The following is a 55,223-nucleotide window of genomic DNA, read 5'->3' on the forward strand; positions in this document are numbered from 1 at the left end:
GCGATCTGCGCCGACGGCTCGTAGCGCAGCGTCTCCTCGATGGCGCCCTCCAGCAGCCCGGGATCGGCCCGCAGGGCCGCCAGTTGATCCGGGTGGCGCAGCAGCAGATGGACGGCGCTGGAGATGAGGTTGACGGTTGTCTCGTGCCCGGCGACGAGCAGCAGGAACGCCATGCCGAGGAGTTCGTCGGGCGCGAGACGGTCGCCACCGTCGCCGCCCTGGCCGTCCTCGCCGTCCTCGCCCTCGGAGTCGTGTGCACGAACGAGGGCGTGCAGGAGGTCGGCGTCCTCCCCGGGGGCGAGGTGGCGCCTGTCCTCGATGAGCCCGGTGAGGTATTCGGTCATCGCGGTCGCGCCGGCCACCGCGGCCTCGGCGTCGGTGATGGCGACGATCGCGCTCGACCAGCGGTGGAACGCGTCGCGGTCCGCGGCCGGGACGCCGAGGAGTTCGCAGATGACGGTGATCGGCAGCGGGAAGGCGTACGCGTCGACGAGATCGGCGCCGCCGGCCGGGGCCATGGCGTCGAGGAGTTCGGCGGAGATGCGCTGAACGCGCGGCCCCAGCCCGGCGATACGGCGAGCGGTGAACTGCCGCGAGACGAGCGCGCGCAGCCGGGTGTGATCGGGCGGATCGACCTGGAGCATGTTGCGGCCGATCGCGTAGCCACCGTCGCTGTCGAACTCCGAGGAATGCCGGATGTCGTTGCGCAGCCGCGTGTCGCCGAGCGCGGCGCGTACGGCGTCGTACCCGAGAACCAGCCAGACCGCCTCGCCACCGGGCATCCGTATGCGGCGGACGGGGCCTTCGGCGCGGAGCGCCTGATAGGCGGGGTACGGATCGGCGAAGAAGTCGGGGGCGGCGGAGGTGAGTTCGGTGAGGTGGTCTGCGCGCATGGTGACTCCCTGGGTAATCGGGGATATCTCCCCGTTTCCTCTCGAACCGAGCCTACCAAGAACCGGGGACAGCTCCACGCTTCGGCCCCGGATGGCCCCCGGGAGTCCCTAGCAAGCGCAGTGGGCGGCTCCGACCGGCGCCGTCAACGGGTCGGCCGCGCGCCGCACCACACCGTTCTCGCCCTCGACCGGGAACCCCTCACAGATCCAGTACTCGACCCCGCCGATCATTTCCTTGACGTGGTAGCCGAGTCGGGCGAGGGCGAGCGCCGCGCGGGTCGCACCGTCGCAGCCGGGCCCCCAGCAGTAGGCGATGACCGGAACCGCGGCGTCCAACAGGTCCTGGGCGCGGTCCCGAATCTCGGCGGTCGGCAGGTGCACCGCACCGGGCACATGCCCCTGCGCCCAGGCTTCGTCCCCGCGTGAGTCGACGAGCACGAAGCCCGGGTCGCCGGACTCCAGCGAGGCGTGGACATCGGACACGTCCGCCTGGAAGGCAAGACGTGCGGCGGAGAAGTCGGCCGCTTCGGCGGGTGCCGCCGGCGGCACCCGCAAGGCGGCGCTGATCTGGGTCTTGGTCATGTCCTGGACGCTACGCTCCGCGCCCCTTACCCAGAACCCGAGATCAATGGTCCTGCCTGCCCCTCGCCGTGGAACTCGTGGTATCAATCCGGCATGGCCGCTGATTCCCTTGACGCCACCGATATACGCATCGTGGAAGCCCTGCAACGCAACGGGCGCGCCAGCTACGCCGAGTTGGCCCGTAGCGTCGCCATGTCCCCGAGCGCCGTCACGGAACGAGTCCGACGGCTGGAGGAGAGCGGAGTCATCTCCGGCTACTCCGCCACCGTGAGCCCCGAGGCCCTGGGGCTCGACATCCTGGCTTTCGTCCGCCTCCGCTACCCCACCGGCAACTACAAGCCGTTCCACGACCTGCTCGACACCACACCTGAGATCGTGGAGGCCCACCATGTAACGGGCGACGACTGCTTCGTCCTCAAGATCGTCGCTCGCTCGATGCGCAACCTGGAACTCATCACGGGCCGCATCGCCGCCCTGGGCTCCGTCACCACGAACGTCGTCTACTCCAGCCCGCTTCCAAGCCGCTCGGTCACGGCGGTCGTGTCCCAGAGCCCACCCGTCGCGAATTGATGATCTAGGGCTCGGCCGGATCGTGGGTGATCAAGTCTCCCGGCTGACACCGGAGGACATCGCAGATCCTCGACAGGGTCGAGAAGCGGATGGCCTTGGCCCGCCCGTTCTTGAGCACGGACAGGTTGACGACGGTGATGCCCACCTGCGCGGACAGTTCGATGAGCGTCATGCCGCGCTCGGCGAGGAGCCGGTCGAGGTGGACCTGGATCGCGTGGAGTTCCTCTTCGGGCATCAGATGGTCCCTTCGAGGTCCTCTCGCATGCGCACGCCCTCGCGCATGATCTTCCCCATGATCACTGCGGCGAGGCCGGCGAGGACGAGCTCCAGCGGCCCGGAGATCGTCGGCCCGGAACCCACGATCGGCACGATGCTCCCGACGAGCCAGGACTGCGACCAGCCCACGACGAGGCCGGCCAGCGGCGTGCCCAAGGTGACGAACCAGCCGAGAGCAGAGAGCCGTTGCGACACCGCGTCGGTGAACGGCCCCTGCAGCAGGACGGCCTTCAGCAGCCGGGAGAAGAGCAGCAGCGCGAGGGAGCCGAAGAGCAGCCAGGGCAGCGCGCCCCCGAGCTCGGCGGCGCGCTGCCCCACGGAGGGACTGTCCTGGCAGAGGGTCGCGGCACTGCTGAACATCTCCACGCCCTTGCCGATCGGCAGGTCGTCCGCCAGTGAGGCATTGCGCCAGAAGTCCGTCTGCACGCAGACCGCCCCGTCGTCAGCCATGTGTATGAAGCCCTTGCCGAAGAAGGCAAGCCCACAGAGCACCGCCAGCGCAAAGGTCACCGAGGCCAGAGTCCTCGTGAGTCGCGTGTTCATCGCATCTCTCCCCATCGATTTTCGATATGCCGAAGACTTGAGGAGCATATCGTTATTCGATGGGTTCTTGGCAATCACAGCCGGCGGTCGGGACCCCGCGCCGCGACTGCGCCTCTCACCGCGTCGGCCGTCGGCCTGCCCCGGCGGCGCCACGTGGTGATCGGACGAGAGCCCTGCCCGATGTCCGAGCAGGGCCCTTCACACCGCGGCTACTCCCGTACTCCCGCCGCTCCCGCTCCCGCTGCTACTCCCACTCCACCGTGAGCGTCGCCCCCGCCCCCGACCTGAGGAAGACGTACGCCGTGGTGGCGGGCGCCGAGGCGAGGCGGAGGCGGGCCTGTGTGATGCCGGTCGGGTTGACCGTGGTGAAGGCGGTGGAGGTCTTCGTTCCCGAGGTGAAGGCGCCGATCTCCGCCGCCTCGGCGGTCGAGGCCGGGGCCGACCAGTCGTCGGCGGCCGTCGCGCAGGTCGCTCCGAAGCAGCCGGTTCTGATGTCGACGACCAGGCGGTTGCCCGCCGCCCAGGGGTCGCCGGCGCCGCTCGCGCGCGTCACCGTCACGAAGGCGCGCTTCACGCGCGCGCCGTCCGGGAGGGACGAGGTGTCGAACGAGAAAAGGGCCCGGTTGTGCAGTCCGTCCGTACCCCGGCCGACCGCGACCCCGAGGCTTCCTTCGAGCGTGCCGACGGACGCACCGGCTCCGGTCGCGGACGCCTTCACGTAGCCGTCGTCCGCGGCCAGGCTCGGCAGTACGGCGCTCCCCGGGCCGGGTTCGGGCCCCGGGCCGGGGGATCCGGCGCCGTCCAGGTGCCAGAACTGGCCGATCCGGTACGAGGCGCACAGCCCGACGTCGAGGATGTACGCGCCCGCTGTGCCGCACTGCTCCGGTCCGGTGCCCGGGTCGACCGGCTGGCCGTGTCCCATGCCGGTCAGTGAGTAGGTCTCCACCACATCCCGTCCGGCGCCGTCGCGGTACACAGCGTGTGGATAACCGGCCACGGTGCCGGTGGCGTCGGCCGTCGCGTCCGTACCGTGGACGGCGGTCCACTGCTCCACCGTCTCCGTCAGGTTGGCCGGCACGACCGTCGTGTCCGTCGTCCCCTGCCAGACGGAGACCGTGGGCCAGGGTCCGCCGTAACCGGGATACGCGGCACGCACCTTGTCGGCCCAGGCCGACGGCGACAGGTTCGTCCCCGGGTTCATGCAGGAGTACGCGGCGATCACGCTGGTCGCGCACGCGTACGGCAGCCCGGCCACCGGCGCTCCGGCGGCGAAGACGTCCGGGTAGGAGGCCAGCATGACGTTGGTCATCGCGGCCCCCGCGGACAGCCCCGTCGCATAGACCCGGGCGGGGTCGCTGCCCAGTTCGCTCTTCATCCGGTCGGTCATCTGCTTGACCGACAGCGCCTCGCCCGAGCCGCGCGCGATGTCACCGGACTGGAACCAGTTGAAGCAGGAGTTGAGGTTGTTGCCCGACTGCTGCTGGGGCAGCAGCAGCGCGAAGCCCCACTGGTCCGCCCACTTCGTCCAGCCGGTCTCGGTGTCGTACGCCGCGGCCGACTGCGTGCAGCCGTGCATCGCCACGACGAGGGGCCGTCCTGCGGGCAGGCCGTCCGGGACGTAGCGGAACATTCGCAGATTGCCGGGGTTCGTACCGAAGCCGGTCACTTCGGTGAGCGTCGCGGCCCGCGCCTCGGGGACGAACCCGGGGCCGCCCGCGCCGAGCAGGGCGACGAGCAGGGCGAGCAGCATCCCCGCCGTGGTCAGCCGTCGCGGCGCGGTCAGCCGTCGCGGCGTGCTCCTCGACGACGTGCTCTTCGACGACGTGCTCTTCGACGACGTGCTCTTCGATGACGTCCTTCGTTTCGCCTTACCTCGTAGGGCAGTTCGCTTCGTCCAGGTGCTCTCCCGCATGGCGGCTCCTTCGCGGCGGTCCCTCGTGCCCGTCTCCCTTGACGGGGTACGGACACTAGGGGCGCGCTCGGGCCGGGCAGCACGGCCCGGACCGCCATCAATCCCGCGGAGACGTGGGCTCCGGCCACATGGACAACACCTGAGCGGTACCGGCCGTACCGGCCCTACCCTTCGCCCGTCCCGCCCCCAGCTCCGGCCGCTCCCGGATCCCGAATTCGCGGCGCAGAGCCGAAAGAGCCGCGAGATAGCCGGACATGCCATGGACACTGGGCCCCGGCGGAGTCGACGCCGAGCAGAGATAGACCCCGGGCAGCGGAGTCCGGTAGGGGTCGAGCCGCGGGGTGGGGCGCAGCAGCGACTGCTTGAGGGTCATGGCCCCGCCGCCGATGTCCCCGCCCACGTAGTTCGGGTTGTACGCCTCGTACGAGGCGGCCGAGATCCCGCGCTGGGCGACGATGGTGTCGGTGAACCCCGGCGCGTAGTGCTCGATGCGCGCGCGCACCATCTCCAGCGGATCGGTGTCGTCGCCGTTCGGTACGTGCGCGTACGCCCATACCGGCCGCTTGCCGGGCCTGGCGCGTCCCGGGTCGGTGGCCGCCGGGTCGACCAGCAGGACGAAGGGTTCGGACGTGGCGATGCCCCTGGCCGTCAGGGTCTCCTGGCGGAACATCTCCGCCTGGGTGCCCGCGAGATGGACCGTACCGGCCTTGCCGACCTCCGGGTTGGCCCACGGGATCGGTTCCGACACCAGGAAGTCGGCCTTCGCCGCCCCCGGGCCGTAGCGGAACGCGTCGAGCCGGCGCCGGTAGCGCGCGGGCAGCCGGTCACCGGCGATCGCGGTGAAGCCCTTGGGGCCGGTGTCCAGGAACACCGCCTTCGCCTCGCCGAGTTCCCGCAGGTCTCCGATGGGGCGGCCGGTGTGGAACGTACCGCCGTGCGCGGTGATGTCGGCGGCCAGCGCCTCCGCGATACGGGCGCTCCCGCCGCGCGGCACCGGCCAGCCGGTGCCGTGTGCGAGATGGCCGAGCAGCAGGGCGACCCCGGCCGAGGCGAGGGTCGGCAGTCTGCCGATGGAGTGCGCGGCGACACCCGCGAGCAGGGACTTCGCCCGCTCGCCGGCGAACCGCCCGGCGGCGAGCGGAGTCCCGTGCGCCAGCGCCCTGGTGGGGAGGAGCAGCGGGGCCAGCACATCGCGCGGCAGCCCGCGCCCGCCGGAGAGGATCAGATCGACGATGCCCTCGCTGTGGTCGAGCAGGGGCGCCATGAGCCGGCGCCAGCGCCGTCCGTCCGGGCCGAGGTGCTCGCAGGTGGCGTCGAGGTCGCGGTAGGCGAGCCCGGCGTCACCGGCGTCGAGGGGGTGCGCGTAGCTGATCTCGGGGTGGAGCAGCTCGACCCCGCGCGCGCCGAGGTCGAACTCGCGGAAGAAACGCGAGGCCGCGGCCATCGGGTGCACGGCGGAGCAGATGTCGTGGACGACGTCGTCGTCGAAGAGGGGCTCGGTGCGCAGCCCTCCGCCGATGGTGTCCCTGGCCTCGTAGAGCTCGACGGCGAGGCCGGCCCTGGCGAGCGTGACGGCGGCGGCCAGACCGTTGGGCCCGGTCCCGACGACGACGGCGTCCGCGGTCATTCGGCGACCTCCGGGTCTCTTGTCACGGCGACCTCCGGGTCCCTTCGCACACGACCTCCGGGTCTCTTGTCACGCCGCGACCTCCTGGTGCCTGGAGAGCCGCTGGTACAGATCGTCCGTCGTGGTCAGTTCCGTATGGGTGCCGGTCGCCCGTACACCGCCCCGGTCGAGCACGATGATCTGGTCCGCCTGCGTGATCGTCGAGATCCGGTGGGCGATAGCGATCACCGCGCAGGTGCCGGAGATGGCGGTGATGGTGTCCCGCAGCGCGTCCTCCGCCTCGCTGTCCAGATTGGCGGTGGCCTCGTCGAGCAGCACGATCTCCGGCCGTTGCAGCAGCGTCCGCGCGATGGCCAGGCGCTGCTTCTGACCGCCGGACAGTCCGGCGCCGCGCTCGCCGAGTTCGGTCTCCAGGCCCTCGGGCAGGGCTCTGATCACCTCGCCCAGATGGGCCATGCGCAGCGCGTCCGCGATGTCCGTCTCGCTCGCGTCGGGCGTGGCGTAGGTGAGGTTCTCGCGGATGGTGCCGCGCATCAGGCTGTGGTCCTGCTCGACGTAGCCGATCTGGCCGCGTATCTGCTCCAGCGGCATGGTCGCCGTATCGGTCCCGCCCATCAGGACGGTGCCGGAGTCCGGCCCGTAGAAGCGTTCGATGAGCTGGAAGACGGTGGTCTTGCCCGCCCCCGAGGGGCCGACGATCGCGGTGAGGCCCTGGTCCGGGACGGTGAAGGACACCTTGTCGAGGACGGCCTCCTCGCTGCCGGGGTACGTGAACGAGACGCGGTCGAAGACGATCGCGTGACCCCGGGTGGCGACGGGAGCGGCGTCCGGGTCGAGTTCCTCCTGCTCGATGGCGGCCAGTTCACCGATCCGGTCCAGGGACGCGCGGCCCTGCTGGAACTGGGCGATCGACATGAACAGCATCACCAGCGGCGACACCAGATAGAAGAGATACATGATGAACGAGGTCAGGTCCGCGGGCGGCATCGCGCCGGTCGCCACCCGGGCCATCCCCCAGGCGATGACGACCGTCAGGGCGACCTGCGTACCGACGTTCATGGCGGGCGTGAGCATCGCGGACAGCGCCGAGACCCGGACCCCGGAGCGGCGCGCCTTCTGCGCGAAGCCGGTGATGCGCTCGGTCTCGCGGTCCTCGGCGCGCGACGCCTTGACGGTGCTCATCGCGCCGAGCACCCGCATCAGCGCGGAGCCGAAGTCGCTGGTGTCCTCGCGGTTGATGACCGCGACCTTCCGCACCCGGCGGGCCAGCAGCAGCGACACGACGCTGGCGAGCCCCAGGCACAGCAGGGCCGCGGCGAGGAGCAGCGGATCGATCCACACCATCAGCGCGATGCCGCCCAGCACCATGAATCCGCTGGTGACGATCTGCGCCAGCGCCTGCGCCATACAGATGCGCGCGAGCGAGGTGTCGGTGACCATACGGGTGAAGACGTCGCCCTGTTCCCAGCGCGCGAAGGCGGCGGTACGGGAGCGCAGCAGCCGCGCGGTCAGGACATGACGGATGTCGAAGACGATGTTCTCGCCGGCCCGGCCGATCGCGTAGGCGTGGGCGGCGGCGAGTGCCGCGTCCGTCACGAACAGCGCCGCCGCGAGCAGGATCGGTACGAGCAGTGAGCGGTCACCGGCGACAGCCTTGATCATCTCGCCGATGGCCAGCGGCTGCGCCAGTGTGGCCGCGGCTCCCAGGATCCCCAGGAGGGTGCCCGCCAGCAGGAGCACGCGGTGCCGGCGGGCTATCCCCCAGACGTTCACGCGTCGGCCTTGACGTAGACCGAGACGAACATCGGCACCTGCTCGCTGTAGGGCGCCTCGTCCCAGCTCGCGAAGCGCTGCTCGGGCTCCAGCCCGGCATCGCGCGCGTACGCGTCGACCTCGTCCGGGGTGGTGAGGCGGGACGCCTCGGAGCCGACGCGGGTGGTGCCGTCCGACTCGTACCAGATATGGGAGCAGAGCCAGATGGAGCCCTCGGGCAGCAGTGTGGAGTGGGTCTGGAGCCCGGTGCCCGGTTCGGGATATGGCGTGAAATAGGTGTCGCGGCTGCGCCCGTCGTGGAGCGCGAGGATGGCGGGCTTGTTGTGTGTCTCGATGACGAGCCGGCCGCCGGGCCGCAGCAGATCCGCCGCGCGCTGGACGGCCAGCCGCTGGTCCTCGGGGGTGAGCAGCATGGAGAGCGTTCCGCAGACGCAGTACACGAGGCCGTACCGCTCGTCGGAGGTGTATGTACGGATGTCTCCGTGGACCGGCTCGACCTCGGCGGCGTCGGGCTCGGCGCGCAGCGCCGCCAGCATCTCCTCGGAGGAGTCCACCCCGGTCACCCGTCCGACATGCCCCGACAGGGGTACGGCGATACGGCCGGTGCCGACGCCGAACTCCAGGGTGCCGGTGGAGTGATCGGGGTGGAGGTCGGCGATCTTCTTGGCGACCCCGGCCGCGGCGCCGTCCTTGGGGAACAGCCGGTCGTACCAGCCGTCGAACTGGCGGCCGTAACCTATGTCGGCTATCGCGTTCACTGATGACTCCTCTTCCTGTTCCTGTGCAGTTCCAGGCCGGCGGCGAGGACGAGAGCCGTGCCGATCCCGGCGGCGAACGGATAGTTGATGACGTCGCCGATCGCCAGGAACACCAGCACGGCGACGGCGGCGAGGGCGCAGAGAATGACCGGGGTCTTGTTCATCGGGGACTCCTCGGGTACTGCTGGTGCCGCCCCCCGTGGGGGGAGGGGCGGCAGTCGATGGCGGCCAGGGCCTCTCGGCCCTACCTCTTCAGGACGCCGATCGCGATGGCCGCGGCGATCGCGGCGCCGATCGCGAGGATGACGTACGCACCAACACTCATGCCTTGACCGCTTTCTTGATGTCTGATTTCACTGGCGTGTCCGTGTGGGGGTCCAACGGGGTGTACGGCGAGACGAACACGACCTCGGGGTCGTGACTCGCGTCGTACCCGGTGGCACGGGCCAGCGCGAACTGGAACCCCGTGATCCGCTGGACGTCCTCCTGCTCGTTGATCGTGGCCCGCAGATACTCGGTGAGCGTCCGGTAGGCGGAGGTCCGCACGATGACGGGGAACCCCTTGTCGATCACATGGAGGATCTCACTGCAGATGTCGAAGATCGCCTTTTCCGGCCGCCGCGTGGGGAACCAGACGATCTGGCGCATCTTGCGGCCGGCGATGACGTCGACGCCCTTCCAGGGGGAGGTCCCCCCGTCCGTGCCGCGGGTGCGGTAGAGGAAGTGGTAGTCGTGCATGGCCGGAGTCGGCGCGAAGAAACGCCAGTTGGGCAGCAGCGAGAAGGTGTCCTTCAGCTGGAGCCGGTTGAACAGCTGATTGGGGTGCTGGGTCGCGATCGTGCTGACCAGCATCACGGCCCCGGCGATGCGCCAGCCGGAGCCGGGCCCGGTGAACAGGTTCTTGCCGATCTCCCGCGGTGATGTGCTCACTTGGCCGCCCCCTCGTGCTCGTCCGTGGTCGCGTCGGTGCGCAGCCCGGCGTCGCAGAACGCGACGATGCGCTCCGTCACCTGGTGGGCGAAGCGGCTCTGCGTCAGCACCGTGTCGTGGTCGGCGCCCTCGATCACCACGACCTCCGTCCGCCGGCCCTCACCGCGGTGCGCCTCGGCCAGCTCGTTGTGCATCAGCAGCTGGTCGGGGTCCCGGTCGACGGTCTGCTGCGCGGAGACCACCAGCGCGTGGGTGTCCAGCGGCTCCAGCTCGCCCTCGAAGGCGCGGAAGTCCGCCTCCACCGCCGCCCATTCGCGGCGCCCGGCGTTCCACATCCGTACGTCCGTGTACTGCGCGAACGCCTTCTTGCGGTACGCCTCGGGCAGCGCGTCCACCCAGATGGGGCGGGACATCAGGATGCCGGTGCCGGCCCGCAGGAACCACACCATCTGGGTGAGGGACTCGCTCAGCCGCTTCGCGGTGTCGCTCTGCTGCTTGGAGCGGTTCAGTTCGTCGGGGTGGGAGGAGTCGAGATAGACGATGCCGTGCACCCGGTCCCCGAGCTGGAGCGCGGCGCGGCGGGCGAGTTCACCGCCGAGCGAGTGGCCGACGAGTATGACCCGGCGCTCCGGCGAGACGGTCCCCACGAGGTCGACCAGGTCGTCGACGGACTCGGCGAGGGTGTAGGGCGCGCCGGACTCGCGGCGGCTGCCGGCGTATCCGGCGCGGGCGTACGTCATGACGCCGTAGCCGGTCTCCTTGGCCAGCTTCTCCGTCACCCAGGAGAAGTGCTCGGAGGTGGCGACCATCCCGGCGGCGAACACCATCACGGGCTTGTCGGCGTCTCCCTGCGACATCACCTCGTACTGGAGCTCGTTGCCGTTGCGGGTGGTCAGGGTCCGAGTGGTGTGCCAGCCCTCCAGCGTACGGAGACGGCGCTGTACGGCGACCACACCGCCCACCGCGGCGGCGCCGGCCAGCAGGCTCGCGGCCGTCAGCGGCGCGCGGTTGTCCCGGCCCGCGACGGCGGGGTGGCCGCGGTGGATCGCGGTGTACGCCACCATCGGGTGCATGGCCACGAAGGAGGACACGAACCGCCCCAGGCCCATGAGGAACCCGTTGGTGACATGGAACGCGGCGGCGCTGGTGATCAACGGGCGGGCCAGCCGGCCGCCCGCGAGGTACACGAGGGGGAAGAGGCACTCCAGCGCCAGCACGCTGTGCGTGAGATAGCGCGAGAGCTGCGGATGGTCCTCTGTCCAGCGGAACATCGGCTCGTGGCCGTAGGTCCTGGTCCGCATGATCCCGCCGAGCGCGGACGCGTCCCGCCAGGGCTCGCCGAGCAGCTTCACCCAGCCGGACACCGCGTACGACAGGCTGGACTGGAGCGCGACGTACCAGATCAGGGCGTCCTTGGCCTCCGGCGACTTCACCAGCCGGGCGGCGCCGGTGGCGGTCTGCACGAGGATGGCCACCTGGTCGGACCCGTCGGTGCCGTAGCGGTGGCGCGGGTAGAGCAGCGCGGAGGTCGTGCCGAGGAAGAGGCTTCCGGCGCCGCGCCAGCGCGAGGAGCCGGGAAGCAGCATGCCCGCGCTGACGGCGGCGCGGGCGACATGGAGGGCGGTCGTCGTGCGGCGTCCGCTGACGGCGTGCAGCGCCTTCCGTACGAGGGGCGTCGAGGCGGCCTGGACGTCCTTGACGATGTCCCAGTCGTTGAGCCCGCCCTTGCGCAATTCCTTGCGCTGGGAGAGATATTCGATCGACGAGGTCAGTGTGGTGACCGCGGCCAGCCGTTCCGACAGGCCCATCGCCCCGTCCCGGGACACCGGCACAGGACCGAAGACTGCCGAAGCGATCCTTCGTGCGAATCTCACAGGGTTCCTTTCAAAACCGCCCTGGGGACGGCTCCCGTAGAGTGGATAGGGTTCTGCCGGGCCAGAACGCATCTCTGGCCCGGCAGAATTGCATTCAGGTACTGCCTGTGACTAGAGCTGTGTGGCCGGGGCCGAACCGCCGCCGCGACCGAGCTCAAAGGCACCGATGACGGCGGAAGAGACCGCCACGCCGCCCAGGAACGCACCCGGGGTGGCCAGCACCGGGGTGGCGTCGGGGAATACCTTTCCCTCTGCCGGAATGTCCATCTCGTTCACTGCCTCGATGATGTTGTTCATGCTTTTCCTCCTACCAACAGTTCGATTTGGTGAATGAATGAGCGGTTCCGCGCAGGTGGTGTGAAACCACCGGCGAGAATGTTTAGCCGACAGCCTTGCCGACGGCGTACGCGCCACCGACGAGGGTCGCGCCACCGACGAACGCGCCGACGACCTTGGCGCCACCGATGGCGGCGAGGGCGGCGGCCGGGGTCGCCAGAACCGGGCTCTGCTCCGCGTTGGACTCGCCCTGGTCGATGGTGCCGAGGTCCAGCTTCTCGTTGAAGTACGAGACGATCTCCACCATGAGATACTCCGCTTTCTGCTATGTGTTGGATGCACACGTTCCACGTGCTGGATACGCATGGAGGACGCACGCACCGAAATCCGGCCACAAAAGAGACCGATACCGGTCAATTGGTGGCTCTCGGTGCGTTATACGCGGGTAAACCTCCGCGACTACAGCGGCGATCCCCCGTGCTGTGCGGTTGGATGAAAGCACCCGCGCCAACAAGGCCAGTATGACGTAGGTCACAGTGCCATTCGGAATGGGATCGTCCGTCTTCTGACATGTGTCACAAGTCGATATGACGTCCGTCATCCGAGGCCATGACAGTTCTCATCGGGGTGGACGTCATTCATCGGGGACGATTTCGCCCATGGATGCCAATGGAGCAGAAAATGTGATCGAGGTCACAGATCTTTGGCGGCGATATGGGCCCGATGACAAGCGTGGCTTCGCCGCCGTTCGGGGCGTCAACTTCTCAGTTCCGAACGGCGAAATCTTCGCTCTGCTCGGGACAAACGGCGCAGGAAAGACCTCTACGGTCGAACTCCTCGAAGGGCTCGCCCGCCCCACCGGTGGCAGTATTCGCCTTTTCGGCGCGCACGATCCCTTTACCGACAGGAAGCACACCCGGCCGCGGACGGGTGTCATGCTCCAGCACGGCGGATTCGCCACCGACCTCACGGTCGACGAGACGGTCCGTATGTGGGCATCCGTCACCACCGACCCGCGCCCCGTCGCGGAGGCCACCGAGATGGTGGGGCTCGGGCACCGCGTCGACGTCACCGTCAAGAGCCTGTCGGGCGGCGAGAAAAGGCGCCTCGACCTCGCCATGGCCACCCTCGGCCGGCCCGATCTCCTCTTCCTGGACGAGCCGACGACCGGAATGGACCCGGAGGGCCGCCACGACACCTGGCGGATCATCGAGCGGCTCAACAACGACGGCGCCACCATCGTCCTGACCACGCACTACCTGGAAGAGGCCGAAGGGCTCGCCGACCATCTGGCCATCATGCACCAGGGCGAGATCGCGGCATCCGGAACGGTGCCCGAGATCGTCGCCGCCCACCCCTCGACCCTCAGCTTCCGCCTCCCGCCGGGGCTCGGCACCGACGATCTCCCCTCGACGGACGATCTGCGGGCCACCGTCACCGCCGGCAAGGACGGCCGGATGGAGCTGTCCACCGAGGACCTCCAGCACACCACGACCGAAGTCCTGTTCTGGGCCCGCCACAAGGGCATCGACCTGAAGGAACTCGACGCCAGCTCCGCCTCCTTGGAGGAGGCGTTCCTGCGCGTCGCCCGGACCGCCACGAGGGGCACCGAATGAGTACCGCCGTCGCACATCTCACCGCGCTCAGCCGGGTCGAGCTGAGCCTCTTCGCCCGGAGCAAGACCAACCTGTTCAACGTGCTGGTCATCCCCGTCCTGATCACCATGGGCACGACCACCTTCATGGACCAGTACGACCTGGCGGGCGCGGGCCTCGCCATGGGCCAGGTGATGATCTCCACCTCCGCCGGCATCGTCCTGGTGATGGCCCTGTACGCGCCGCTGACCGGCGTCTACGTGCTGCGCCGCGAGGACCACCTCCTCAAGCGGCTGCGCACCGGAGAGGTCCACGACAGCGTCATCCTGGCCAGTCCGGCCGTCCCCATGATCGTGGTGGCCGTCGTCCAGTTCGTCGTGATCGCCGCGGCGGTCTCGGTCATCGCCGGTCTCGGCGCACCCGCCGCGCCGCATCTGGCACTCCTCGGCATCGTGCTGGGCGCCCTCCTGATCACCGCCGCGGCCGCGCTCAGCACCGCCGTGGCGCGCACCGCGGAGAGCGCCCAGGGAGTCAGCACGATGGGCTTCCTCTTCCTCCTGCTGACTTCGGGCACCCTTATTCCCATGGGTGTTCTGCCGGACATTTTCGGAGACGTCCTCGGGTACTTCCCGCTCACACCCGCTATCAGCCTGGTCCAGTCAGGCTGGACCGGAGAAGATGCGGGACTGGGCTCCACACTCATCAGGGTCGCGACGATCGCCGCCTGGACCGCCTTGGCGGCCTGGGGCGTCCGGCGCTGGTTCCGGTGGGAGCCCAGAGACTGACAGCATGTCCAACGGGGAAGAGGAAGCGAAATGGGGACCTCGCTGCACCGGACCAACGTGCACAAGGCCACGGTCTACACACGTTGGATGCTCTGTTCCATGCCCTGGCTCCTGCTCGCTTCCCTCCTCTGGCCGTTACTGGCACAACTGCAGCGCGGCGGTGCGCCGACCTCGGCCGTGGGCCTGGCGGCCGCGCTCACAACCATCCAGGGGATCGGCGCGACCACGGCCGTGGCCTACGGCATCGGACGGCACGTCCTCCCGATACCGCTGCTGCTCGGGATCGCGGCGCTCACCGTCGTCCAACTCGCGCTGATGCCCTACCTGTACGACTCGGAATGGCTGACCGGAACGCAGTCGATCGCCACGCTGTCGGTCGTCCTGGCGCTGCCGCTCGCCTTCGCCCTGTCGCCCACGGCCGATCTGCGCCTCTACGCGGGCGCCGCGCTCGCCGAGACCGCCGCCGCCGCGATCGTGAGTCTCTCTCTCGATCCGCGGATGGCCCTGCCCGTCGTGACCGTCACCGCGACCGGATGGGCGGTCATCGGCCTTCTCATGCACTCCTCCGTGTGGTTCCTGGCCGTCATGTGGCAGCTGGACGCGGCCCGGGAATCACAGGCCCGGCTGGTGGTGGCGGAGGAGCGGCTCCGGTTCGCCCGCGATCTCCACGATGTGATCGGGCGGAACCTGTCCGTCATCGCGCTCAAGGGCGAACTGGCCGCCCGGCTCACCCAGCACCCCAAGGCGCAGGCGGAGATGGTCGAGGTACAGCGCCTCGCGCGTGAACTGCACAAGGAGATCAGGGACGTCGTACGGAACTACCGCACCACCGACCTGGAAGCCGAACTCGACGGCGCCCGCGCGGTCCTGGAAGCGGCCGGCACGACCTGCGTCATCCAACACGCCCCGCCGGCGGGCGGCTTCGGGGAGAAGACCCAGATCGCGCTGGGATGGGCCGTCAGAGAGGCCGTCACCAACGTACTGCGGCACTCCCACGCCACCCACTGCACCATCACCGTGGACCGCAGCGACGGAGCGGGAACCCAGCTCCAGGTGACCAACGACGGTGCCACGCCCGGCAGCGGTTCCGGGCAGGGGACCGGGCTGGACGGGCTGACGCAGCGGCTCACGCCCCTCGGCGGCGACCTCTGCCACGGCTTCGGGCCGAAGAACACCTATCGCCTCACTGTGCACATACCGAACGGGGAATCGTAATGATCCGGGTCCTCCTCGCCGATGACGAACACCTCATCCGCGGCGCGCTGGCCGCACTGCTGACCTTCGAACGCGACCTGGAGGTCGTCGCCGAAGCCTCGACCGGCCCGGAGGCCGTGGCCATGGCCCGCCATCACAAACCCGATGTCGCCGTGCTCGACCTCCAGATGCCCGGCAAGGACGGCATCACCGTCGCGGAAGATCTCAGCCGCAGCCTGCCCGGCTGTCAGACACTGATCGTCACCAGCCACGGTCTGCCCGGCCATCTCAAGCGCGCGCTGGCCTCCGGGGTGCAGGGCTTCGTCTCCAAGACCGTCTCCGCGCAGGAACTCGCCTCGATCATCCGCAGCGTCCACGGCGGCAGCCGCTACATCGACTCCACCCTGGCCGCCGACGCCATCAGCGCCGGTGACTCGCCGCTGACCTCGCGGGAAGCCGATCTGCTCACGCTGGCCGCGGACGGCGCGCCGATCGAGGACATAGCGGAACGGGCGGCGCTGGCACAGGGGACCGTACGCAACTACCTGTCGGCGGTGACCACCAAGCTGGGGGTGGAGAACCGGCACGCGGCCGCGTATCTGGCGCAGCGGCGCGGCTGGATCTGAGCGAGCGGTACGGGCCCGCTTCGAGCGAGCGGTACGGGCCCGCTTCGCGGGCGGTACGGCCCGCCGACGGGCCCACCCGTCTCCGTTCGTCGGTCGTCGGAGTTCGTCCGGCGTACGGAGGCGGTCGCGCGCCGCTCGGGCACACGACCGCCGGGGAGTACGGGACGGCGCGGTCGTGTCAGCCGGTCGCCGTGACCGCCACGATCGCCGTCGTGGCGACCATCGCCGTCAGCGCTGTCTCCGCCGCGTCGATGATGCTCCGGATGGCGGGCGACGACCACTGGCCCTGGGCGATCTCCGCCATCCGCGACTCGACCGCGCGCGCGTTGCCGTCCGGGAACGCCAGCTTGTGCAGCTTCGCGCCGTGGAGCAGGGCCACCAGCCCGGCCGTACGGTCGTCGGGGGTCCCGCCCCGGAGCACCACCTCGTCGAGCCGCTCCCGTACCGACGCCTCGGCCGAGCCGTCCACCTCCGGATAGCGGCGCACGGGGAAGAGCCCGAGCACCTTCTTGGTCTCCTTGCGGACCAGGCCCTTCTCCACGAGACCGTCCGTCGCGCCGGACATCGCCGGCTTCCTCAGATGGTGCATCCAGTCCTTGACCTTGCCGGGCTTGTCGTACCCGGCGATGTCGGCGAGCGCGGCATCGAGGCCGGGCACACCGAGCGGCGCGGGATCGCGGACGGAGACCACCTCGTCGGTCACCTCGATCCGCTCGGCCAGCGCGAGATCCACGAGGGACGCCGCCGCGATCGCCCAGGCGACCTTCGCCGGCTCCTTCTCGTAACCCCAGGTGTCGTCCAACGACAGCAGTAAGAGCTCTTCGCCCAGCGTGGTTTCCATATCTGTTGCCTCTCCGGGCGCCGTGGGGGGTAAACGCGTTCAGCGAACGGGCCGCGCCACCCGTCGATCCGGCCCGGCCGACTCCGTCAGCGATACGCCGGCCGACGGGGTGTTGGACGCCTTCACGAGATAGTGCGGGCGCCGCTTCACCTCGTAATAGATGCGCCCGATGTACTCGCCGACGATCCCGATCATCGATATCTGCGCCCCGGCCAGCGCGGTGATGACCACCAGGAGCGTCGCGTATCCCGGGGTGTCGACGCCTCGCGTCAGAACTCCGCCCACGATCCACACGGCGTACGCGGCGGCGATCACCATCAGGGTGACACCGAGATGGACGGCGGCGCGCAGGGGTTTGTTGTTGAAGGAGAGCAGCCCGTCCAGACCGTAGTTGACGAGTTTGCCGAAGCTCCATTTGCTGGTGCCCTCCTCGCGTACGGCGTTCTCGTAATTGAACGTCGTGCTGGGAAAGCCCACCCACGCGAAGAGGCCCTTGGAGAAACGGTTGTACTCGGTGAGGGCCGTGACGGAGTCCGCCGCCCGGCGCGAGAGCAGCCGGAAATCCCCCACCCCGTCCACGATCTCCACATCCATGAAGCGGTTGATGAGCCAGTAGTAGAGCCGCGCGGTGAGGGTTCTGGTGACCCGGTCCCCCTTCCGGGTGCGCCGGGCGATGACTTGGTCGTATCCCTCAAGGTGCAGTTCCACCATGCGCGGAATGAGCTCCGGCGGATGCTGGAGGTCCGCGTCCATGATCACGAGCGCGTCACCGGCGGCGTGCTCCAGACCGGCGAGCATCGCGGCTTCCTTGCCGAAGTTGCGGCTGAAGGAGATATAGCGGACGCGCGGGTCCTGGTCGGCGAGTCGGCTGAGATGGAGCAGTGTTTCGTCACTGCTGCCGTCGTCCACGAAGACGAATTCGAACGACACGTCGAGGTCGGAGCCGCGGTTGAGCGCGGAGGTCTCTTCGGTGACGCGCTCGTGGAAACGGTCGATCACCGCTTCCTCGTTGTAGCACGGAACGACGACGGAGATCAGCATGGTGCTCCCTGACGGGTCTTTCGCCGCGACGACCGTGCCTGCCGGACGCTGTGGGCGATGAGGACGAGAAGGATGAGAAGGGAGGCTCCTCCGACCAGCGCGCCGATGCGCAGGCCCGGGGGCCGGAAGTCGCAGCGGACGGTGGTCGGGGCCGAGGAGCCGGCGAGCGGTACGGCGATGAGGCCGAGGTAGGAGTCCGCGGGCCGCTGCTCCGAGGCGCCTGCGGCGCACTGCCAGCCGGCGATACGCGGAACGGCGAGCACCGCGGTCCTCTTGGTGCCCGGGGGCAGTTCGGCCGTCACGGAGTGGCCGGAGACGTGGACCTCGGTGGCTCCGGTGGTCTTGAGACGCTCCACGGACTCGCTCAGGCGGCCGGTGTCCAGACAGCCGAGAGCACCGTCCTGGACGGTGCCGGCCTTGTCGGGGCTGAGTTCGACGGTGACGCGGCCGGAGGACGGGACGGTGCCGAGCGGCTGCACCGAGGCGATCTTGGTCACGGGGTTGTCGGCCCGGAACCGGCCCACGGGGGCAGCGGACTCGGCGCCCGAGGCCGCCGGGGAGGCCGTCGCGGACGCCGCGTCCATCAGGCGCGCGGTGCCCGAATAGTGCGGTGCCCACAGCTGCGCCTCGCTGCCCGCCGGACAGGACGCGGTGATCCGGGCGGTGTCACCGCCGCTCGTCGTGACGGGCTGGATCCGGGGCACCGTATAGACCTGGGCGCCGAGCAGCTTCTCCTGGTTACCGAAGGCCGAGGCCCCGAACCTCGGTACGGGACCGGCGGGGCGGACGGTGACCAGCGGCGGCACCTCCCGCCGTGTGACGAACGGAGCGCCGCCCCCCTGAGGGTTCCAGTTCTGGTGCGGGTCGGGAGGGGAATGCACCCGTGCGCCCACGGAGAAGAGGACGTCCGTGACCGGGTTGTCCAGGCTCTGCACCGACCGTCCCCGCGAGGTCCAGCCGCCGCCGAGCGCCGTGAGCGTACGGCTGAGCACATCGGCGGTCAGGCTGCTGTAGTACTGGGCGCCCTGGCCGCCGACGAGCAGCGGGTCGTTCCCGACGGTCTGCTCACGGCCCGGTTCGGTGCGGTAGCTCGGCCAGTCGTCCGCCTGCGCGACCGCGTCGCGCTGATCGCTCTGCCGCGCGCCCCAGGGCGCGTAGTCGTCCGCGTGAGCCAGCCTCAACCGGTCCGCGAGGGCCGCGGTCCCCGCGGACTGGCCCAGTTGGACGGTGATCAGCAGGGCCGCGCAGCAGGCGACGACCGCCCGTGGACGGCGCCGGCCGGCGGCCAGGAGGACCAGCACGACGGCCCCCGAGGCGGCGCCCACCAGCGCGATCGGGATCGACCACCAATACACCAGACCGCTGACGCTCGCACCGGCCACGATGAGCGCCAGCACTCCGCTCGCGGCCAGGAGCGGACGACGGCCGGGAACCCCGTGGGCGAACGAGCACCACGCGGCGATCACCAGCAGCCCGCACAGGACGAACACCTGCCGGAAGGCGCTCCCGTTGGGGGTGCTGAACGCGTTCCAGACCAGATGGGTGGGCCCCCACTGGAACGACACCGCCACCCCGACCACGAGCACCGTCAGCACCCGGCGCACCCGGCGCGGCACCGCCGGGTTGAACGGCAGGGTGAGGGCGAGCAGCAGCGCCGCGGTGTTCACGTAGACGCCCGGACTCCCGAAGCTGTACGTGGTGGGCAGCATTCGGGCGAACACGTCGGTCCAATGGGCCGAGGAGAACACCGTGGTCCGGCCCGGGTACGCGTGCCGCGTCCCGAGGTAGATGACGAACACCACCGGCGCGGCGAGGCCCATACCCAGCACGGTGGTCAGGGCGGCCCGCCGCAGCACGACGAGACGCTCCCGGACGGAGTGCGAGTCGGCCAGCAGCCGAGCGAGGAGCAGGAGTCCGGCTCCGAGCGTGGCCATGTACGCGGTGTAGAAGTTGGCGGTCCAGGCGACCGCGACCACCAGCACACCGAGCACCTGGCGACGGCCGGCCGTCGCCCACTCGCCCACCAGGCAGAGCAGCGGGAAGGCGATCAGCCCGTCCAGCCACATCGTGTTGTACACGCCGTCCGAGAGGGCCCACCCGCACAGGGAGTACGAGGCGCCCAGCGCCCCCGCGACCCACCAGCGCCCGGGGCGCAGCCGAAGCAGCAGCCAGGCCATCGCGGCACCGGCCGCGGCCAGTTTCGCGACGGTGATCACATAGACCGCGAGATCGATCTCGTCCCGTGGGAAGAGCGCGACCAGCGGGGCGAAGGGGCTGGTGAGGTACGTACCCAGATCGGGCAGCAGGCTGGAGCCGAAGCCGGACCGCCAATTGACGAACAGATCGCCGTCGGCCCTGCCGTGCAGCAGGTCCCACAGATAGGCGTGGTACGGAACGTACTGGTTGCCCAGATCGTTCACGCTGCGGGTCCGTGGGCCGAACGGAAAGACACGCGCGATCGCGTCACCGGCACACAGCGCCGTGGCAGTGATCAGGGCGGCCAGGCACGCGGCGCGGCTGATTGGTTTCACACTGAGCTCTGTCCCCTGAAACCATGGCGTTGCGGTGATATAGAGCACATACGACGTCAACACCGCGCCCGCGCCGCCACGCGTCCGGGAGTCCGAGGCCGATCCGCTGTCGGAATTCCCTGACGAGGGGTCATAATGGGACGCGTAGCCCTTCGTGCATCCCCCGTCGCGAAGGGCTACACCTCTTGGCCGCGGCCGGATCGCTGCCGCGCAGCCCCGCAGGACGCACCGGACCGGCAGCCGGCAACGGGCCTCGGAACAAGGGAGCTTCCCCGGGGCCCCCAGGGCGAACCGGGGAGCACTCCCCGCTTACTGGTTCCACGGTAACATCTGAATCGGGGAGCTCTCCACGCTTTCCTTGGAAGGGTGGTCATGGGAGACAGCGAGCGGAAACCGGCGGCGAAACCGGCGCCGCTGCGGCGCGACGCCCAGCGCAATCGGGAGTCGCTGATCGCCTCCGCCCGGGACGTCTTCGCCGAGCAGGGGCTCGACGCGTCGCTGGATGAGATCGCACGTCGCGCAGGCGTCGGCAACGCCACTCTCTACCGGCACTTCCCCGACCGGGCCGCGCTCATCGAGGCCGTCTTCCACGAGTCCCTCGGTGAGACGCAGCGCGCCGGTGAGGAGGCGCGGCTGAGTGACGACGCGTGGGCCGGGCTCACGACGTATCTCTCGTCGATCTTCGCGGGACTGGCCGCCGACCGCGGGGCCAACGACCTGATGACCACCGGCGTACGGGGCGTGCCCTCACTCGAAGCCCTCCATGCCGAGAACAGGGAGACCGTCGGTCTCCTTCTCGCGCGCGCCCAGCGGCAGGGGACGATGCGCCGCGACATCACCACCGAGGACCTGCTCTTCAGTCTGGCCGCGCTGGGCCGCGCCGTACCCGCCCTGACCACTACGGCCCCCGACGCCTGGCGCCGCTATCTCGCCCTTCTCCTCGACGGCCTGCGCGCGGAACCCGCCGTACCCGCCGTACCGCTTCCCGCACCACCCCTCACCCTCGACCAACTCGGCGGCGTCCTGCACGAACTGGGCCCGCACCGCGCCCGCTAGGGCGTGGCGGACGGGACGGACGAAACCGGACTGTCGGTCGCGTACTGCGCCGCCTGGATCTCGTACAGGCCGCGGAACACCTTCGGGCCGTCGACCTCGTCCGACAGCAGTTCCGCGAAGGTGCCGCTCTCCACGACCCGTCCCCGGTCCAGGACATGGATCAGATCCGCCGCCCGGACCGAGCCGAGCCGGTGCGTGATCAGGATGACCGTCTGGCCGGAGTCCGCCAGGCTGCGGATCTGCTCGAAGAGCTGCTGCTCCGCCTTGGCGTCGAGCGCCGAGGTCGGCTCGTCGACAATGAGGATCTGACCGGCGCGGTAGTGCGCGCGGCCGAGACCGATCCGTTGCCACTGCCCGCCGGACAGTTGGTGCCCGCCCTTGTACCCCCGGGCCAGCAGCGTCTTCCAGCCGCGCGGCAACTCGGCAATCAGCTCCTCGGCGCCCGCGTACCGTACGGCCTCGTCCAGCCGCTCCCGGCTGACCGGCGCGTCGGGCCGTCCGATGCTGACGTTCACCGTGGCGGTGAAGGGCCACCGGTAGAAGTCCTGGCCCACCACCGCGACCCGCGAGACCAGTTCCTGCCGGTCCGCCTCCGCCGCGTCGACCCCGTCCCACAGGATGCGGCCGGAGTCCGGCTGGTAGAGCCCGCACAACAGCTTGACCAGCGTGGACTTGCCGCTGCCGTTCTCCCCCACCAACGCGACGATCCGGCCGGCGGGGATGGTCAGACTGGCGCCGTCGAGAGCGCGCTTGTTGTCCTTGCCCTGGTAGGTGAAGACGACGTCCTCGAAGGTGATCTTCTCCGGCTTTTCGGGGAGCGGAAGCCCGCCGACCGGAATCCCGCGCTCGACGGCCTCCTCGCACAGCCGGTGCAGATCCCCGACGAACAGGCTCTCCTCATGCAAGTGGTTCACCTGGAGCACCAGATTCTCCAGGCTGGAGGAGCCGGTACGGATGGCGAGTACGGCGGTGCCGCCGACGGAGAGCGCCACCGCGCCGGTCCACAGCAGCCCGCCGAGCGTGGCGTACGCGGCGCCCGCCGCCAGCCCGGTCCATCCGGCGGCGATCAGCCCCGTACGGGCCGCGAGCCGGGCGAGCCTGCGCTGTTCCGCCTCCTGTGACCGCGACATCTCGCGGAAGTGGTGCAGCAGGAACGGTCCGACGTTGTGGACCCGTATCTCCGGCGCCGCCTCGGTGGAGATCAGCAGACGGCTGATCAGGCTCCCCGCCCGTGAGTGCTGCACCCACACCTGGAACGAGATGTAGCGGCGCCGCGCCATCGACAGGGCCGCCCAGGCGTTGGGCAGCGTCATCGCGATGAGCAGCGGCAGCAGCACGGGGTGCAGTACGGCGAGGACGCCGGCCGCGGCGATGAGCGACATCAGGGCGTTGAGGACGTTCTGGCAGTACTGCACCATCCGCCGGGCCGAACTGGCGCCGTACTGGGCGCTGTCGAGCAGCTTGTGGAACTCGTCGTCCTCGACCGCTTCCAGCTCGACGTTGGCGGTATGTGACAAGTACCGCTCGGTGGCGACCCGTTCGACCTTCGGCTCCAGCTGCCCCGTACCGGCCGTCGACAGGGCCCGCAGCACCGCGCCGGCCACCGCGGTCCCACCGGCGACGGCGAGCGCCGGGCCGGCGTGGGTGAGCCGCTCGGCGGTGGTGCCGTCGCCCAGGAGATGTCCGAGGACGCGGTTCACGGCGATCAGCCCGACCGCCTGGCTGACCCCCCGGCCGATCTCCGCGCAGGTCACCAGGCGCAGGGCGGTCCTGTCGGCCTCCCACGCCAGGCGGGCCGTCGTGGCGACCAGCCGTGGCAGCCGCGTAACCATGGACCGTAAGCTGAGCTGGAGGAAGGCGTCGTCATGTTTGTTCCAGCCCATGTCGTACCGCAGCGGCCCGCCGAACAGCATCTCCTCGGACTCGGACGACTCCACGCGGTCCGTGCCCGCCGTGCTTTCCGTGCCCGCCGTGCCCTCCGACTTGCTGGTGGTCTCACGGGTAGTGCGGGGTTTCCGTAGCAATGCCATGGCTGTTCGATGCCCAGGCCGAAGGGCGCTCACGGCAGCGAGCTCGGCGTGAACGGGGCACACCCGGCGCACATCCGGGGCCTGCGCGCCGGACCCACCCTGACGGGACGGTGGTGTCGTCGGCCCGCCCCGGCCGAGGCCGCGGCCGGGCGGTGTCAGTCCTCGGCGATCTGGCCCCGCACCACGACCACCGGGCACTTCGCGTGCTGCGTGACATGCAGGCTGACCGAGCCGAGCAGGGCCGCCTTGAAGCCGCTGTACCCACGGTCGCCGACGACCAGGAGGGAGGCGCCCTCGGCGCTGTCCAGCAGGACCTGCGCGGCGGGGCCGTTGACGACGCGGCGTTCGACCACGGCCGCGACATCCGCCTCCAGCGTCTTGTCCAGCGCCTCGTCCAGGATCTGCCAGGCCAGCTGCTCCGGTTCGAACTCCGGCGGCATTCCGGGCAGCATGCCCGCCCAGCCGGTGGCCGGGTACTCCCAGCCGATCACCGCGCCCACCTCGTCACCGGTCAGCTTCGCCTGCCGTACGGCCCAGCGCAGCGCCTTCAGTGAGGGCTCCGAGCCGTCGACGCCGACCACGATGGTGCCGCTCATGACATTCCTCCTGCTGATTGATTATTCGTGGTTGTGCTGTCTTCCCCGTGGGGCAAACCTACTTAAGGTTCGCGAGGAGGCGCTCGAAGGGAACCACTTCGTCCGCCTCGTCCACCTCGCCCGGGTTGCCCGGATCCCCCAGGCCGCCCAGGCCGTCGCTCTCGCCGGCCTCTCCGTTCGTCGCGGGTGTCAGCCCCCGCAGCAGCCGGGCGAACTCGCCACCGGCTCGGTTGATCCGGGCCGGCAGTCCGCCCGCGTACGCGTCGGCGCCGGCGCCCCAGTCGTCGGTCGCCGCGAAGACGGCCGTCGGCAGGGTGAGCGCGTGCAGATACGAGAAGAGCGGGCGCATCGCGTGCTCCACCACGAGCGAGTGGCGCGCGGTACCGCCGGTCGCGGCGAGCAGTACGGGCGTTCCAGTGAGCGCGTCCGGCTCGATCAGGTCGAAGAACGACTTGAACAGGCCGCTGTACGAGCCGGCGAAGACCGGGCTCACGACAATGAGCCCGTCCGCGCCGGTCACCGCCTCCAGCGCCGCGCTCAGCGCGGGCGCCGGGAAGCCGGTGACCAGGTGGTTCGCGATCTCGACGGCCAGATCACGCAGTTCGACGATCTCGATCTCGGCCTTCCGGTCCTCGGCGGCCAGTTCACGGCTGGTCGCCTCCGCCAGCCGGTCGGCCAGCAGTCTGGTCGAGGACGGCTTGCTCAGCCCTGCCGATACGGCGACGAGCCGCAACGGACCGGTACCGCTCGTACGCGTCGCGGTGCTCCCATGCGTCGCGGTGCTCGTACGCTCCATCGTCAGACCTCCTCCTTCACCGACGTGACGGTGGCCGGGTGGACAGGACCGTCCGGGACTCCGGCCGGCCGCAGGGCCGCGAACTCCTTGCGCAGTACGGGCACGACCTCCTCGCCCAGCAGGTCCAGCTGTTCGAGCACGGTCTTCAGCGGCAGCCCCGCGTGGTCCAGCAGGAACAGCTGGCGCTGGTAGTCGCCGAAGGAGTCACGGAAGGACAGCGTCTTCTCGATGACCTCCTGCGGGCTGCCCACGACCAGCGGCGTCTGCTCGGTGAAGTCCTCCAGGGAGGGCCCGTGTCCGTAGACCGGCGCGTTGTCGAAGTACGGACGGAATTCCCGTACCGCGTCCTGCGAGTTCTTCCGGATGAACGCCTGGCCGCCCAGACCGACGATGGCCTGCTCGGGTGTGCCGTGCCCGTAGTGCGCGTACCGCTTCCGGTAGAGACGGATCAGCTTCTGGAAGTGCTCCTTGGGCCAGAAGATGTTGTTGGCGAAGAAGCCGTCTCCGTAGTAGGCGGCCTGCTCGGCGATCTCGGGGGAGCGGATCGAGCCGTGCCAGACGAACGGCGGGGTTCCGTCCAGCGGCCGGGGCGTCGAGGTGAAGCCCTGGAGCGGCGTACGGAACTTGCCTTCCCAGTCGACGACGTCCTCGCGCCACAACTTGTGGAGCAGGGCGTACTTCTCGATGGCGAGCGGGATGCCCTGGCGGATGTCCTCACCGAACCACGGATAGACCGGCCCGGTGTTGCCGCGCCCCATCATCAGATCGACGCGCCCGTCGGCCAGGTGCTGGAGCATCGCGAAGTCCTCCGCGATCTTCACCGGGTCGTTGGTGGTGATCAGCGTGGTGGACGTCGACAGGATGAGCCGCTCGGTGGTGGCCGCGATGTAGCCGAGCATCGTGGTGGGCGACGAGGGGACGAAGGGCGGGTTGTGGTGCTCGCCGGTGGCGAAGACATCCAGTCCGACCTCCTCGGCCTTCTGCGCGATGGCGACCATCGCCTTGATCCGCTCGTGCTCGGTCGGCGTACGTCCGGTGGTCGGATCGGGCGTGACATCGCCGACAGTGAAGATCCCGAACTGCATCGCGCTCACCTCTCGCTCTCTCGAAGGTATTAGTTGAAGCTTCAACTGAAGCCTACAACGGCACACCCCCGACCTCTATTCCGCCCCGCCTCCGACTCGCTCCCGACCGGCGATCAGTGGCGAGTATCCGACAGCACCCCTATCGGTCGTCACCGTGAGTGCTTATCTGTATCTCTGAGTGGGCAGCGCACTGTCGTGAGCGTCCTGCTGTCGGGAAGAAGCAGGGCATAGCCCTGTTCTGGTTCGCCGAGAGAGGCGGTAGTTGTGGGAGCCGAACTCCGCCGGCGTCTCGCGCGCGCCATGGACACTCGGGGTGATTGGCCTGCGGATTCTCCGTGGGTCCGCGAAGCGGTCCGGGGGCTGCCGAGGCATTGCTTCGCTCCGGACCGGGTGTGGTCCTGGGACGGCGCCGACTATGTCCCGACGGATCGCGATACCGACCCGGGGCGCTGGGCGGAGCTCGTCTATCAGGGGCCCGACGGGGCCACCATTGCGCAGGTCAGAGACGGGGTGCCGTCCTCCAGCCTGTCCTGTCAGGCGATCGTGGTCGACATGCTCGACTCACTGATGGTGGACCCCGGGCATCGTGTGCTGGAGCTGGGTACGGGGGCGGGCTGGAATGCCGCGCTGCTCGCCGCGCGGGCCGGGTCCGGCCTCGTGACCAGCGTGGAGGTCGACGCCCGCCTCGCGGCTGTGGCGCGCGAGCGTCTCGACGCGGTGGGTGCGGGGGGCGTCGTGAAGGTCGGTGACGGCATATACGGCTGTCCGGAGGGCGCTCCGTACGACCGGCTCATGGCGACGTACGCGGTCGACGTGGTGCCCTGGGCATGGGTGGAGCAGATGCGGCCGGGCGGCCGCATCGTCACCCCCTGGGGAAGGCTGGGCCATGTCGCACTCACTGTGGCCGCCGACGGTCGCTCGGCCACCGGCTGGGTGCAGGGCTTGGCCATGTTTATGCCAAGTCGTGGCATCGGCCAGGGCTTGACCTGGCATGAGGTTCGCGGCGATGGCCCGCCCGAGACCGAAGGGCGGTTCCCCCGGAGCCTGCTGCCGCTGCGTGCCGACTCCGGCCTGCTCTTCGCCCTGCGCGTCATGCTGCCCGACGTACGTATCACCACGGAGGCCGGTGAGGGCGTGACCGCCTGGCTGCATGACGGCCGTTCCTCCTGAGCCACGCTGGTCGCGACGCCGGACGAGCACGCTGTGGCGTACCAGGGTGGACCCCGTCGCCTGGCTGATGAGATCGACCAGGCGTGGCAGAGGTGGCAGAGCGCCGGCGCGCCAGGTCTGTACGACTTCGGTATGACGCGCACGCCCGACCAGCAATACGTCTGGAGTGGTGACAAGGAGACCGGTCCACGCTGGCCGATCCGGCCAACAGCCCCTCAATCAGCGCGAATTTAGCGAAGGCGCTCCTACGCCTGGCTGACCGCGAGGGCGACGAAGTCGGTCCACGCGGTGGGCGTGAGCGTAAGCACCGGACCCTCGGGGTCCTTGCTGTCACGGACGGGGACGACGCCGGAGTCGGCGACGTATGCGGGCGCCCACTCCACGCAGTTGTTGCCTCCGTTGCCGCTGAATGAGGACTTGACCCACTCGGCGCGGGAGAGGTTCGGGGTGGTGCTCATGGCGTCAGCGCCTCCATAGCGGACCTGATCATGGACGCCGTTTCCTTTGGCGACAGGGCACACGCCCTCATCAGATCGTAGGCCCGCTGACGCGCCGTGACGAGGTTCTTTTCCTCGATCAGGGTCCCGGTGGTGGTGCTCTCCTCGTAGGCAACCTGCGTGCCGTCGTCGAGAGTCATCAACTTCAACGAACCTCCAGCCAAAGCATGTCCCCCGTGTGCGAATGGGAGAATCTGCACCACGCTGGTCGGGGTGAGCGTCAGATCGAGCAGCTGCTCCAGTTGTGCTCGCATGATGGCTGGGCCTCCGTAGGAGCGTCGAAGCACCGCCTCATCGAGGATGGCGAAGAAGTCGGGCGCGGGGTCGGCGCGCAGCAGGGCCTGTCGACTCATGCGAGCCGTCACGAGTTCCTGGATCTCGTCCGGGGTGGCCCTCGGGTTGTGAAGCTCGAACAGTGCACGGGCGTAGGGCTCGGTCTGCACCAGACCCGGCACGATCTGCCCCGTGTACTCCTGGATGAGTCGCGCCCGTAGCTCAAGTTCCATTACTCGACGGAACTGATCCGGATGGAGCTCCTTGCGGGCGAGCCCGTACAGCTTTCCGAACAGGCCCCCCGCGCCGAACGCCGCGTCGAGTCGTTCCGGCAGGTCCGGCGGGATCATGGACTCCGCCGTTTCGTACCGCGCCAGCGAACTCTTCGCGTACCTGAGGACGTCTCCCAGGCTTTCGAGGCTCATTCCGGCTTCTTCGCGGTACCGGCGCATTTCCGATCCGAACAGATCGCGAGCCGATCGATCGGGCTTCAGTTCACGCGGTCGCGGCGCCATGCCTTCAACCCCTTTTCCCCGAGGGTCGGTTGGGACGTAAACGGCTTCTGATCCTACGCATGAATACCGATTCTTGAGGCACAGACGGTGACATGACGGCCACGGAAGGTGCATCCCCCATATGTGCGAGCAGACCCCCGACACCACTCACAGCAAGGCGCGACTGTTCCTGTCCCGGCTGATGGAGGATTTCGGTTCGGACGGCCTCCTCGTCGTCCGGAAGCCCTCCCCCGGCGCTCCCGAGGCAACCGGAGCTGACGGCGCGGATCTCGTCCCCGGGGCGGCGCTTCGCTGGCCCAAGTGCGAGTGCGGGCACTCGTTGTGCCCGGACTCCGAGCAGTCCCCCGAGCGGTGAGACCTCGGTCGGCCCCGGGAGGGCTGCGTATGGGCATGGTCGTCTACGACCGCACTTACGAAATGGTCGGGGTGATTGACGGCTTTGCCGGTCCGCTTGTCATTCTTTCGCGCCCCACCGGCCTTACCTGGAGCAGCCGTTGGGTTTCCGTGCGCCAGGGAACGGAGTACGAGCGGCAGCAGGTGCGGGCTCTCGCCGAGCTGCACCGGCTGCGACAAAAAGGCCTGGTCGCACCGGATCGCGGGAATCCACGACCCGGTACACCAAGACCCGGTGGGGCCCGACGTCATTTCTTTCAAATCACCAGGGAAGGACCCTTCCCAACCAAACCCATCCCACGTCACTCAGACGGGTGAAGACCACTACATCTGGTCATGAGAGGTGCATGGGTGCGGTTACGCTCAGCGACGTAACCCCATAAAACCCCATAAAGCAACGGCCCCCGGCCGGGACTGCAATCCCGATCGAGGGCCTAACCACCTAGGAACTAACCTTCCCGATGGCTCTTCAGAAGCTTAACGCGACCACCCGCGCACAGTCCGCCGTTCCGGCGACTGTTAACCCTTCCGGTCTCGCTCACGTACGGCACCGGCACTCCGAGCGGTTCACGGTGGTCGGAAATCATCTCTCCCAGCACGGCAAGCTCTCGCTGACCGCGATCGGGCTCGGCGTGCACATCCAGTCGCTTCCCGACGGGGCCCGGGTCGGTATCAAGTACCTCGCGGCGAAGTTCACCGAGGGGGAGGTCGCGATCGCCTCCGCGTTACGGGAGTTGGAGGCGTTCGGCTATCTCAGCCGTACGAGGGAACGCACTCCGGGCGGGCGGTGGGTCACCAGGACCGTCGCGTACGACATCCCGCAGGCCATCGCTCCGCAGCCCCGTCCGAGGCCGACGCAGGATGCGCATACGGGTACGGGCACGGCCCCGGGTACGGGCACGGCCCCGGCTTCGAGTGCGAGTACGGGTACCAGCACCGCTCCGCGTACGTCGCCGCGCCGGTGTCGGCCCTCCCCCGTACTCTGGGCTGGAGAGGGGAGGCCGGCGGTGAGCGAAGAAGACAGCGGCCGTGATCTGGAGCGGTGGAAGGAGCGCGGGGTGGCCCTGCGCGTCTTCATCTACGTCTTCGCGACGCACGCCCTGGCCGGGTTCATCTGGCTGCTTTTCTACGTCGGCGAACACGCGCCGAAATGAGCCCGCTCAGCCGGTGAAGGCCGTGGCCGCCGACCGTCCTGACCCCGCCCTGACCCGTTTCCACGTCCGTGTCGGCGACAGCGGACGCCGTGGGTCCGGCGGAGTGGTTCCGGGGCGCCTTCGGGGGCTGCCAGAGGGAGCGGCCGAAGCTGTAGGTGGCGATGCGATTCCTGTGCTGCCCGTTGATCAGGTTGATCACCATGACGCCCACGACGATCAGGCCCAGGATCACCACGACGCTGATCCAGTTGCTCATCTTTGCCCTCGCCTCCTCCCGGCATGAGGGGGATTCGCGACTTTTCCAGCGTACTCCGGAAGATGGCCGGAACCTCGGGCTCGGTATTCCCGTGGTGGTCCTCCCCCTGCGACGATGGACACCGACATACCGGCCGGGGGGAGTGCGTGTGGCAGAGGTGTTCATTCGGCGCCTGAGCCGGTGGCAGGCCGAACAGCAGCGGGAAGCCGTCGCCGATGTGTATGTCGAGGCACACCGCCGTGTGCCCGGCGAGGAGTCCCGCGACCGCCAGGAGTTTCTGGAGACGTTCGCCGAGGATGTGCAGCGGCCCGGGTTCGACATGGTGGTGGCCAGTGGGGGGAACAAGCCGGCGGCGTACGCGTACGGGTTCGTCCTCGACCGTGCCGGGGAGTGGTGGCGCGCGCTGAGCGGCGAGGTGCCGTGGGACTGGGACATCGAGGAACTGACCGTCTCCGGACAGGTCTTCGCGCTCGCCGGGCTGATGGTCGTGCCGGCGCACCGGCGGGGCGGGGTGGCCACGCGGCTGGTCGAACAGTTGCTGATCCGGACGGACGCGGCGCTGGTGGCCGCGCGGGTCGACCCGGCGAACGAGGCCGCCGTGGGGGCGCTCCGGTCCTGGGGCTGGACGAAGCTCGGCGCGGTCGCGGCGCCGGTCGCCTCGTCGGACGGGGGCGCGGACGGGGGCGTAAACGAGGGCGTGAACGGGGCGTCCTCGGCCGTACCGTTCACCGCCATACCTGCCGTACCGGCCGTGGCCGCCGTCGGTTCCGGCACGACGACGGACATCTGGAGCCGCCCACTCACGTCGTGACCGAGCCAAATTGTCATGAAGCTGTAACTCCGGACACTTTGTGGACACAGCTGGGCTTTCTACCCTCACGCCATGTCCCGTCACCGATCCGTCCGCGAAACCCGCGGTTCCGCAGCTCGCGCTTACATCCGGCGTCGGGCCGCGTTTCCCGTACTCGCGGCCGCGGCCGTCGTCGTGCTCCTGGCCGTCTGGGTGGCCATGGACTTCCCTCCGCTGTCCAGCGGCGACTCCGACGCGACATCGCGGTCGGGTGGTCCGGGGTCGTCGGCGACACCGGTCACCCCGGCTGTTCCCTCTCCCGCTCCCTCCGCCTCTTCGTCTCCCCCTGTCTCCCCTTCGCCCTCCGTCGACCCTGATCAGGTGCTCTCCGAGCAGCTCGCGCCGATCCTGAAGACCACGACGGCTTCCCTCTCCGTGGCGGTGCTCGACGTGAAGGGCGGGGACGAGGCGGACTACGGCGTACAGACCGGGAAGACGTTCGACACGGCCAGCATCGTGAAGGTCGACATATTGGCGGCCCTGCTGCTGAAGGCGCAGGACCAGGGCCGGGTGCTCACCACGCAGGAGAAGAACTACGCCACCTCGATGATCCACGTGAGCGACAACGCCTCGGCCGACGCCCTGTGGCAGGCGATAGGCGGCGCGGACGGTCTGAACGCGGCGAACGAGCGGCTCGGTCTGACCTCGACGACCGGCGGCAGCGGGCCCCTGTGGGGGCTTACGCAGTCGACGGCGGCGGACCAACTCGCTCTCCTCTCCGCCGTGTTCGGCGACGACTCTGATTCCCCGCTGGGCGCGGGCTCGCGGACGTACATCCAGGGTCTGATGGGCGGGATAGCGGCGGGCCAGGACTGGGGGGTGTCGGCCGCCGGGGCGGTGACAGGGCTGAAGAACGGGTGGCTGGCGCGGAGCGCGACCGGGCTGTGGGACATCAACAGCATCGGTCTGATCGTGGCGGACGGGCACGGCTATCTGGTGGCCGTGCTGTCGAGCGGCAGCGTCAGCAAGGAGGCCGGGATCTCGCTGGTGGAGAAGGCGGCGAAGACAGCAGTGGGGGTATCGGCTTCCGGGGACTCCGCGTAGGTCGTACGGCGACACACGGTTCGGGGCCGTTTTTCACGGCTCGCAGGGGGCGACAAGGACGCGGCTCGCAGGGGGCGTCACAGGCCACGGCTCGCAGGGGCCTGTGACGCCCCCTTGCACACCCACAGGAAACCATTAGGTTAGGCTCACCTAAGTCTTTGGCTGAATCTGTCGTGGTGCTCGACAGTTCGGCCCGATCTGGGGGGACCATGCCGTCAGCGAACACGTCAGCGAACACCGCCACGCCCACAGCCGTCACACCCACAGCTGCCACGCCCACAGCCGTCACACCCACGGATCCCGGCCGGCGCCCGCACGTGATGATCGTGCGCCCGCTCGGCGCCACCTGACGGCGTACGCGGCATTCCGGAGCCCCGTATTCCGGAGCCGCCGCGATCCCGAGCCGCCGTATTCCCGTGCGCCGCAAGCTGATTGGCCTGTGCCCCGACCGTTCCGCCTCCACTCCCCACTCCCCATCCCCCACCCCCATGCCGAGGTAGAGCCAGCCGTGTCCGTCCAGTTCCCGCCCTCCGCCGCGCCGCGATCCGCCTACCCCGTCGACGTGCTCCCCGCCCCGGTCCGGCGCCGACTGCTTGAGCTGGCCGACGCCGGCCGGCCGCTGTCGGCGTATCTGTACGACGGCGACATCGCCGCCGGACGGGCCCGCGAACTGCGCGCGGCCCTGCCGGAGTGGGCGGCGGTGTACTACGCGGTCAAGGCGAACTCGTTCCCCGGGGTCGTCGAGGCGCTCGCCCCGTATGTCGACGGCTTCGAGGTCGCGTCCGTCGCGGAACTCGAACTCGCCCTCCACGCGGGACAACTCGCCGGACCACTCGCCGGACAGTCCGCGGGACAACTCGCGGGACAGTCCGCGGAGCGGCCCAGCCCCCGCCGTCCCTCCGCTCCCGTCCCGGTCGTCGCCGCCGGGCCCGCCAAGTCCGTCCCCGTCCTCACCGCGCTGGTGCGCGCGGGAGTCGAGGCGATCAACGCCGAGAGCCTCCTCGAACTCCACCGCGTCAGCCGGATAGCCGTCGCCGAGGGCGTCACCGCCCGTGTCGCGCTGCGCGTGAACCCGGCCGAGATCCCGATCACCGGCGCGCTGCTCATGGGCGGCGCCGCCTCCCAGTTCGGGGTCGCCGAGCCCGACGTACCCGAAGTGCTGCGTCAGGCACGGAAGCTGCCGGGGCTCGATCTCGTCGGCTTCCATATCCACGCCGCCTCCGGCAACCTCGACGCCGCCACCCATGCCGCGTATCTGCGCTGGTGCGTGGAGTGGAGCGTACGGACCGCGCGGGAGACCGGGATCGAGCTGCGCCATGTGGACATCGGCGGCGGCATCGGGGTCGCCTTCGAGGGCGAAGAGCCTTTCGACGTGGGCCGGTTCGGCGAACTGGCCGCCGGGATCGAGCCCCCCGCCGGGGTGAAGGTCATCCTCGAACCCGGCCGGTTCGTGGTCGCCGACTGCGGCTGGTACGCCGCCGAGGTGACCGATGTGAAGACGTCGTACGGCGAGTCGTTCGCCGTCCTGCGCGGTGGCATCAACCACTTCCAGCTGCCGACCTCCTGGGACATCGTGCACAACGTGGCGGTGCTTCCCGTCGAGAAGTGGGACGAGGCGTGTCCGCGCCCCACGGCGGAGAACACCCGCGTCACCGTCGTCGGTGAACTGTGCACCCCCGAGGACACACTTCTGCGCGATGTCCTGATCGACCGGGTACGCGCGGGCGACCTGCTCGTTTTCCCTTACGCGGGCTCCTACGGATGGGAGTTCGCCATGCACTCCTTCCTCGGCCACCCCGTCGCCGAGCGCCATCTGCTCTGAGCACTCCGTTTCTGTCTTCTCTTTCTTTCTCTTCCTCCGGAGCCGTGTCATGACCGTGCCCCCCATCACCCTGCCCGCGAGCGGGCGGCCCGCCCCCGCCGCCGACCCCATCCCGGGCGCCACCGCCGAAGGCATCCTGCGGCGTCAGCGCGCCAGGGAGTCCTCGGCCCGCACTTACGCCCGTTCGTTCCCGATCGTCCCGGCCCGCGCCAAGGGCATGACGATCGAGGGGACGGACGGCCGCCGTTATCTCGACTGCCTGTCCGGCGCGGGGACCCTCGCGCTCGGCCACAACCACCCCGTCGTGCTGGAGGCCATCCAGCGCACGGTGGAGAGCGGGGCGCCGCTGCATGTCCTCGACCTGGCGACCCCGGAGAAGGACGACTTCACCGACGCGCTCTTCGCCACCCTGCCGAAAGCCTTCGCGGATCGCGCCAGGATCCACTTCTGCGGGCCCGCCGGTACGGACGCCGTCGAGGCGGCGCTGAAGCTGATGCAGACCGCGACCGGCCGGCGCGGGGTGCTCGCGTTCACCGGCGCGTACCACGGCATGACCGCGGGCGCGCTCTCGGCGACCGGCAGTGTCGCGATCAAGGAGCGGGTCGCGGGCGGCGCGGCCGAGGTGACCCGGCTGCCGTATCCGTACCCGTACCGCTGCCCGTTCGGGGTCGGCGGCGAGCGCGGCGCCGAGCTGGCCGCCACGTTTACGGAACGGCTGCTGGACGATCCGTCCGGCGGTGTCGTACCGCCCGCGGCGATGATCGTCGAAGCGGTGCAGGGCGAGGGCGGCGCGGTACCGGCGCCGGACGGCTGGCTGCGCGAGATGCGGCGGATCACCAGCGAGCGGCGGATCCCGCTGATCGTGGACGAGGTGCAGACGGGGGTCGGGCGCACGGGCGCGTTCTGGGCGGTCGAGCACAGCGGGATCGTCCCGGACGCGATGGTCATGTCGAAGGCGATCGGCGGGAGTCTGCCGCTGGCCGTGATCGTGTACGACCAGGACTACGACGGCTGGCTGCCCGGCGCGCACACCGGGACGTTCCGCGGCAACACCCTGGCCATGGCCACGGGTGCGGCGACACTGCGGTACGTGGCCGCCGAGGGGCTGACCGAGCGCGCGGCGGTCGTCGGTGCCCGGATGACCGCGCGGCTGGAGGGGCTGCGCTCCGAACTGCCGGTGATCGGTGACGTCCGGGGCCGCGGTCTGATGATCGGGGTCGAGATCGTTGCCCCCGAGGGGGACTTGGACTCGTGCGGCGCCCATCCGGTCGCCCCGGAGATGGCGGAGCGGGTGCGCGCGGCCTGCCTGGAGCGCGGACTGATCGTGGAACTGGGCGGGCGCTACGGCTCCACCGTCCGGCTTCTCCCTCCGCTCGTCATCACGGACGAGCAGACGGAAGCCGTCCTGGAGCGGCTGGCGGACGCGATCGCCGAGGTGTCGGGGCAGCAGCGCGGACAGCGCTCATGAGAACGGAAACGATGACAGAGGCGGGGACGGCTACAGGGACGGGGACGGCCGCGGGGACGGGGACGGGGACGGCTGCGGGGACGGCTGCGGGGACGGCTGCCGGGACGAGGCCGGAAACGGAGCCGGGGCCGGGGCCGATCGCGGGTGTCGCGCCGGAGGCAGGCACGGGCCTCGTGGTTCAGGCGGCAACCGAGCCGCTCGTGGCCCGGACGGCACCGGAGCCGGCTCCGCGGCCGGACAGCTCCCGCGACGCCGCGCTGTCCGGCGGGACCGGCGGCGCCGGCGCACTGGCGCCGCTCGTGGACACGGTGATGGACGCCCTCGTCCGGGGCGCCCGGCGCCGCGGCGGGCCCATCGCGCCCGGTCGGCCGGGGGATGTCGCGGCCACCGTCAACGAGGTGTTCGGCGGTCCGGCCGCCGTCACCGGCGCCGAGGCGCTCCACCGGCTCACCGAACTCCTCGCGCACGGCAGCGCGGACCCGGCGGACGCCTCCTGCGCCGCCCATCTGCACTGCCCGCCCCTCGCCGTCGCCGTCGCCGCCGATCTCGCGGTCTCGGCCCTCAACCCGTCCCAGGACTCCTGGGACCAGGCGCCCGCCGCCACCGCTCTGGAGACCCTGCTGCTCCAGGAGCTGGCCGGGCTGGTCGGGTACGAGCCCGAGCAGGCCGCCGGGGTGCTCACCTCCGGTGGCACGGAGTCCAATCTGATGGGCCTGATGCTGGCCAGGGACCGGGTCCTCGGCGCGGCGTCAGGACGGCAGATCGAGCTGACGGGGGTGCCCGGCGCCGGAACGTACCGCGCGCCCCGTGCCCGTATCCTCGCCTCCGCCGCCGCGCACTTCTCCGTACAGCGCGCCGCCGCCCTGCTCGGGCTCGGTGAGGACGCGGTACTGCCCGTCCCGGTCGATCACCAACTCCGCATGGATACGGAGGCGTTGGCGGCCGTACTGGACGGCTGCGCCGAGCGCGGGGAGCTGCCGGTCGCGGTCGTCGCCACCGCGGGTACCACCGACACCGGCGCCATCGACCCGCTGCGCGACTGCGCGGCGCTCGCCGCCGAGCACGGTGCCTGGCTGCACGTGGACGCCGCGTACGGGGGCGGCGCCCTGCTCTCCGACCGGCTCGCGCCGCTCCTGGACGGCCTCGGCCTCGCCGACTCCGTCTCGCTCGACTGGCACAAGCTGGGCTGGCAGCCGGCCGCCGCGGGCGTCTTCCTGGTGCGGCGGTCGGAGACGTACGCCTCGCTCGCGCGCCGGGCCGTCTATCTCAACCCGGCCGACGACGAGGAGGCCGGTTATCCGAGCCTGCTCGGACTCTCGCTGCGTACGACACGCCGCGCCGACGCCTTCAAGATCGCGGTCACCCTGCGGACGCTGGGCAGGGAGGGGCTGGGCCGGCTCGTCGACGCCTGCCGCGATCTGGCCGTATCGGGGGCGCGGGCGGTCGCGGACCATCCACGCCTGGAACTGCACTCCGAACCGGTGCTGACGGCCTTCCTGTTCCGCTATCTGCCGGAGCGCCCAGCGAACACGGAGGACACGGAGGACACTCCGGCGGAGTACGGCGCACGCTGCGACGCGGTCAACGCCGCCCTGCGGCGCAGGCTCCTGCGCGAGGGCAGCGCCGTCGTCGGCCGTACGGAACTACCCGGCGAGGGGCCGGGGCGCGTACGGCTCAAGCTCACGCTGCTCAACCCGCACACCACCGCCGCCGAGGTGGAGCGGCTGCTGCACGCCGTCGTGGCGGCGGGGCGCGCGGAGGAGGAGGCACGGTGACCGTACGGACAGCCGCGACATCCCACACCACGCATATCCCGCACGTAGACCCGCTGGACCACCCCGACCCGCTGCGGGCCGGGGACGCCGCCGCCACCGAAACGCTCCTGCGCGCCTACGTACGCGAGACCGGCACCGACGTGCCCGCCACCGGCGAGGTGCTCCGTCTGGCCCTCCCCGCCAGCCGGCTGACCCTGCGCGTCCCGGTCCTGTACCGGTCGGCCACCGGCTGGCACCGCTTCGGCAAGGCCCGTGTCGTCACCACCGACCCCGTCGTCACCACCGACCCCATCGTCCCGTCCGAAGAGGGCGGCACGCTCCCGGCCGACACGGCACTCGTGGCCGCCGCGCTGATCCGCGAGTCCACTCTCGGCCGTGACGCACCGCCCCATCTCGGCGGGGACGCCGTGGGCCGCGTCCTCAACTCCGCCGCCCGTACCGCCGTGCACATCGCGCGGCGGCGCGCGGAGGGGAGGCCGGGGGACGAGTACGACCACGGTCTGACGCCCTTCCTCGGCGCCGAGCAGGCGCTGCTCCTCGGCCATCCCTTCCATCCGGCTCCCAAGAGCCGCGAGGAGGCGTCCGATCGCGAACTGAACTCCTACTCGCCCGAGTTGCGCGGATATTTCCCCCTGCACTGGTTCGCCGCGCACCCGGAGATCGTCGTCGGGGAGAGCGCGGACGGCCGCTCCCCCGCCGAGCTGCTGCGTCCGCTCGCCGCCGGTGCCGGGCTCGAACTGCCGCCCGGAATGATCCCCGTACCCGCGCACCCCTGGCAGGCGCGCGAGGTGCTCGGCCGTCCCGAGGTGGCGGCGCTGCTGGACACGGGACTGCTGCGGCCCCTCGGGCCCGGCGGGCCCGCCTGGTACCCGACGTCCTCCGTCCGGACCGTGCACCGGCCGGGCGCCGACGTCATGCTGAAGCTCTCGCTCGGTATGCGGATCACCAACTCCCGTCGCAACAACCTCCGTTCGGAGATGCGCCTCGGCGTGCGCGCCGCCCGGCTGCTGGCGGCGGGTCCGGCGCGGCGGCTGCGCGCCGAGCACCCCGAGTTCGGCATCCTGCGGGACTTCGCCTGGGTGTCCGCCGGTACGGGGGAGGCGGAGACCGGTCTGGAGACGGCCGTCCGCGACAACCCGTTCAACGGCAGGGGCCCGGCCGGGCTGTGCGTGGCCGGTCTGGTCGCCGAGCGCACCGGCCCCGGCGACGGCACCCCGCCCCGCCATCGCTCCTTGCTCTCCCAGGCCGTCGCGCGCGCCGCCCGCGCGCAGGGTGTCTCGACCGCCGAGGCGTCCGCGCGCTGGTTCGCCGCGTATCTCGACGTACTGGCCGTGCCGCTGATCCGGCTCCAGGCGTGGTACGGCATCGCGCTGGAGCCGCACCACCAGAACACCCTGGTCGCGCTGGACGCGCACGGGATGCCCCGGGCCGGCTGGTACCGCGACAGCCAGGGCTACTACGTCGCCGCCTCCCGCGCCGGGGAGGTGGAGCGGCTGCTGCCCGGCGCGGCCGACGGTCTGGATCTGGTCTTCGACGACGCGTTCGTGGACGAGCGGGTCGCGTACTACCTGGGGATCAACAACCTGCTCGGTCTGGTGGGCGCGTTCGGCGCGCTCGGCCTCGCGGGCGAGGAGGAGCTGCTGCGCGTGCTGCGCGCCCGGCTGGAGCTGCTGCGTACCACCGAGCCCGGCGCGAAGGGACTGCTCGACCTGCTGCTCGACGCGCCCGTGCTGCGCTGCAAGGGCAACTATCTGACCTGCGTGGACGGACTCGACGAACTCGTCGGCGACGTCCACACCCAGTCCGTCTACATCGACCTTCCCAATCCCCTCGCGGAGGCCCAGCGGTGACGACCGAACCCATGCATGCGCGCGAGTACGAGCACGAGTACGGCCCCGACCCCGAGACATATGACCTGGTCGGCGTCGGCATCGGGCCGTTCAATCTCTCGCTGGCCGCTCTCTCCGACAGCGCTCCGGGGCTCCGTACGCTCTTCCTCGACGCGAAGCCCGCCTTCTCCTGGCACCCGGGGCTGCTGATGGAAGGAACGGTTCTCCAGGTGCCCTTCCTCGCCGACCTGGTGACCATGGCGGATCCGACCAGCCGCTGGTCGTACCTCAACTACCTGCGGGAACACGACCGGATGTTCCCGTTCTTCTTCTCCGAGCGCTTCCACATACCGCGCCGCGAGTACGACCACTACTGCCGCTGGGTCGCCGAACACCTGCCGTCCTGCCGCTTCGACGCGCGCGTCACGGAGGTGGAGTGGGACGATCGCGACGAGGTGTTCGCCGTCACCCACCGCTCGGCCGACGGCGCGGTCTCGCGCGTACGGGCCCGGCAGATCGTGCTGGGCGTCGGTACGAACCCCGTCGTCCCCGAGCCGCTGCGCCCACTGCTCACGCCCGCGCACGCGGGGCGCGTGCTGCACAGCGCCGACTACCGCACCCACCGGGCACGGCTGGCCGGCCTGGACGATGTCACGGTCCTCGGGGCGGGCCAGTCCGGCGCCGAGGTCGCCCTCGATCTCCTGCGCCACCAGGACGGTTCCGGCGCGGGCGGCCCGTACGTCCGCTGGCTGGCCCGTACCCCCGCCTTCGCGCCGATGGAGTACTCCAAGATCGGGCTCGAACACTTCACGCCCGACTACATCCGGTACTTCCGCGCCCTGCCGGAGGAGCGGCGCGAGCAGCTCGTACGCGAGCAGTGGCAGCTGTACAAGGGCGTCAGCGAGGAGACGCTCGGCGAGATCCACGACGAGCTGTACGAGCGGACCATCGGCGGTACGGAGCCGCGCGCGGCTCTGCACCCGGGCGTCGCCGTCGTCGCGGCGGAGCCCGAGCGCGACGGCGACGGCTATCTGCTGACCTGCCGGCACGCACAGCAGGACGCGCTGTTCGAGGTGCGTACGTCGGCGATCGTGGCGGCCACCGGATACGCGGCGGCGCGCCCGGCCTTCCTGGACACCATGGCGAAGCTGGTGGACTGGGACGAGCAGGGCCGCTACCGGATCGACGGGGACTACCGGGTCGCGCTCGACGCGAGCGTCTCCGGCGCGCTGTACGTGCAGAACGCGGAGCTGCACACGCACGGCGTCGGGGCGCCCGATCTCACGCTCGGCGCGTGGCGGGCGGCGACGATCCTCAACGCGGTCGCGGGGAGGAAGGTGCTGCGGGTGCCGGAGCGCGCGGCCTGGACGACGTTCGGGGCGCCGGGGGCCGCCGGGGTGCAGGGGACCGCCGGGGTGCAGGGGACCGCCGGGGTGCAGGGGACCGCCGGGGTGCCCGGGGCGCGGGTGCCGGAGGCCGGGGCGGAGGCCGGGGCTCCGGTCGTGCGGCCGTGACGGCGGTAACGTCCGGAAAGCCCTCGGCGGGCATCGGGCCACCGCGGGCCAAGGCCGTGCTGATCGCCGTGGTCGGACTGCATCTGGTGGCCGAGACGGCGCTGACGCCGTTCCTGCCGCAGCTGTTCGACCGGCTGTACGGCATCGACGACCCCGGCGCGACGGGCCTCTACCTCTGGGTATGCCGCATCGTCGGCCTCGCCGCGCTCCCGCTGTGGGGGCTGGCCGCGCGCCGCTGGCCGCTGCACCGGCTGGTGCTGGCGGGGCTCTGCGGTTCCGCGGTGCTCGACCTGCTGCTCGGCATGGCGCCGAGCTACGCCGCGTACACGGTCATCTCCACCGCTGTCGTGGCCACCAACAGCGCGCTCCTGCTGGCGTATCCGGCCTTCATCGCCGAGCACCGCGACGAGCCGGGCGAGGGCGAACGGGCCAGGCTCGTCGGAGTCGTCTCGATCGTGGTCGTCTTCCATCTGTCGGTGGTGGTCTCGACGCTGGTGGGCACGGGCGTCCTGGCGCTGCCGCAGCCGCGAATCGGTATCTCGGCGTTCGCGGTGCTGGATGTGGCCCTGGCGGTGCTCGCGTACCGCGTGCTGGGACGCGGGGAGACACGGGATCCCGAAGCGGATCCCGCCCCTCCGGAAGGGGACCGGCAGTGCACAGGGGCTGCGGCCACCCGCCGTCACCGGCCTCTGAGCCCTCGGTTCCTGAATCCTCGCTTCCTGAGCCCTCGCTTCCTGAGCCCTCGGTTTTCGCTGCTCGCCCAAGTGGCCCTGATCGGGCTGGCCTTCGACTTCGCGGTGAATGTGGCGCGGCCCTTCTTCACCGAGTTCGCCGGGACGTTCGGCAGCGGCTCGGTGGGCACGGCCGCGCTGTTCTTCCTGCCGAGCGTCGCCGCCCTGGCCGTGCTCCCGGTGGTCCGGCGCTGCCATGACGTCCTGGGCGACCGGCTGCTTCCGCTGGCCCTGCTGGCGGGCGCGGCGGGTTACGCGTGGCAGGCGTACGCCACCGGGCTGCCGGGCCTGGTCGGCGGTCGCGTCCTGTTCGGCGTGGGCCTGGGCCTCGGCCAAGTCGCGGTGGAGCTACGGACGTTCCGCGCGACCGGCATCTCGGGCCCGGCCTTCACCGGAGTGGAGACGGCCCGTTCTGCGGGCCTGCTGGCCGCGCCGCTGGTGGCCACGGCGGCGGTCTCGCACGATCTGGCCCTCCCGCTGCTGATCGCGGCGGCGGTGCAGGTGGCGGGGACGGTGCTGGCGCTACGGGGCATGCGCGGCGCGCCCGTCACACGTCCCGTCGAGCCCCCCGGCCCCACCAGCGCCCCCGGCCCCACCAGCGCCCCCGGCCCGACCAGGGGCCCCGAGCCCACCGCCCCGGACCCCCTCCTACCCACCCGCACGTACTCCGAGGAGATCCCCCGATGAACCACCCCACCCGCGACGCCTGGACGCAGGCGGGCCGGCGTCTGCTGGTCAAGGCCGTCGAGGAGTTCGCGTACGAGGAACTGCTCGTGCCCGTGCGCGACGACTCCGCCAACGACTCGACCGATTCCAGAGGCTCCACCGATTCCAAAGACTCCACCGGCTCCACCGGTGCCCCGTCCGGCTCCACCGGCGCCTCGTCCCCGTCGGACTCGTACCGTCTCGACTTCGGCGACGGCGTGCACTGGACCTTCCGCGCCGCCCGTGGCACCTTCGCCACCTGGCGCGTCGAGCCCGGCAGCCTCCGCCGTCACCCCGACACCCCGACGGGCGAGGAGGCGGGCCCCGAGCGGCTGTTGCTGGACGCCCGTACCACCCTCGGCTGGGACGGTCCCACCACCGCCGAGGTACTGCGCGAGCTGACCGCCACCCGTCGCGCCGACGCCGAGGCGATCGGCCGCGCCCTGCCCGCCGCCGACCTCGCCGACCTCGGGCATCTCGATCTGGAGGCGTACCAGGACGGCCATCCCTGCATGCTCCTCAACAAGGGCCGGCTCGGCTTCTCGGCGTCGGACGCCGCCGCGTACGCGCCCGAGGCGGCGCGCGCCGTCCGGCTGAACTGGATCGCCGTGCACAGCGATCTCGCCACGTACTCGGGCGTGCCAGGACTCGACGCCGGGCAGCTGCTCGCGGAGGAGCTGGACGGGCCCACACGGGAACGTTTCGCCACGAACCTGTCCGAGGCGTGCGCCGCCACGAGCGGGCTCGCCGCCGACGCGTTCGTCTGGCTGCCGGTCCACCCGTTCCACTGGGACGAGGCCGTCGCCACGCTCTTCGCGCCGTATCTCGCCGACGGACGGATCGTGCCGCTCGGCCAGAGCGCCGACCGCTACCGCCCGCTCCAGTCGATCCGTACCCTCGCCAATCTCGACCACCCGGAACGGCGCAATGTGAAGGTGCCGCTCCTGATCCGCAACACCCTGGTGTGGCGCGGGCTCTCCACCGAGCCGACCGAGGCGGCGCCCGATGTGAGCGCGTGGCTGCACGCGGTGCGCGAGGGCGATCCGTATCTCCGGGACGAGCTGCGCTTCCACCCGCTCGGCGAGGTCGCGGCCGTGGCCGTCGGCCATCCGCTGTACGAGTCGGTGAAGGACGCCCCGTACCGCTATCACGAACTCCTCGGCGCGGTCTGGCGCGAGCCCGTCGCCGCGCTGCTCCGGGAGGACGAGCGCGCCCGCACGATGGCGTCCCTGCTCAAGACCGGCTCCGACGGGCGCTCGCTCACCGCCGAACTGGTGGCGCGCTCCGGGCTGGCGGCGGCCGACTGGCTGGAACGGTTCTTCGCCGCCCTGCTGCCGGGACTTCTGCACTACCTCTACCGCTACGGGGTCGCCTTCTGCCCGCACGGCGAGAACACCGTCATTCTCTTCGACGGCGACGACATCCCGGTCGGCATCGCCGTCAAGGACTTCGCGGAGGACGTGAATCTCCTCCCGGACGCCCACCCCGAGTACAAGGGGCTGACGGAGCGCGCGGACCGCGTGCTGCTGCGCTGGCCGCCCCATGAGCTGGCGCACTCGCTCCTCAGCGCGGTCTTCGCCGGGCACTTCCGGTTCTTCGCGCCGCTGGCCGCCGACCACCTGGGCGTGCCGGAGGAGGAGTTCTGGGCGCTGGTACGGGCCGAGATCGAGCGCTACCACGCGCGCTTCCCCGAACTGGCCGACCGGTTCGAGTCGTTCGGTCTCTTCGCCCCCTCCTTCGACCGGGTGGCGCTCAACCGCGAGCAGCTGCTCGGCGGCGGCTTCCACGACCGCGCGGAGCGCGACGAGGGCTTCGACGTCGTGCACGGGACGGTAACCAACCCCCTCTTCATCGCCTCCGAGGAGAAAGAATGACCGCGTACGAGCAGCTGCGGGCCGATGTCGCCGCGGGCACGGTCGAAGAGGTGATCGTCGCCGTCCCCGACCTTCAGGGCCGGCTCCAGGGCAGCCGCCTCTCGGCGCCGTACTTCCTCGAAGAGGCCGCCCGGCACGGCTTCGGCGCCTGCGTCTATCTGCTCGCGTCCGACGTGGAGATGGACACCGGCCCCGGCTACGCGATCGACGCCTGGCAGAGCGGCTTCGGTGACTTCGTACTGCGCCCCGACCCGGCCACGCTGCGTACGCGGCTCCCGTGGGACGACGGTACGGCCCTGATCCTCGCCGACGCCGTCTGGCCGGGCCCCGGCGGAGCCCCGGTCGAGGTCGCGCCCCGCCAGGTGCTGCGCGCGCAGCTGGACCGGCTGGCCGAGCGCGGGCTCACCGCGTTCGCCGGTACGGAGCTGGAGTTCCTCCTCTTCCTCGGCTCGTACCGCGGCGCCTGGGAGTCCCGCTACCAGGGCCTGACGACCGGCACGTCGTACAACGTCGACTACTCCCTCCAGGGCCTGTCCGAGATCGAGCCGGTGGTGCGCCGGATCAGGCGCGAGATGGGGCGGGCCGGGCTGGCGATGGAGACGGCGCGCGGGGAGTGCCACGCCGGTCAGTACGAGATCGTCTTCCGGTACGCCGAGGCCATGACGACCTGCGACAACCACGTCTTCTTCAAGAACGGCGCCAAGCAGATCGCGGCCCAGGAGGGCGTGGCGCTGACATTCATGCCGAAGTTCGACGAGGGCGAGGGAAACTCCTGCCACATCCACCTCTCGCTGCGGGCCACGGACGGTACGCCGGTGCTGGCGGACGAGGGCGCCGACGACGGGATGTCGGAGCCGATGCGGCACTTCGTGGCGGGTCAGCTCGCCTGTCTGCCGGACTTCGCGCTGCTGATGGCGCCGAACATCAACTCGTACAAGCGCCTCCAGCCGGGCGCCTTCGCCCCGACCGGCATCGCCTGGGGCCGTGACAACCGCACCTGCCCGGTACGGGTGGTGGGGGCCGGATCGTCGCTGCGGATCGAGCACCGCGTGCCGGGCGGGGACGCGAATCCCTACCTGGCGGTGGCGGCGGCGGTAGCGGCCGGTCTGTACGGCATCGAGAACCGCCTGGAACTCCCGCCCCCGCACACGTCGAACGCCCTGGCCGACGCCTCCGTACCGCGCCTGCCCACGACGCTGACCGAGGCGCTGCACCGGTGGGAGAGCAGCGAGATCGCGGCGAAGGTGTTCGGTGAGCGAGTGGTGGCGCACTACGCGCAGGCGGCGCGGACGGAACTGGCGGCGTTCGAGACGACGGTGACGGACTGGGAGCGGATGAGGGGATTCGAGCGGCTCTGACCGGTACGCCGGCACGAGGAGGCCCCGCCCTCGACCACGGACCAGGCGGCTTGTCCGCCGCGACCGGGGCGGCCGCCACGACCGGGGCGGCCGCCACGACCGGGGGACGCCTGACCGGTGCGGGCGCCGCGCGGGGCCTTTCGCGTTCCGGTCACGGCGGTGTGCCGGCCCCTGGGGGCGCGAGGAGCGTCTCCAGCCGGTCGCGGATGATCTCCGCCGACTGCTCGGGCGGTCGCCGGTTGCAGTCCACCCGCAGCACCTCGAATCCCGCTTCGGCCAATCGCTCGGTGGCTTGGCGGTAGAAGCGCGCTTCGGCGCGACTGCTGCCCGGAGTGCGTTGGAAACGGTTGTGCGGCCCGCGTGCTCTCAGCCGATCGGCGATGACCTCGGGATCAGCTTCCAGAATGACGGTCAGACCGGAGACGACGGCAGCCCGATCGGTGATGTCGACCACCACGAGCCCGGCCGCTTCGGGTAAGGCGTCGGCGACTTCCCGGATCCGTCCGGCGCTCGGTACTCGGTGGGCCTCCTTGCAGCGGTCGAGCTGACCGAGCGGACAGATGTCACACAGTTCACGGATGCCGTAGTGGCCGTTGTAATCCGGCTCGCCGTGAGCGTACGACACGGCGCAGGAGGTCTTGCGGAACAGTGAGTCGCTGCCGCCGAAGGCTGACAGAACACGCTTTTCCAGCGTCTCCGGCACGATCTTGCGCCGCGCGGTTTCACCGTACGGTTCGGGCAGCTTGCTCGCACGGTAGTACTCGGCGATCTGGTCTCGGTAGAAAAGTCCCGTAAACACCGTCGCATCCGCGAGTCTGCTCAACTCGTAGGCCCGTTGGAGGTGTTCGGATGTGTCGTTGAGCCCTGGTACCAACGGCCGCCAGTACAGCACCGTTCGGTAGCGGCGCGGCGTCGTCGCGCTCATGAGCCTCATGGACTCGGCGGCGACGTGCGAGGGGTAAGGCTCGATGTCCTTGTTGTCGATGCCCGAATACGTAAACAGCAGGGTCACCTTGATGTGTCGCAACCGATCGAGCCGCTGCGCGTCTCCCCGCGCGCCTCGTGAACGCCGGTCACGCCCGATGTCCTACTCGGTCGCAAAGTCGTCCCGTCTCACGGCGTGATGCCAAGCGACGTCACGCCAGTAGTTGTGTTGTACGACGACGGCTGAATCCTCGACCAACTCGCCGCCAAGGAATTCGTCACTGTCACTGAAGTGCATGCGGATCAGCTTGGCCGAATCGAACAACCAGTAGTCATGGTTGGGAAGATTCGCGGTACTCGCCTGTTCACGCTTGAGGTAACGGATATCCTCACCGGCTCCGTTCGTGAACTGCGCGCACCAGACACCGAAGCGGCTGTAGTCAGTGAGGGGCGTACTCACCACCCGCACCCGAGAGAAGCGGCGACCCTTGTCGGTTGCCTCGCGGATCATGGTCAGCCAATCCTGCATCCATGGCAGGTCGTCTTTTTCACCCGCGAGAAACTTTGCAAGTGATTCGTTCTCATACGATGCGTCATAGCGGTCGCGGACTTCCAGGCGAAATGCGGTGTGCCTGAACGTCCGGAAGAGTCGGCCGAAATGGTCACCGGTGATCAGACTCAGTTTCCTGCCTCCTCGTGGTACCGAAGAGCATAGAACTTCAGGACATCCTCGGGGATTTCGATGATCGCTTCCCCATCGGGTACCGGGCCGACGTCCGAGAGCGTCTGAGGGTCGGTCACGACCCGGCCCTGGGCGATGTACGTCTTGCGGTCGGACCGGTCGGTCGCGAACAGCGTAGGTGAGTTCCCCACCTGAGACTCAGGATCCTTGCCGAGAAAACGAGCACGCATGGTGAGCCTTTCTCGAAACCTGCTGAAACATGCTCATTCGATGCATCGCCATCGTGACGGCTGGTTCGAACGGAGGTCAAGGGCGCGCGCAGGCAGGGAGGAACGCCGCGCCGCCGGTGTGCCCGCGTTGTCATTCCCCGGCGGTGCCGTGCCTTTTGGTGGCGGTCAGCCAGTCGCCGAAGGCGGCGAGTGCGGGGTGCGGGGTGCAGGGTGCGCGGAACCTCCCGGTTCCGGTCCCGGTAGGACATGGCCCGCCACGCCCATATGAGTGAACGTACCTTCACCCGCCGGCTCCGCGCCGAAGTGGACACCGGCCCCCCTGGAATGGCTGGTGCAGAGGCGCCTGGACCGCGCCCGCCGCCTACTGGAGTCCAGCCACCTGACCATCGCGCACACCGCCACGACCGGTGCGGGCGGCGCGCGGGGCCGTCGGCCTACGTGGACCGTGTCGCCTCGTTCGGCCGACAGCGGTCGCTGGTGGTCATCAGTCGCGATGTCATGGCAGTGCGACCCGCGCTCAGAGCGGATGTGAGGCGGCGTTTCCGGTTCCCGGCCCTCCTCAGGGAAATCGAGCGTGCATCAGACCCGGATTGCGACACGGAGCGGCGCCGTCGCAGGTGAGACAGAAGGAGGAGACAATATGCTGCAAAAGCGATGGAACTGAACGGAGTGGGTGGATGGCGCGTCCCTGGCTGAACGTGCTGGCACAAGTGGTGCCCGTTCCGCTCGGGTTACTGCTCAGCGGTGCTCTGGTCTGGGGTGCAACCAACGCCGACTGGAGTGGGACCAGCAGCAACAGCGGCAACACGTGGGTCGCCGGCTCGGCGGGGCTGGCCAACGACAGCAAGGTGCCCATGTTCGACATCGACAAGATGCGACCCGGCGACACCGGCTTCAACTGCATCAAGATCAAGTCGAACGCCGACGTCCCCACCGCGCTCAAGCTGTACAGCAACTCACAGAACTGGCCGAACAACTTCCAATCCTTCATCGACCTCAGAATCGAGGTGGGCAGCGGCGGCACCTTCGGGAACTGCGACGGCTTCACTCGGCACGGGACCGCGTTCAACGGCACCCTGGACCAGTTCGTCGCCCTGCACACCGACTTCCGCAACGGCGTGGGTCCCTGGCCCCTGTCCGGCAAGCCACCCAACTCGCTGAGTTTCCGCTTCTCGTGGAAGTTCAGCCCGAGCGCACCCAACAGCTCACAGGGCGTGAACACCAACGAGGTGATCTTCACCTGGGAAGCACGGGAACACACGTGACTTTCCCACGTGACCTGGCCGTCGGCGGGCTCCTCCAGCCCGCCGCCAGGGGTGCCCCGCACCCGATCCGCGTGATCACCTCGGTCATCTCACGTACCGTGCTCGGCTCGATGATCGGGCTGCTGGTGTGGGCGCACTTCCCCGTGGTGGCGCTGGGCTGGACAGCGGGCGTGGTGCAGTCCGGCTCCATGCGTCCCGCCCTCACGCCGGGCGACGTCGTTCTCTACCAGCCACCAGAGCGCGACCGCACACCGGCGGTGGGCCAGATCGTGCTGGCCCAGGACCCCACCCGACCCAGCCGGCTGCTCACCCATCGGGTCCATCAGGTACTTCCCAACAACGACCTGATCACCAAAGGTGACGCCAACGCCACACCGGACTCCACCCCGATCCGGCCCACGGCGCTCCAAGGCGTGGCCCGACTGTGCGTGCCCGGGATCGGGCTGCCCGTCCAGCTCTGGCGCGCCGACCAGCACGTGCCCTCGGCGATGATGATGCTCGCACTCGCCATTCTGCTCGCGCTCGCCGCGCTGCCACTGCACAGCCGCAGCCACAACCGGTACAAGTAGCCCCGGTGCCCGGCGGCTTCCTGAACCAGCGGTTTCAGGACGAAACGCACCCTTCTAGGATGCGGTGGCGACGTAGCTCTTCTCCATCGCGTCCAGCACCTGGCCCGCACCCGTGTAACCGATGCCCAGCATCCACAGGCTGTCGTCGACCTTGAACGCCATGTCCTTCTTCACCGCGTCCAGGTTCTTCCAGAGCGGACCGCCGACGGTGTCGGTCTCCTTGGCCTTCTTCGCGTCGCCGTAGGTGGAGTAGAAGATGACGTCGGCGTTGGCCTTGTCGATCTGCTCGGGGCTGACGTCCACCGAGAAGCCGGTGGTGTCCTGGTTGGCGGGGCGGCCGACCTGAAGGTCCTTGAAGAGGGAGCCGACGAAGGTGTCGTTCAGATAGAGCCGGGTGTCCGCGCCCTCCACGAACCGTACGAAGCCGACCTTGCTCTGCTTCGCCTTCGCGGCCCCGCCCAGCGCGTCGGTCAGCCGCTTGACGTGCGCGTCGTAGTCGGCGACGACCTTCTTCGCCTCGTTCTTCTTGCCGAGGGCGTCCGCGTGCAGGTCGAAGTTCTTGCGCCAGGTCGGCCCGGTGGTGTCGGAGAAGACGGTCGGGGCGATCGCCGAGAGGGACTTGTAGTTCTTCTCGTCGCGGACCTTGCTGCTCAGGATCAGGTCCGGCTTGAGCGCCGCGATGGCTTCGAGGTTCGGCTCGGCGATCAGCCCGACGGGCTGGATGCCCTTGAGCTTGTCCTCGGGGAGGTACGTGGAGAAGGGGGCCTTGTCGACCACGGTGGTGGCGCCGACCGGTGTGACACCGAGGGTGACGGCCGAGTCGAGCGCGTCCGTGTCCAGTACGACGACCCGCTCCGGCGCGTCGGGGACCTTCACATCGCCCATGACCGTCGTGACGGTGTGCGTACCGGCGCCGCCGTCCGCGGCCTTGCCTCCCTTGTCCGCGGCCTTGTCGTCGCTGCCGCATCCGGCGAGCGTGACGGCGAGGACGGTGGCGGCGGCGGCCACCGTGATGTGGCGGCGGGTGAACGTTCTGGACACGGTGGGGAGGCCTCCCTGACGACAGGCCGGACTCTTCCGGACCCAAGTAAGGCAAACCTAACCTTTGCTCCGTCAGGCAACAAGTCACAGTCCGATCAAAGGTGCGGCGCGTCACGAAAAGAGCGACCGTGAGAACAGAAGAACAGCACGTCGAGGAGGAATCCGAAGGACCGGAGGTCAGAAGACCGGAGGACCGGAGACCGGAGGACCGGAGATAGAGCAGCGGAGGCCGGGAAGCGGAGGCCCGAGAACCGGAAGACCCGAGGAGAAATCATGAGCACCGCGGCATCTGCCTCCCTCAGCCACCACGATCCTGCCCTGCTCGGGCAGACCGTCGTCATCATCGGCGGGAGCGCGGGCATCGGGCTCGCGACAGCCAGGCAGGCACGCGCCGAGGGCGCCGACGTGATCCTGACCGGCCGGGACCCCGACCGGCTACGGAGCGCGGCGGCGGATGTCGACGCGCTCAGCACCGCCGCCTTCGACGCGAACGACCCGGGGAGCCTGAAGCGGTTCTTCCAGGGGCTGCCGGAGCTGATCGACCATGTGATGGTCACGGCCGGACGACCGTCCTACGGACGGCTCCTCGACATGGACTCGGATCAGGCACGCCGGGCGCTGAGCGACCACATGCTGCTGCCGCTCGACGTCGCACGCCACGCCGTGGGAAGAGTGCGGCCCGGTGGCTCGCTGCTGCACATGGGCGGCACCGGCGCCCGGCGGATCCGCCCCGACCTCGGAAGCGCGCCCGCGGTCACCGCCGCGCTGCCCGCGCTCACGGCGAGCCTCGCGCTGGAGCTCGCGCCGATCCGCGTCAATCTCATCGCCGCCGGCTTCGTCGACACGCCGTTGTCGGCGGGGCTCCTGGGCGAGGGGCTCGACGACCGCCGCGAGGAGTTGCGAGCCACCCTCCCGATCGGCCGCGTGGTCGGACCGGCCGATGTCGCGGCGCTCGCCGTCCACATCATGACCAACACGGCACTTACGGGCGCGACGTACGACATCGATGGTGGGCAACAGTTCCTTGGCTGAGACTGGCTGGGAGCAGAAGCGCCAACCTGTCTCTCGACGCCAGTGAAGTGGAGCCCTCCATGACCACATCCCGGGACTTGATGATCACCGCTCTGGACGTGGCGGAAAGTCCGCCCGCGGCGGGTGATCTGTCGCTCGCGCTGGCGGGAGCCGAGTTGATCGATCTCCTGGCGGCCGAGGCCATCAGGCTGGAGGACGACCGGATCGTGCCCGGCCACCCGCCGGCCATGACTGATCGCCTGCTGGACCAGTCCGCGGAGTCGCTCGTCCGAGAAGCACCGTACGAATCGGTCGCCGACTGGCTGTGGCGCAGAGGTCTCGGCCTGGCCTCGGCCTATCTGTCCGCCCTTGAGGCGGAAGGACAACTCACGCGCCGGCGCCGTCTGCGGCTGCCCTTCGGCACCGGTCGGACGGTGCTGGTCGACTCGCCCGATCGCCGCCTGGCGAACGACCGCTGGGCATCGAACGAGCCGGTCCTCGCCGCGCTCGCGACGGCCGTCGGGATCACGGCCCGCGACAAGGGAGACGAGGGAACGGAAGAAGCCCCGGGTGTCCCCGACGACGCGGTCGAGACCGTAGTCGTCGCGGTCAACGAGGCATTGCTGGAGCTGGAGGCCGTACGGCAGCGGCGATCCGTCGAGCAGGCGGCTTTCGACAACGTCTGGCGAGGTTACTGACGAGGAGAACGAGGCGACGCGCGATGGTGGACGCGCGGGCTCAAACCCGCGTGCTCCTCTGACCGGGACCGCTCGTATCGCCGGGCAGGACACCGCGAGCCCGTGCCACGGAGCCCGGGTCATCGAGCATGAGGCGTCCGGTATGGAGACGGTCATGCCCGTACGTGGTTCTGCCCAGTTCAGTGGTGCGATCCGGATTCATTGACATCCTCCCCCAGCTAAAGCAGGGGGATTCCTAGCTCAGGCTGCCTCCGAGAGCGGCGCTCCCAGAGGACTTCCACCATCAGCACCAGCCGGGTTGAGACCAGCCCGGACGAGCATCACGCGGGCGGAGTTCTTGTCCCTGGGGGACACGGCTCCGCACGCGGTGCACGCGTAGGTTCGTTCGGAGAGGGGAAGTGCGTGCTTGGTTCTCGCACCGCACTGTGCGCAGTCCATCGTGGTATGGGCCGGGTGCACGAGGTGCACGATGCGGCCGTGCTTGCGGGCCATCTCGACCAGCGCGGTCTTGGTCGCGCCGATCGCTGCGTCGGCGGCCTTGCGGGCCATCGTGGACTTGGCGAGGAACTTCGGCTTGAAGTCCTCGACGGCCAGGGCGTCATGGTCGCGGACGATGGACTTGGCCCACTTGCGGCTGGTGTCCTGGCGCCGTCGGGCGACCTTCTTGTGGACTTTCGCCGCCGCGCGGGCCGCCGCCCGGTAGCCCTTCGACGCGGCTTTCCCGCGCGCGGGCTTCCGCCTCGCCATCTGCTTCTGGTACCGGGCCAGCTTCGCGGCGGCGCTCTTCCCGTGCTGCGGGTGGGGAAGGTCGTGCGCGTCGCTGGTGGTGGTAGCGGTCTCCTTCACGCCCCAGTCGATGCCGATCACGCGGCCGGTCTCCGGAAGCGGCTGGGTCTCGGTGGCGACGACGAACGAGGCGTACCAGTGGCCGAGGCTGTCCCGGTACACCCGGACCGAGGTGGGGTCGGCGGGCAGGTCGCGGGACCACACCACGGCCAGGGCGATGCCGCTCGCGAGATGCAGGCGACCGTCCTTCAACCGAAAGCCGCGCCGGGTGTAGCTCAGCGACGGCAGCGCGTCCCGCTTGCGCTTGATCCGGGGCATCCCGGCCCGCTGCCGCATCGGCAGATTCGCCCTGATGTCCTTCAGGGCTTTCGCGCGGGACTTGCCGAAGTCGCGGATGATCTGCTGCTGCGGTACCGACGCGCCTTCACGCAGCCATCCCATGGCGGTGCGGGCCTCGGTCAGCATCTTGTCGAGCTGCGCCGGGCCGCACGTCACCTTCTCGGCCGCGTCCTTGTTCAGGTGGTGGACCTTGCGGGACATGGCCACGCACTCATTCCACACCCACCGGCAGCGCGCCCACTCGGCATCCAACCGTGCGAGCGCGGCCGACGACACACGCAGGCGGTAGGTGTACCGGGCGTGCCCGTCACCCGCTTCCTGTCGTGTCGTCATGCCACCACTCTACCACTACAGTTGGGGTATGAATCATGAAGAAACCCGCATTACGCTGCGCCTGCCCACCGACCTCCACACCTGGCTCACGGCCCAGGCCAAGGACAACCGGCGGTCCCTCAACTCCGAGATCCTGCACCGCATCGAGGGCGAATACCGTGCCGCCGTGGCAGACGCCGAATCGCCCTGACGGCGATTCGACTTTCCCTGCCCTGCTCCGCAGGAGTCCGATTCCTCCCCGGCCTGAAGGCCGGGGCATCCTCGGAGCAATCAGGTGACCAGGTGGCCTCGTGAAGTTCGAGCGTGCCCGGCTTCGGCACGCTCCGTGCGCTCCATCCGACACAAATGAGCCAGCATGCCTCCGCGAACCCGCTGCCGCCCGCCGAGCCGTACAGACGTGTGGGGTGATGCCGCGCCGCTGTCTCCATGAGAGCCAGGTCCGGGACACCCGGTACGGGTACGTAGCCGACGACCGCGGTGGCTCCGTACGCGCCCAAGGTCGCGTAGGCGAGGACGGCGTAGCGGTCCGGCCACATGTACAGCAGCGGCAGGAGGGTCACCCTGCCGTCGCCTGCGACGGTTCGTGTCATGGTCTTTCCCTTTCACAGGACAGACAGCCCCGCGCCTCACCCTGCGGGAACGAGGCCGCCCGGATTCGTACGCGCCTACGCGGTGAGGCTGCTGTCGTCGCCGCAGCCGGTGGACGGGTTGGAGCCGCCGCCGTCGCCGTCCTCGATATCGGTGTTGTCCGGACCGGCGTGGACAACCGACGGTCGCTGCCTCAGGTGCAAGAGGCGCACTGAGCGCGCCGTACGAGGCAGAACGTAGAGCCACGACAACCGCGCACTCCACGTATGTGCAGATGTGTGCACGCCTGCCTATTGGCGCTGTGTATCGCCTACTTCGCACCCTTAGCCTTCCGGTGTGCACCGCCCGGTGCCGCACACAACTGCAAAGCTGGACGACGGAGGCTGACGTGGCGTTAGTGTTTATCGGCATCGACCCGAACACCTGGGTCCACTGGAATCACTTCGCCGGGGACGGTTCGTCCACGGGCGAGGAGATCACCAACGCCCCGGTACCGGCCAAGCTGTGCGCCGAGGCATTCGAAGCAGTCTGGTCACGCGCCGTCCCGCACAACCAGTACGAGATCCGCTGACAGGAATCACCGGACAGGCCGGCTCATGCCCATCTCCCCCTCCTCGTCCGCTCAGGCCGCCCGCGAGTCGGTGGCGCGACGCCTACGCGACCTGCGCAAGGAGGCCGGGCTGACGGTCGTCGAGCCGGCCGACCCCGGCTACCCCTCGGTCCTGACCTCAGGCCGACCACCAGGAGCACGCCCCACCAGGTGCGCCTGCGGCGCACGGATCGTGACCCGCACCGGGTCGGGGCAGCAGTAGCAGGTGTACGTGAACCCCTCCTCCGCGTCGAGCGGCACGGGCGGAAACGTACTCTCCGGACTCGGCATCACCGCGTACAGCACCCCCACCGCCAGCACGATCGCACTCAACGCGATCGACACAACACCCCACAGCGCAGGATCCGTTACGGGTTCCATCGACCGGCCACCTCGTTCCTGGCCTCGGACAACGTGAACCAGACGGTCTTGTGACTGGGCGAGGATCCCCCGTAGACGGTCGATCCCCAGGCAAGCGCCAGGCTCTCCACGAGGACGAGCCCACGCCCCGAATCCTGTTCGCCTCCCGTACGGAGCGCGCCCGGCGCGATGCGTGCGGCGGGTGTGGGCAGCGCCCACGGTTTGTCGTCCGCGACGGAGACGGTGACCTGTTTGCGATTGACCGTCACCCGGACGCGGATCAGAGGTGTACGGGTGTGCCGGTGCGCGTTGGTGACCACCTCGGTCACACAGAGACGCGCGTCGTCGACGAGGTTGCGGTGCCTGCCGAGCCCGAGAAGCGACGTGACG

Annotated in this window: 57 protein-coding genes and 1 pseudogene (1 of these 58 running past the window's edge); 26 read left to right on the plus strand and 32 right to left on the minus strand. The window is 69.9% G+C overall.

Annotation, left to right across the window (positions count from 1 at the left end; all coding sequences use genetic code 11):
* Both ACIRQP_RS19965 and ACIRQP_RS19970 read right to left on the minus strand, forming a co-directional pair.
* Positions 1–893 (minus strand): cytochrome P450 (locus ACIRQP_RS19965; protein WP_403891626.1); only part of this gene is annotated, 893 nt, incomplete at its 3' end.
* A gap of 108 nt (positions 894–1,001) precedes the next feature.
* Positions 1,002–1,475 carry a rhodanese-like domain-containing protein gene (locus ACIRQP_RS19970; protein ID WP_403891629.1) on the minus strand — a complete coding sequence of 158 codons (474 nt, stop codon included), beginning with the start codon at positions 1,473–1,475 and terminating at the stop codon, positions 1,002–1,004.
* 93 nt (positions 1,476–1,568) lie between these two features.
* On the opposite strand from ACIRQP_RS19970, the gene ACIRQP_RS19975 reads away from it, so the two are divergent.
* A complete protein-coding gene (locus tag ACIRQP_RS19975; RefSeq protein WP_403891632.1) occupies positions 1,569–2,045 on the plus strand; it encodes an Lrp/AsnC family transcriptional regulator in 477 nt (158 codons plus the stop codon).
* 4 nt (positions 2,046–2,049) lie between these two features.
* On the opposite strand, the gene ACIRQP_RS19980 is transcribed toward ACIRQP_RS19975, so the two are convergent.
* From ACIRQP_RS19980 to ACIRQP_RS20030, 11 genes are all read right to left on the minus strand, one after another.
* A complete protein-coding gene (locus tag ACIRQP_RS19980) occupies positions 2,050–2,280 on the minus strand; it encodes a helix-turn-helix domain-containing protein (RefSeq protein ID WP_403891635.1) in 231 nt (76 codons plus the stop codon).
* On the minus strand, positions 2,280–2,864 hold the full coding sequence (locus ACIRQP_RS19985) for a DUF2975 domain-containing protein (protein WP_403891638.1): 585 nt from the start codon (positions 2,862–2,864) through the stop codon (positions 2,280–2,282). Before ACIRQP_RS19985 ends, ACIRQP_RS19980 begins: the two co-directional genes overlap by 1 nt.
* A 244-nt stretch (positions 2,865–3,108) precedes the next feature.
* Positions 3,109–4,776, minus strand: coding sequence for a PHB depolymerase family esterase (locus ACIRQP_RS19990; RefSeq protein WP_403891641.1), 1,668 nt, complete (start codon positions 4,774–4,776; stop codon positions 3,109–3,111).
* 97 nt (positions 4,777–4,873) lie between these two features.
* Positions 4,874–6,403: a phytoene desaturase family protein gene (locus ACIRQP_RS19995; RefSeq protein WP_403891644.1), complete on the minus strand. Its 1,530-nt coding sequence runs from the start codon at positions 6,401–6,403 to the stop codon at positions 4,874–4,876.
* Positions 6,404–6,472: 69 nt separating this feature from the next.
* Positions 6,473–8,176: an ABC transporter ATP-binding protein gene (locus tag ACIRQP_RS20000; protein WP_403891646.1), complete on the minus strand. Its 1,704-nt coding sequence runs from the start codon at positions 8,174–8,176 to the stop codon at positions 6,473–6,475.
* Positions 8,173–8,934, minus strand: a complete 762-nt coding sequence (locus ACIRQP_RS20005) for a class I SAM-dependent methyltransferase (protein ID WP_403891649.1) — start codon at positions 8,932–8,934, stop codon at positions 8,173–8,175. The genes ACIRQP_RS20000 and ACIRQP_RS20005 overlap by 4 nt, the downstream gene beginning before the upstream one ends.
* The gene (locus tag ACIRQP_RS20010) at positions 8,931–9,098 is read right to left on the minus strand and encodes a hypothetical protein (protein ID WP_165371911.1); all 168 of its coding nucleotides are present in this window, start codon (positions 9,096–9,098) and stop codon (positions 8,931–8,933) included. Before ACIRQP_RS20010 ends, ACIRQP_RS20005 begins: the two co-directional genes overlap by 4 nt.
* A 157-nt stretch (positions 9,099–9,255) precedes the next feature.
* Entirely contained in the window at positions 9,256–9,864 is a 609-nt protein-coding gene (locus ACIRQP_RS20015; RefSeq protein WP_403891652.1) for a hypothetical protein, read from the minus strand.
* Positions 9,861–11,738 (minus strand): alpha/beta fold hydrolase, encoded by a 1,878-nt coding sequence (locus tag ACIRQP_RS20020; protein WP_403891654.1) that lies wholly within the window; start codon positions 11,736–11,738, stop codon positions 9,861–9,863. The genes ACIRQP_RS20015 and ACIRQP_RS20020 overlap by 4 nt, the downstream gene beginning before the upstream one ends.
* A 111-nt stretch (positions 11,739–11,849) precedes the next feature.
* A complete protein-coding gene (locus tag ACIRQP_RS20025) occupies positions 11,850–12,035 on the minus strand; it encodes a hypothetical protein (protein ID WP_030350807.1) in 186 nt (61 codons plus the stop codon).
* Positions 12,036–12,117: 82 nt separating this feature from the next.
* Complete coding sequence (locus tag ACIRQP_RS20030; protein ID WP_403891657.1) at positions 12,118–12,321, minus strand: hypothetical protein; 204 nt, start codon at positions 12,319–12,321, stop codon at positions 12,118–12,120.
* A 352-nt stretch (positions 12,322–12,673) separates the two neighbouring features.
* Here ACIRQP_RS20030 and ACIRQP_RS20035 point away from each other — a divergent pair, with 352 nt between their 5' ends.
* From ACIRQP_RS20035 to ACIRQP_RS20050, 4 genes are read left to right on the plus strand one after another with little or no spacing between them, the layout of a single operon-like run.
* Positions 12,674–13,630: an ABC transporter ATP-binding protein gene (locus ACIRQP_RS20035; RefSeq protein ID WP_403891660.1), complete on the plus strand. Its 957-nt coding sequence runs from the start codon at positions 12,674–12,676 to the stop codon at positions 13,628–13,630.
* Positions 13,627–14,394, plus strand: coding sequence for an ABC transporter permease (locus tag ACIRQP_RS20040; protein WP_403891663.1), 768 nt, complete (start codon positions 13,627–13,629; stop codon positions 14,392–14,394). The genes ACIRQP_RS20035 and ACIRQP_RS20040 overlap by 4 nt, the downstream gene beginning before the upstream one ends.
* A gap of 30 nt (positions 14,395–14,424) precedes the next feature.
* The gene (locus tag ACIRQP_RS20045) at positions 14,425–15,609 is read left to right on the plus strand and encodes a sensor histidine kinase (protein ID WP_403891666.1); all 1,185 of its coding nucleotides are present in this window, start codon (positions 14,425–14,427) and stop codon (positions 15,607–15,609) included.
* Positions 15,609–16,214, plus strand: coding sequence for a response regulator (locus ACIRQP_RS20050; protein ID WP_383016219.1), 606 nt, complete (start codon positions 15,609–15,611; stop codon positions 16,212–16,214). Before ACIRQP_RS20045 ends, ACIRQP_RS20050 begins: the two co-directional genes overlap by 1 nt.
* Positions 16,215–16,392: 178 nt before the next feature.
* On the opposite strand, the gene ACIRQP_RS20055 is transcribed toward ACIRQP_RS20050, so the two are convergent.
* The 3 genes from ACIRQP_RS20055 to ACIRQP_RS20065 are packed head-to-tail and all read right to left on the minus strand — an operon-like array spanning position 16,393 to position 20,627.
* Complete coding sequence (locus tag ACIRQP_RS20055) at positions 16,393–17,055, minus strand: GPP34 family phosphoprotein (protein WP_403891670.1); 663 nt, start codon at positions 17,053–17,055, stop codon at positions 16,393–16,395.
* A gap of 39 nt (positions 17,056–17,094) precedes the next feature.
* Positions 17,095–18,096 (minus strand): glycosyltransferase family 2 protein, encoded by a 1,002-nt coding sequence (locus ACIRQP_RS20060; RefSeq protein WP_403891673.1) that lies wholly within the window; start codon positions 18,094–18,096, stop codon positions 17,095–17,097.
* Positions 18,090–20,627: a YfhO family protein gene (locus tag ACIRQP_RS20065; RefSeq protein ID WP_403891676.1), complete on the minus strand. Its 2,538-nt coding sequence runs from the start codon at positions 20,625–20,627 to the stop codon at positions 18,090–18,092. The genes ACIRQP_RS20060 and ACIRQP_RS20065 overlap by 7 nt, the downstream gene beginning before the upstream one ends.
* Positions 20,628–20,999: 372 nt before the next feature.
* Between ACIRQP_RS20065 and ACIRQP_RS20070 the strand changes: the two genes are divergently transcribed.
* A complete protein-coding gene (locus ACIRQP_RS20070; RefSeq protein WP_403891678.1) occupies positions 21,000–21,683 on the plus strand; it encodes a TetR/AcrR family transcriptional regulator in 684 nt (227 codons plus the stop codon).
* Here the strand turns inward: ACIRQP_RS20070 and ACIRQP_RS20075 are convergent.
* The 4 genes from ACIRQP_RS20075 to ACIRQP_RS20090 all read right to left on the minus strand — a co-directional run bounded on the left by ACIRQP_RS20075 (position 21,680) and on the right by ACIRQP_RS20090 (position 26,190).
* Positions 21,680–23,596: an ABC transporter ATP-binding protein gene (locus ACIRQP_RS20075; protein ID WP_403892114.1), complete on the minus strand. Its 1,917-nt coding sequence runs from the start codon at positions 23,594–23,596 to the stop codon at positions 21,680–21,682. The genes ACIRQP_RS20070 and ACIRQP_RS20075 overlap by 4 nt on opposite strands.
* A 272-nt stretch (positions 23,597–23,868) precedes the next feature.
* A complete protein-coding gene (locus ACIRQP_RS20080) occupies positions 23,869–24,309 on the minus strand; it encodes a universal stress protein (RefSeq protein ID WP_403891681.1) in 441 nt (146 codons plus the stop codon).
* A 58-nt stretch (positions 24,310–24,367) separates the two neighbouring features.
* The gene (locus ACIRQP_RS20085) at positions 24,368–25,105 is read right to left on the minus strand and encodes an FMN reductase (RefSeq protein WP_403891683.1); all 738 of its coding nucleotides are present in this window, start codon (positions 25,103–25,105) and stop codon (positions 24,368–24,370) included.
* A 2-nt stretch (positions 25,106–25,107) separates the two neighbouring features.
* Entirely contained in the window at positions 25,108–26,190 is a 1,083-nt protein-coding gene (locus tag ACIRQP_RS20090; RefSeq protein WP_403891686.1) for an LLM class flavin-dependent oxidoreductase, read from the minus strand.
* A 300-nt stretch (positions 26,191–26,490) separates the two neighbouring features.
* Here ACIRQP_RS20090 and ACIRQP_RS20095 point away from each other — a divergent pair, with 300 nt between their 5' ends.
* The gene (locus tag ACIRQP_RS20095) at positions 26,491–27,360 is read left to right on the plus strand and encodes a protein-L-isoaspartate O-methyltransferase (protein ID WP_403892117.1); all 870 of its coding nucleotides are present in this window, start codon (positions 26,491–26,493) and stop codon (positions 27,358–27,360) included.
* A 245-nt stretch (positions 27,361–27,605) separates the two neighbouring features.
* Here the strand turns inward: ACIRQP_RS20095 and ACIRQP_RS20100 are convergent, their stop codons facing one another.
* On the minus strand, positions 27,606–27,818 hold the full coding sequence (locus ACIRQP_RS20100; RefSeq protein WP_403891689.1) for a DUF397 domain-containing protein: 213 nt from the start codon (positions 27,816–27,818) through the stop codon (positions 27,606–27,608).
* On the minus strand, positions 27,815–28,645 hold the full coding sequence (locus tag ACIRQP_RS20105; protein WP_403891692.1) for a helix-turn-helix domain-containing protein: 831 nt from the start codon (positions 28,643–28,645) through the stop codon (positions 27,815–27,817). Before ACIRQP_RS20105 ends, ACIRQP_RS20100 begins: the two co-directional genes overlap by 4 nt.
* Positions 28,646–28,766: 121 nt before the next feature.
* Between ACIRQP_RS20105 and ACIRQP_RS20110 the strand changes: the two genes are divergently transcribed.
* The gene (locus ACIRQP_RS20110; RefSeq protein ID WP_403891695.1) at positions 28,767–29,000 is read left to right on the plus strand and encodes a hypothetical protein; all 234 of its coding nucleotides are present in this window, start codon (positions 28,767–28,769) and stop codon (positions 28,998–29,000) included.
* 499 nt (positions 29,001–29,499) lie between these two features.
* Positions 29,500–30,192 (plus strand): DUF6126 family protein, encoded by a 693-nt coding sequence (locus ACIRQP_RS20115; protein WP_403891698.1) that lies wholly within the window; start codon positions 29,500–29,502, stop codon positions 30,190–30,192.
* On the opposite strand, the gene ACIRQP_RS20120 is transcribed toward ACIRQP_RS20115, so the two are convergent.
* Entirely contained in the window at positions 30,149–30,448 is a 300-nt protein-coding gene (locus ACIRQP_RS20120) for a hypothetical protein (protein WP_403891701.1), read from the minus strand. The genes ACIRQP_RS20115 and ACIRQP_RS20120 overlap by 44 nt on opposite strands.
* A 148-nt stretch (positions 30,449–30,596) precedes the next feature.
* Here ACIRQP_RS20120 and ACIRQP_RS20125 point away from each other — a divergent pair, with 148 nt between their 5' ends.
* Positions 30,597–31,259 carry a GNAT family N-acetyltransferase gene (locus tag ACIRQP_RS20125; protein WP_403891704.1) on the plus strand — a complete coding sequence of 221 codons (663 nt, stop codon included), beginning with the start codon at positions 30,597–30,599 and terminating at the stop codon, positions 31,257–31,259.
* 122 nt (positions 31,260–31,381) lie between these two features.
* On the opposite strand, the gene ACIRQP_RS20130 is transcribed toward ACIRQP_RS20125, so the two are convergent.
* Entirely contained in the window at positions 31,382–31,540 is a 159-nt protein-coding gene (locus ACIRQP_RS20130) for a hypothetical protein (protein ID WP_403891707.1), read from the minus strand.
* Positions 31,541–31,619: 79 nt separating this feature from the next.
* On the opposite strand from ACIRQP_RS20130, the gene ACIRQP_RS20135 reads away from it, so the two are divergent.
* The 9 genes from ACIRQP_RS20135 to ACIRQP_RS20175 all read left to right on the plus strand — a co-directional run bounded on the left by ACIRQP_RS20135 (position 31,620) and on the right by ACIRQP_RS20175 (position 45,418).
* A complete protein-coding gene (locus tag ACIRQP_RS20135) occupies positions 31,620–32,342 on the plus strand; it encodes a serine hydrolase (RefSeq protein WP_403891710.1) in 723 nt (240 codons plus the stop codon).
* A 508-nt stretch (positions 32,343–32,850) separates the two neighbouring features.
* A complete protein-coding gene (locus tag ACIRQP_RS20140; protein WP_403891712.1) occupies positions 32,851–34,164 on the plus strand; it encodes an alanine racemase in 1,314 nt (437 codons plus the stop codon).
* Between the two features lie 49 nt (positions 34,165–34,213).
* Positions 34,214–35,632, plus strand: coding sequence for a diaminobutyrate--2-oxoglutarate transaminase (locus ACIRQP_RS20145; RefSeq protein WP_403891715.1), 1,419 nt, complete (start codon positions 34,214–34,216; stop codon positions 35,630–35,632).
* Between the two features lie 200 nt (positions 35,633–35,832).
* Positions 35,833–37,407, plus strand: a complete 1,575-nt coding sequence (locus tag ACIRQP_RS20150) for a pyridoxal phosphate-dependent decarboxylase family protein (RefSeq protein WP_403892119.1) — start codon at positions 35,833–35,835, stop codon at positions 37,405–37,407.
* A complete protein-coding gene (locus ACIRQP_RS20155; protein ID WP_403891718.1) occupies positions 37,404–39,257 on the plus strand; it encodes an IucA/IucC family protein in 1,854 nt (617 codons plus the stop codon). Before ACIRQP_RS20150 ends, ACIRQP_RS20155 begins: the two co-directional genes overlap by 4 nt.
* A complete protein-coding gene (locus ACIRQP_RS20160) occupies positions 39,254–40,750 on the plus strand; it encodes a SidA/IucD/PvdA family monooxygenase (RefSeq protein ID WP_403891721.1) in 1,497 nt (498 codons plus the stop codon). Before ACIRQP_RS20155 ends, ACIRQP_RS20160 begins: the two co-directional genes overlap by 4 nt.
* Entirely contained in the window at positions 40,747–42,168 is a 1,422-nt protein-coding gene (locus tag ACIRQP_RS20165) for an MFS transporter (protein WP_403891724.1), read from the plus strand. The genes ACIRQP_RS20160 and ACIRQP_RS20165 overlap by 4 nt, the downstream gene beginning before the upstream one ends.
* Complete coding sequence (locus tag ACIRQP_RS20170; RefSeq protein ID WP_403891727.1) at positions 42,165–44,060, plus strand: IucA/IucC family protein; 1,896 nt, start codon at positions 42,165–42,167, stop codon at positions 44,058–44,060. The genes ACIRQP_RS20165 and ACIRQP_RS20170 overlap by 4 nt, the downstream gene beginning before the upstream one ends.
* A complete protein-coding gene (locus ACIRQP_RS20175) occupies positions 44,057–45,418 on the plus strand; it encodes a glutamine synthetase family protein (RefSeq protein ID WP_403891730.1) in 1,362 nt (453 codons plus the stop codon). The genes ACIRQP_RS20170 and ACIRQP_RS20175 overlap by 4 nt, the downstream gene beginning before the upstream one ends.
* 151 nt (positions 45,419–45,569) lie before the next feature.
* Here ACIRQP_RS20175 and ACIRQP_RS20180 read toward each other — a convergent pair whose 3' ends face one another.
* Genes ACIRQP_RS20180 through ACIRQP_RS20190 form a run of 3 tightly spaced genes read right to left on the minus strand, consistent with a single transcriptional unit; the run spans position 45,570 to position 47,215 of the window.
* Positions 45,570–46,445 (minus strand): hypothetical protein, encoded by an 876-nt coding sequence (locus ACIRQP_RS20180; RefSeq protein WP_403891733.1) that lies wholly within the window; start codon positions 46,443–46,445, stop codon positions 45,570–45,572.
* A gap of 60 nt (positions 46,446–46,505) precedes the next feature.
* A complete protein-coding gene (locus ACIRQP_RS20185) occupies positions 46,506–47,024 on the minus strand; it encodes a DUF6879 family protein (RefSeq protein ID WP_403892122.1) in 519 nt (172 codons plus the stop codon).
* A complete protein-coding gene (locus ACIRQP_RS20190; RefSeq protein WP_403891736.1) occupies positions 47,021–47,215 on the minus strand; it encodes a hypothetical protein in 195 nt (64 codons plus the stop codon). Before ACIRQP_RS20190 ends, ACIRQP_RS20185 begins: the two co-directional genes overlap by 4 nt.
* A 716-nt stretch (positions 47,216–47,931) precedes the next feature.
* Here ACIRQP_RS20190 and ACIRQP_RS20195 point away from each other — a divergent pair.
* Together ACIRQP_RS20195 and ACIRQP_RS20200 are read left to right on the plus strand one after the other, a co-directional pair.
* Positions 47,932–48,519 carry a hypothetical protein gene (locus ACIRQP_RS20195; RefSeq protein WP_403891739.1) on the plus strand — a complete coding sequence of 196 codons (588 nt, stop codon included), beginning with the start codon at positions 47,932–47,934 and terminating at the stop codon, positions 48,517–48,519.
* Entirely contained in the window at positions 48,516–49,088 is a 573-nt protein-coding gene (locus tag ACIRQP_RS20200) for a signal peptidase I (protein ID WP_403891742.1), read from the plus strand. Before ACIRQP_RS20195 ends, ACIRQP_RS20200 begins: the two co-directional genes overlap by 4 nt.
* Before the next feature lie 54 nt (positions 49,089–49,142).
* Here ACIRQP_RS20200 and ACIRQP_RS20205 read toward each other — a convergent pair whose 3' ends face one another.
* Positions 49,143–50,129 (minus strand): ABC transporter substrate-binding protein, encoded by a 987-nt coding sequence (locus ACIRQP_RS20205; protein ID WP_403891745.1) that lies wholly within the window; start codon positions 50,127–50,129, stop codon positions 49,143–49,145.
* A 273-nt stretch (positions 50,130–50,402) separates the two neighbouring features.
* On the opposite strand from ACIRQP_RS20205, the gene ACIRQP_RS20210 reads away from it, so the two are divergent.
* Positions 50,403–51,161 carry an SDR family oxidoreductase gene (locus ACIRQP_RS20210; protein WP_403891748.1) on the plus strand — a complete coding sequence of 253 codons (759 nt, stop codon included), beginning with the start codon at positions 50,403–50,405 and terminating at the stop codon, positions 51,159–51,161.
* A gap of 59 nt (positions 51,162–51,220) precedes the next feature.
* Complete coding sequence (locus ACIRQP_RS20215; protein WP_403891751.1) at positions 51,221–51,838, plus strand: GPP34 family phosphoprotein; 618 nt, start codon at positions 51,221–51,223, stop codon at positions 51,836–51,838.
* A gap of 240 nt (positions 51,839–52,078) precedes the next feature.
* Here ACIRQP_RS20215 and ACIRQP_RS20220 read toward each other — a convergent pair whose 3' ends face one another.
* Entirely contained in the window at positions 52,079–53,296 is a 1,218-nt protein-coding gene (locus tag ACIRQP_RS20220) for an RNA-guided endonuclease InsQ/TnpB family protein (RefSeq protein ID WP_403891754.1), read from the minus strand.
* Between the two features lie 28 nt (positions 53,297–53,324).
* On the opposite strand from ACIRQP_RS20220, the gene ACIRQP_RS20225 reads away from it, so the two are divergent.
* Positions 53,325–53,486 carry an Arc family DNA-binding protein gene (locus tag ACIRQP_RS20225; RefSeq protein WP_403891757.1) on the plus strand — a complete coding sequence of 54 codons (162 nt, stop codon included), beginning with the start codon at positions 53,325–53,327 and terminating at the stop codon, positions 53,484–53,486.
* Positions 53,487–53,961: 475 nt separating this feature from the next.
* Here ACIRQP_RS20225 and ACIRQP_RS20230 read toward each other — a convergent pair whose 3' ends face one another.
* On the minus strand, positions 53,962–54,096 hold the full coding sequence (locus ACIRQP_RS20230) for a hypothetical protein (RefSeq protein ID WP_403891760.1): 135 nt from the start codon (positions 54,094–54,096) through the stop codon (positions 53,962–53,964).
* Between the two features lie 176 nt (positions 54,097–54,272).
* On the opposite strand from ACIRQP_RS20230, the gene ACIRQP_RS20235 reads away from it, so the two are divergent.
* Both ACIRQP_RS20235 and ACIRQP_RS20240 read left to right on the plus strand, forming a co-directional pair.
* Positions 54,273–54,455 carry a DUF6879 family protein gene (locus ACIRQP_RS20235; protein WP_403891763.1) on the plus strand — a complete coding sequence of 61 codons (183 nt, stop codon included), beginning with the start codon at positions 54,273–54,275 and terminating at the stop codon, positions 54,453–54,455.
* A 25-nt stretch (positions 54,456–54,480) separates the two neighbouring features.
* Positions 54,481–54,585: pseudogene (locus ACIRQP_RS20240) on the plus strand (transcriptional regulator); the annotation flags it as partial.
* Between the two features lie 8 nt (positions 54,586–54,593).
* On the opposite strand, the gene ACIRQP_RS20245 reads toward ACIRQP_RS20240, so the two are convergent.
* Positions 54,594–54,854: a hypothetical protein gene (locus ACIRQP_RS20245; protein WP_403892146.1), complete on the minus strand. Its 261-nt coding sequence runs from the start codon at positions 54,852–54,854 to the stop codon at positions 54,594–54,596.
* Positions 54,842–55,223, minus strand: the 3' portion of a protein-coding gene (locus ACIRQP_RS20250; RefSeq protein ID WP_403891765.1) for an ATP-binding protein. It continues 113 nt past the right edge of the window; only the last 382 of its 495 coding nucleotides appear in the window; the start codon falls outside the window, past its right edge — the gene reads right to left on this strand; the stop codon is at positions 54,842–54,844. Before ACIRQP_RS20250 ends, ACIRQP_RS20245 begins: the two co-directional genes overlap by 13 nt.

The organism is Streptomyces sp. NPDC102274, from assembly GCF_044766385.1.
GTDB lineage: Bacteria > Actinomycetota > Actinomycetes > Streptomycetales > Streptomycetaceae > Streptomyces.

Bases quoted from the DNA above. Each gene is read 5' to 3' on its own strand.
- ACIRQP_RS20120 (WP_403891701.1), bottom strand. From the start codon at position 30,448: ATGAGCAACTGGATCAGCGTCGTGGTGATCCTGGGCCTGATCGTCGTG.
- ACIRQP_RS20225 (WP_403891757.1), top strand. From the start codon at position 53,325: ATGAATCATGAAGAAACCCGCATTACGCTGCGCCTGCCCACCGACCTC.
- ACIRQP_RS20050 (WP_383016219.1), top strand. From the start codon at position 15,609: ATGATCCGGGTCCTCCTCGCCGATGACGAACACCTCATCCGCGGCGCG.
- ACIRQP_RS20080 (WP_403891681.1), bottom strand. From the start codon at position 24,309: ATGAGCGGCACCATCGTGGTCGGCGTCGACGGCTCGGAGCCCTCACTG.
- ACIRQP_RS20085 (WP_403891683.1), bottom strand. From the start codon at position 25,105: ATGGAGCGTACGAGCACCGCGACGCATGGGAGCACCGCGACGCGTACG.
- ACIRQP_RS20100 (WP_403891689.1), bottom strand. From the start codon at position 27,818: ATGAGCACCACCCCGAACCTCTCCCGCGCCGAGTGGGTCAAGTCCTCA.
- ACIRQP_RS20010 (WP_165371911.1), bottom strand. From the start codon at position 9,098: ATGAACAAGACCCCGGTCATTCTCTGCGCCCTCGCCGCCGTCGCCGTG.
- ACIRQP_RS20090 (WP_403891686.1), bottom strand. From the start codon at position 26,190: ATGCAGTTCGGGATCTTCACTGTCGGCGATGTCACGCCCGATCCGACC.
- ACIRQP_RS19995 (WP_403891644.1), bottom strand. From the start codon at position 6,403: ATGACCGCGGACGCCGTCGTCGTCGGGACCGGGCCCAACGGTCTGGCC.
- ACIRQP_RS20060 (WP_403891673.1), bottom strand. From the start codon at position 18,096: ATGCTGATCTCCGTCGTCGTTCCGTGCTACAACGAGGAAGCGGTGATC.
- ACIRQP_RS19970 (WP_403891629.1), bottom strand. From the start codon at position 1,475: ATGACCAAGACCCAGATCAGCGCCGCCTTGCGGGTGCCGCCGGCGGCA.
- ACIRQP_RS20070 (WP_403891678.1), top strand. From the start codon at position 21,000: ATGGGAGACAGCGAGCGGAAACCGGCGGCGAAACCGGCGCCGCTGCGG.
- ACIRQP_RS19990 (WP_403891641.1), bottom strand. From the start codon at position 4,776: ATGCGGGAGAGCACCTGGACGAAGCGAACTGCCCTACGAGGTAAGGCG.
- ACIRQP_RS20215 (WP_403891751.1), top strand. From the start codon at position 51,221: ATGACCACATCCCGGGACTTGATGATCACCGCTCTGGACGTGGCGGAA.
- ACIRQP_RS20055 (WP_403891670.1), bottom strand. From the start codon at position 17,055: ATGGAAACCACGCTGGGCGAAGAGCTCTTACTGCTGTCGTTGGACGAC.
- ACIRQP_RS20115 (WP_403891698.1), top strand. From the start codon at position 29,500: ATGGCTCTTCAGAAGCTTAACGCGACCACCCGCGCACAGTCCGCCGTT.
- ACIRQP_RS20105 (WP_403891692.1), bottom strand. From the start codon at position 28,645: ATGGCGCCGCGACCGCGTGAACTGAAGCCCGATCGATCGGCTCGCGAT.
- ACIRQP_RS20025 (WP_030350807.1), bottom strand. From the start codon at position 12,035: ATGAACAACATCATCGAGGCAGTGAACGAGATGGACATTCCGGCAGAG.
- ACIRQP_RS20095 (WP_403892117.1), top strand. From the start codon at position 26,491: ATGGACACTCGGGGTGATTGGCCTGCGGATTCTCCGTGGGTCCGCGAA.
- ACIRQP_RS20110 (WP_403891695.1), top strand. From the start codon at position 28,767: ATGTGCGAGCAGACCCCCGACACCACTCACAGCAAGGCGCGACTGTTC.
- ACIRQP_RS19980 (WP_403891635.1), bottom strand. From the start codon at position 2,280: ATGCCCGAAGAGGAACTCCACGCGATCCAGGTCCACCTCGACCGGCTC.
- ACIRQP_RS20220 (WP_403891754.1), bottom strand. From the start codon at position 53,296: ATGACGACACGACAGGAAGCGGGTGACGGGCACGCCCGGTACACCTAC.
- ACIRQP_RS19975 (WP_403891632.1), top strand. From the start codon at position 1,569: ATGGCCGCTGATTCCCTTGACGCCACCGATATACGCATCGTGGAAGCC.
- ACIRQP_RS20210 (WP_403891748.1), top strand. From the start codon at position 50,403: ATGAGCACCGCGGCATCTGCCTCCCTCAGCCACCACGATCCTGCCCTG.
- ACIRQP_RS19985 (WP_403891638.1), bottom strand. From the start codon at position 2,864: ATGAACACGCGACTCACGAGGACTCTGGCCTCGGTGACCTTTGCGCTG.
- ACIRQP_RS20145 (WP_403891715.1), top strand. From the start codon at position 34,214: ATGACCGTGCCCCCCATCACCCTGCCCGCGAGCGGGCGGCCCGCCCCC.
- ACIRQP_RS20195 (WP_403891739.1), top strand. From the start codon at position 47,932: ATGGCGCGTCCCTGGCTGAACGTGCTGGCACAAGTGGTGCCCGTTCCG.
- ACIRQP_RS20045 (WP_403891666.1), top strand. From the start codon at position 14,425: ATGGGGACCTCGCTGCACCGGACCAACGTGCACAAGGCCACGGTCTAC.
- ACIRQP_RS20035 (WP_403891660.1), top strand. From the start codon at position 12,674: ATGGATGCCAATGGAGCAGAAAATGTGATCGAGGTCACAGATCTTTGG.
- ACIRQP_RS20030 (WP_403891657.1), bottom strand. From the start codon at position 12,321: ATGGTGGAGATCGTCTCGTACTTCAACGAGAAGCTGGACCTCGGCACC.
- ACIRQP_RS20075 (WP_403892114.1), bottom strand. From the start codon at position 23,596: ATGCTGTTCGGCGGGCCGCTGCGGTACGACATGGGCTGGAACAAACAT.
- ACIRQP_RS20245 (WP_403892146.1), bottom strand. From the start codon at position 54,854: ATGGAACCCGTAACGGATCCTGCGCTGTGGGGTGTTGTGTCGATCGCG.
- ACIRQP_RS20170 (WP_403891727.1), top strand. From the start codon at position 42,165: ATGAACCACCCCACCCGCGACGCCTGGACGCAGGCGGGCCGGCGTCTG.
- ACIRQP_RS20175 (WP_403891730.1), top strand. From the start codon at position 44,057: ATGACCGCGTACGAGCAGCTGCGGGCCGATGTCGCCGCGGGCACGGTC.
- ACIRQP_RS20040 (WP_403891663.1), top strand. From the start codon at position 13,627: ATGAGTACCGCCGTCGCACATCTCACCGCGCTCAGCCGGGTCGAGCTG.